The sequence below is a fragment of the Paenibacillus sp. NPDC058174 genome (genome assembly GCF_042883865.1).
Taxonomy (GTDB): domain Bacteria; phylum Bacillota; class Bacilli; order Paenibacillales; family Paenibacillaceae; genus Pristimantibacillus.
Map to the genome: position 1 here is coordinate 458,093 of NZ_JBHVUY010000003.1, position 57,671 is coordinate 515,763.

At 52.0% G+C, this 57,671-nt stretch carries 47 protein-coding genes (1 of these 47 cut by a window edge); 34 read left to right on the forward strand and 13 right to left on the reverse strand.

The genetic code is table 11. The features are described from left to right. Positions 1–375 precede the first annotated feature (375 nt). The 4 genes from chrA to ACFVVF_RS18155 form a co-directional block, all read right to left on the reverse strand. Complete coding sequence (chrA, locus tag ACFVVF_RS18140) at positions 376–918, reverse strand: chromate efflux transporter ChrA (protein ID WP_387812540.1); 543 nt, start codon at positions 916–918, stop codon at positions 376–378. Between the two features lie 6 nt (positions 919–924). Further along, positions 925–1,539: a chromate efflux transporter ChrB gene (gene chrB / locus ACFVVF_RS18145; protein WP_387813151.1), complete on the reverse strand. Its 615-nt coding sequence runs from the start codon at positions 1,537–1,539 to the stop codon at positions 925–927. Positions 1,540–1,577: 38 nt separating this feature from the next. Beyond that, a complete protein-coding gene (gene chrS, locus ACFVVF_RS18150; RefSeq protein ID WP_387812543.1) occupies positions 1,578–2,060 on the reverse strand; it encodes a chromate efflux transcriptional regulator ChrS in 483 nt (160 codons plus the stop codon). A gap of 296 nt (positions 2,061–2,356) precedes the next feature. Next, positions 2,357–4,189 (reverse strand): ABC transporter ATP-binding protein, encoded by a 1,833-nt coding sequence (locus tag ACFVVF_RS18155; RefSeq protein WP_387812546.1) that lies wholly within the window; start codon positions 4,187–4,189, stop codon positions 2,357–2,359. A 224-nt stretch (positions 4,190–4,413) separates the two neighbouring features. On the opposite strand from ACFVVF_RS18155, the gene ACFVVF_RS18160 reads away from it, so the two are divergent. The 4 genes from ACFVVF_RS18160 to ACFVVF_RS18175 all read left to right on the forward strand — a co-directional run bounded on the left by ACFVVF_RS18160 (position 4,414) and on the right by ACFVVF_RS18175 (position 11,338). Next, entirely contained in the window at positions 4,414–5,742 is a 1,329-nt protein-coding gene (locus ACFVVF_RS18160; protein WP_387812549.1) for an ABC transporter substrate-binding protein, read from the forward strand. Between the two features lie 112 nt (positions 5,743–5,854). Further along, complete coding sequence (locus ACFVVF_RS18165; protein WP_387812551.1) at positions 5,855–6,952, forward strand: asparaginase; 1,098 nt, start codon at positions 5,855–5,857, stop codon at positions 6,950–6,952. Continuing rightward, positions 6,949–7,416, forward strand: a complete 468-nt coding sequence (gene bcp / locus ACFVVF_RS18170) for a thioredoxin-dependent thiol peroxidase (protein ID WP_387812554.1) — start codon at positions 6,949–6,951, stop codon at positions 7,414–7,416. The genes ACFVVF_RS18165 and bcp overlap by 4 nt, the downstream gene beginning before the upstream one ends. A gap of 1,054 nt (positions 7,417–8,470) precedes the next feature. After that, complete coding sequence (locus ACFVVF_RS18175; protein ID WP_387812557.1) at positions 8,471–11,338, forward strand: glycosyl hydrolase family 28-related protein; 2,868 nt, start codon at positions 8,471–8,473, stop codon at positions 11,336–11,338. Positions 11,339–11,416: 78 nt separating this feature from the next. On the opposite strand, the gene ACFVVF_RS18180 is transcribed toward ACFVVF_RS18175, so the two are convergent. Next, positions 11,417–11,800: a VOC family protein gene (locus ACFVVF_RS18180; protein ID WP_387812560.1), complete on the reverse strand. Its 384-nt coding sequence runs from the start codon at positions 11,798–11,800 to the stop codon at positions 11,417–11,419. Between the two features lie 247 nt (positions 11,801–12,047). On the opposite strand from ACFVVF_RS18180, the gene ACFVVF_RS18185 reads away from it, so the two are divergent. After that, positions 12,048–13,001 (forward strand): aldo/keto reductase, encoded by a 954-nt coding sequence (locus ACFVVF_RS18185; protein WP_387812563.1) that lies wholly within the window; start codon positions 12,048–12,050, stop codon positions 12,999–13,001. Positions 13,002–13,062: 61 nt separating this feature from the next. On the opposite strand, the gene ACFVVF_RS18190 is transcribed toward ACFVVF_RS18185, so the two are convergent. Further along, positions 13,063–14,940, reverse strand: coding sequence for an LTA synthase family protein (locus ACFVVF_RS18190; protein WP_387812566.1), 1,878 nt, complete (start codon positions 14,938–14,940; stop codon positions 13,063–13,065). A gap of 280 nt (positions 14,941–15,220) precedes the next feature. Here ACFVVF_RS18190 and ACFVVF_RS18195 point away from each other — a divergent pair, with 280 nt between their 5' ends. Then, complete coding sequence (locus tag ACFVVF_RS18195) at positions 15,221–16,132, forward strand: M15 family metallopeptidase (protein ID WP_387812568.1); 912 nt, start codon at positions 15,221–15,223, stop codon at positions 16,130–16,132. Between the two features lie 111 nt (positions 16,133–16,243). On the opposite strand, the gene ACFVVF_RS18200 is transcribed toward ACFVVF_RS18195, so the two are convergent. Together ACFVVF_RS18200 and ACFVVF_RS18205 are read right to left on the reverse strand one after the other, a co-directional pair. Further along, complete coding sequence (locus ACFVVF_RS18200) at positions 16,244–16,399, reverse strand: DUF1540 domain-containing protein (protein ID WP_081735450.1); 156 nt, start codon at positions 16,397–16,399, stop codon at positions 16,244–16,246. Between the two features lie 93 nt (positions 16,400–16,492). Then, positions 16,493–17,809, reverse strand: coding sequence for a deoxyguanosinetriphosphate triphosphohydrolase family protein (locus ACFVVF_RS18205; RefSeq protein WP_387812571.1), 1,317 nt, complete (start codon positions 17,807–17,809; stop codon positions 16,493–16,495). 227 nt (positions 17,810–18,036) lie between these two features. Here ACFVVF_RS18205 and cls point away from each other — a divergent pair, with 227 nt between their 5' ends. The 15 genes from cls (at position 18,037) to ACFVVF_RS18280 (ending at position 34,344) form a co-directional block, all read left to right on the forward strand. Then, positions 18,037–19,482: a cardiolipin synthase gene (gene cls / locus ACFVVF_RS18210; RefSeq protein WP_387812574.1), complete on the forward strand. Its 1,446-nt coding sequence runs from the start codon at positions 18,037–18,039 to the stop codon at positions 19,480–19,482. A gap of 635 nt (positions 19,483–20,117) precedes the next feature. Continuing rightward, complete coding sequence (locus ACFVVF_RS18215; protein WP_387812577.1) at positions 20,118–20,504, forward strand: Fur family transcriptional regulator; 387 nt, start codon at positions 20,118–20,120, stop codon at positions 20,502–20,504. After that, positions 20,489–21,307: a winged helix-turn-helix transcriptional regulator gene (locus ACFVVF_RS18220; protein ID WP_387812579.1), complete on the forward strand. Its 819-nt coding sequence runs from the start codon at positions 20,489–20,491 to the stop codon at positions 21,305–21,307. The genes ACFVVF_RS18215 and ACFVVF_RS18220 overlap by 16 nt, the downstream gene beginning before the upstream one ends. Before the next feature lie 252 nt (positions 21,308–21,559). Further along, positions 21,560–23,014: a catalase gene (locus ACFVVF_RS18225; RefSeq protein WP_387812582.1), complete on the forward strand. Its 1,455-nt coding sequence runs from the start codon at positions 21,560–21,562 to the stop codon at positions 23,012–23,014. 956 nt (positions 23,015–23,970) lie between these two features. Further along, positions 23,971–24,234 (forward strand): hypothetical protein, encoded by a 264-nt coding sequence (locus tag ACFVVF_RS18230; protein ID WP_387812585.1) that lies wholly within the window; start codon positions 23,971–23,973, stop codon positions 24,232–24,234. A 251-nt stretch (positions 24,235–24,485) separates the two neighbouring features. Beyond that, positions 24,486–25,640: a serine hydrolase domain-containing protein gene (locus ACFVVF_RS18235; RefSeq protein WP_387812588.1), complete on the forward strand. Its 1,155-nt coding sequence runs from the start codon at positions 24,486–24,488 to the stop codon at positions 25,638–25,640. A 33-nt stretch (positions 25,641–25,673) separates the two neighbouring features. Next, positions 25,674–26,861, forward strand: coding sequence for a serine hydrolase domain-containing protein (locus ACFVVF_RS18240; protein ID WP_387812591.1), 1,188 nt, complete (start codon positions 25,674–25,676; stop codon positions 26,859–26,861). Then, positions 26,858–27,667: an ABC transporter permease gene (locus ACFVVF_RS18245; protein ID WP_387813154.1), complete on the forward strand. Its 810-nt coding sequence runs from the start codon at positions 26,858–26,860 to the stop codon at positions 27,665–27,667. Before ACFVVF_RS18240 ends, ACFVVF_RS18245 begins: the two co-directional genes overlap by 4 nt. Beyond that, the gene (locus ACFVVF_RS18250) at positions 27,664–28,446 is read left to right on the forward strand and encodes an ABC transporter permease (protein WP_387812593.1); all 783 of its coding nucleotides are present in this window, start codon (positions 27,664–27,666) and stop codon (positions 28,444–28,446) included. The genes ACFVVF_RS18245 and ACFVVF_RS18250 overlap by 4 nt, the downstream gene beginning before the upstream one ends. Before the next feature lie 40 nt (positions 28,447–28,486). After that, positions 28,487–29,497: an ABC transporter ATP-binding protein gene (locus ACFVVF_RS18255; RefSeq protein WP_387812596.1), complete on the forward strand. Its 1,011-nt coding sequence runs from the start codon at positions 28,487–28,489 to the stop codon at positions 29,495–29,497. A 76-nt stretch (positions 29,498–29,573) separates the two neighbouring features. Further along, complete coding sequence (locus tag ACFVVF_RS18260) at positions 29,574–30,557, forward strand: aldo/keto reductase (RefSeq protein ID WP_387812599.1); 984 nt, start codon at positions 29,574–29,576, stop codon at positions 30,555–30,557. 180 nt (positions 30,558–30,737) lie between these two features. After that, positions 30,738–32,393, forward strand: coding sequence for a hypothetical protein (locus ACFVVF_RS18265; RefSeq protein ID WP_387812602.1), 1,656 nt, complete (start codon positions 30,738–30,740; stop codon positions 32,391–32,393). A gap of 23 nt (positions 32,394–32,416) precedes the next feature. Beyond that, entirely contained in the window at positions 32,417–33,025 is a 609-nt protein-coding gene (locus ACFVVF_RS18270; protein WP_387812605.1) for a hypothetical protein, read from the forward strand. 157 nt (positions 33,026–33,182) lie between these two features. After that, the gene (locus ACFVVF_RS18275; RefSeq protein ID WP_387812608.1) at positions 33,183–33,677 is read left to right on the forward strand and encodes a CcdC family protein; all 495 of its coding nucleotides are present in this window, start codon (positions 33,183–33,185) and stop codon (positions 33,675–33,677) included. A 121-nt stretch (positions 33,678–33,798) separates the two neighbouring features. After that, a complete protein-coding gene (locus tag ACFVVF_RS18280) occupies positions 33,799–34,344 on the forward strand; it encodes a glutathione peroxidase (protein ID WP_387812611.1) in 546 nt (181 codons plus the stop codon). Positions 34,345–34,417: 73 nt separating this feature from the next. Here ACFVVF_RS18280 and ACFVVF_RS18285 read toward each other — a convergent pair whose 3' ends face one another. Both ACFVVF_RS18285 and ACFVVF_RS18290 read right to left on the reverse strand, forming a co-directional pair. Beyond that, complete coding sequence (locus tag ACFVVF_RS18285) at positions 34,418–35,002, reverse strand: hypothetical protein (protein WP_387812614.1); 585 nt, start codon at positions 35,000–35,002, stop codon at positions 34,418–34,420. After that, on the reverse strand, positions 35,002–35,535 hold the full coding sequence (locus ACFVVF_RS18290; protein ID WP_387812617.1) for a hypothetical protein: 534 nt from the start codon (positions 35,533–35,535) through the stop codon (positions 35,002–35,004). Before ACFVVF_RS18290 ends, ACFVVF_RS18285 begins: the two co-directional genes overlap by 1 nt. Positions 35,536–35,857: 322 nt before the next feature. On the opposite strand from ACFVVF_RS18290, the gene ACFVVF_RS18295 reads away from it, so the two are divergent. The 9 genes from ACFVVF_RS18295 (at position 35,858) to ACFVVF_RS18335 (ending at position 50,971) form a co-directional block, all read left to right on the forward strand. Further along, a complete protein-coding gene (locus ACFVVF_RS18295) occupies positions 35,858–41,710 on the forward strand; it encodes a DUF6385 domain-containing protein (protein ID WP_387812619.1) in 5,853 nt (1,950 codons plus the stop codon). A gap of 15 nt (positions 41,711–41,725) precedes the next feature. Then, positions 41,726–43,807, forward strand: a complete 2,082-nt coding sequence (locus ACFVVF_RS18300; RefSeq protein WP_387812622.1) for a glycosyltransferase — start codon at positions 41,726–41,728, stop codon at positions 43,805–43,807. After that, positions 43,770–45,290 carry a tetratricopeptide repeat-containing glycosyltransferase family 2 protein gene (locus ACFVVF_RS18305; RefSeq protein ID WP_387813156.1) on the forward strand — a complete coding sequence of 507 codons (1,521 nt, stop codon included), beginning with the start codon at positions 43,770–43,772 and terminating at the stop codon, positions 45,288–45,290. Before ACFVVF_RS18300 ends, ACFVVF_RS18305 begins: the two co-directional genes overlap by 38 nt. Before the next feature lie 33 nt (positions 45,291–45,323). Next, entirely contained in the window at positions 45,324–47,450 is a 2,127-nt protein-coding gene (locus ACFVVF_RS18310; RefSeq protein WP_387812625.1) for a tetratricopeptide repeat-containing glycosyltransferase family 2 protein, read from the forward strand. Positions 47,451–47,596: 146 nt separating this feature from the next. Then, positions 47,597–49,258, forward strand: coding sequence for a glutamine--tRNA ligase/YqeY domain fusion protein (locus ACFVVF_RS18315; RefSeq protein WP_387813159.1), 1,662 nt, complete (start codon positions 47,597–47,599; stop codon positions 49,256–49,258). A 178-nt stretch (positions 49,259–49,436) separates the two neighbouring features. After that, positions 49,437–49,751: a hypothetical protein gene (locus ACFVVF_RS18320; protein ID WP_387812628.1), complete on the forward strand. Its 315-nt coding sequence runs from the start codon at positions 49,437–49,439 to the stop codon at positions 49,749–49,751. Positions 49,752–49,818: 67 nt separating this feature from the next. Continuing rightward, the gene (locus ACFVVF_RS18325; protein ID WP_387812631.1) at positions 49,819–50,193 is read left to right on the forward strand and encodes a YrdB family protein; all 375 of its coding nucleotides are present in this window, start codon (positions 49,819–49,821) and stop codon (positions 50,191–50,193) included. A gap of 28 nt (positions 50,194–50,221) precedes the next feature. After that, positions 50,222–50,614, forward strand: coding sequence for an RDD family protein (locus ACFVVF_RS18330; RefSeq protein WP_387812633.1), 393 nt, complete (start codon positions 50,222–50,224; stop codon positions 50,612–50,614). 45 nt (positions 50,615–50,659) lie between these two features. Next, positions 50,660–50,971, forward strand: coding sequence for a hypothetical protein (locus tag ACFVVF_RS18335; RefSeq protein WP_387812636.1), 312 nt, complete (start codon positions 50,660–50,662; stop codon positions 50,969–50,971). 36 nt (positions 50,972–51,007) lie between these two features. Here the strand turns inward: ACFVVF_RS18335 and ACFVVF_RS18340 are convergent, their stop codons facing one another. Then, positions 51,008–51,844 (reverse strand): sugar phosphate isomerase/epimerase family protein, encoded by an 837-nt coding sequence (locus ACFVVF_RS18340; protein WP_387812639.1) that lies wholly within the window; start codon positions 51,842–51,844, stop codon positions 51,008–51,010. A 1-nt stretch (position 51,845) separates the two neighbouring features. Continuing rightward, positions 51,846–52,937, reverse strand: coding sequence for a Gfo/Idh/MocA family protein (locus tag ACFVVF_RS18345; protein WP_387812642.1), 1,092 nt, complete (start codon positions 52,935–52,937; stop codon positions 51,846–51,848). Between the two features lie 167 nt (positions 52,938–53,104). Here ACFVVF_RS18345 and ACFVVF_RS18350 point away from each other — a divergent pair, with 167 nt between their 5' ends. Continuing rightward, positions 53,105–53,980: a helix-turn-helix domain-containing protein gene (locus ACFVVF_RS18350; protein ID WP_387812645.1), complete on the forward strand. Its 876-nt coding sequence runs from the start codon at positions 53,105–53,107 to the stop codon at positions 53,978–53,980. Between the two features lie 120 nt (positions 53,981–54,100). On the opposite strand, the gene ACFVVF_RS18355 is transcribed toward ACFVVF_RS18350, so the two are convergent. Further along, complete coding sequence (locus tag ACFVVF_RS18355; protein WP_387812649.1) at positions 54,101–54,859, reverse strand: SDR family NAD(P)-dependent oxidoreductase; 759 nt, start codon at positions 54,857–54,859, stop codon at positions 54,101–54,103. A 463-nt stretch (positions 54,860–55,322) separates the two neighbouring features. On the opposite strand from ACFVVF_RS18355, the gene ACFVVF_RS18360 reads away from it, so the two are divergent. From ACFVVF_RS18360 to ACFVVF_RS18370, 3 genes are all read left to right on the forward strand, one after another. Beyond that, positions 55,323–56,258: an ABC transporter permease gene (locus ACFVVF_RS18360; RefSeq protein WP_387813162.1), complete on the forward strand. Its 936-nt coding sequence runs from the start codon at positions 55,323–55,325 to the stop codon at positions 56,256–56,258. A 19-nt stretch (positions 56,259–56,277) separates the two neighbouring features. Further along, the gene (locus tag ACFVVF_RS18365) at positions 56,278–57,159 is read left to right on the forward strand and encodes a carbohydrate ABC transporter permease (RefSeq protein ID WP_387812652.1); all 882 of its coding nucleotides are present in this window, start codon (positions 56,278–56,280) and stop codon (positions 57,157–57,159) included. Between the two features lie 81 nt (positions 57,160–57,240). After that, positions 57,241–57,671: the 5' portion of an extracellular solute-binding protein gene (locus tag ACFVVF_RS18370; protein ID WP_387812655.1), read on the forward strand. It continues 1,231 nt past the right edge of the window; only the first 431 of its 1,662 coding nucleotides appear in the window; the start codon lies at positions 57,241–57,243; the stop codon falls past the right edge of the window.

Sequence of the window (57,671 nt, forward strand, 5' to 3'; positions counted from 1 at the left end):
GCAGGCTCGCAAATTAGCGAAGTAAGGTTCGTTCTAGAGGGGCAAAATGGGCGTGCGGTGGCGGCTGGTGAGAGATAGCGAAGTAATTTTCGCAAATCGAGAACCAAGGTTCACGAGTAGCGAAGAATACTTCGCTGCAGGCTGCAGCTGGCCTCTCTACGGTCTGATTAGCGAAGCTAGCTTCGCAAAACAGCGAAGGCGATTCGCTATAGAGGCTGGTTAGTTAGTTGGCGGATTTTAGGTGATTCGCTGTAATAGTTAGTTAGGTGCAAGGCGGAGTTTAACGAAGCAGGAAGGAGATTCTCAACAAGAGACACTCTAAAGAAGCGGCATCCCCAGTAACAAAGGGGATGCCGCTTCTTTCTGCAAAACGATTCAAACCATCGTGTGCGACAGCACTAGTCCGCCGTAGACGAAGGCGGCGCAAATGACGATCGCCGGGTGGATTTTCCGGCGTTCCATCGCCCAATATGCAACGGCGGCAATGCCAATCGTCTGCCATAGGCCGGAGGAATGCACAGAGGTGCCCGCCATTTGCCAGGTGAGCAGCACCATCATAATCGCAACGACAGGCTGGACGAGCAGCGTCAGTCCTTTTACAACCGGCGATTGACGATGTTTGGACAGCAGCTTCAGCAAAAAGATAAGCGCAACTGCGGAAGGAATCACAGTTGCGGCGAGCGCCAGCAGCATGCCGGTAACTCCATACACGTCAAAGCCGACAAATGCGGCGATTTTGGTTGCGATGGGACCTGGCAATGCGTTGCCGAGGGCAAGAATTTGCGAAAATTGGCTGTCCGTCGCCCATCCGTAGTTTTTAACAACCTCATTGTACATAAGCGGAATGGAGGCGGGACCTCCCCCGTATCCGAGCACGTTCGCAATAAAAAAACCGATAATCAGTTCAATCCAATCCATTATCATCTATTCCTCGCTTGTCTCTGCCGGTTGTTGGCGTTTGTGCTTCCGGTCTTTAAACCGTCTGATCACGTTGAAATGGACAGCCCCGTAAGCCAGAAAAAGAATAGTGACGATAGCGTCATGGACATGCAAAATCTGCAGCAGCAGAAAAGCGATGGCGCACATTGCGATGCCGAATGCAGCACCCAGCCCTTTGAGTGCGCGATTGCCGAATTCATAAGCCATGACCCCAAGCATGACGGCAATGACGGGAATAACTGCAGCGATCATCCCCTGAACTACAGCTGAGCCGCTTAATGCGTCAACGACTGACAATAGTGCAATCATAGCAACAGACGATGGTAAAATATGAGCCAGCACGGCAACCGTTGCGCCTAACCAGCCTTGCTTGTGATAGCCGAGGTAGGCGGCCATCTTGGTGGCGATCGGGCCGGGCAGGGCATTAGCTAGTGCCAAAATTTCAGCGAACTCCTCGTCGTTGATCCAGTTGTAGCGGGTAACCGCCTCATAGCGGATCAACGGTATAACGGATGGGCCTCCCCCATAGCCTAAAATGCCGGTTTTGATCATCGCCCAGCTCAGCTCGCCGTATGTTTTGCCTCGTGATCCGTTAGGCATCGGAATTGAGCTCTGTGCGGGAGGAGGCGTTGGCGTATTCATAATCTCATCCCCATCCGGCTTTTATAACGGTTGATGAGCACCTGGCAATCGACGCTCATAATGCCGGGCAGCGTGTACAGTTTCTCGCGCATGAATGTCTCCATCTCCTGATTGTTCAGAAACAATCCATGCATATGCAGCTTGCTTGGCCCAGTCATATGATAGAGGCTGGTCACTTCAGGTTCGTCAGACAGCTGATCGGCCACCTCATGCAGAAACTTCGGCTCAACCTCGACATTGAAAAAAGCGGACACCGTAATGCCGATCTTCTCCGGATTGATGACGGCAGTGAACCGTTCAATGACGCCTTCCTCCATCAGAGCATTAATACGCGCTTGTACGGCTACTCTGGACAAGCCGATATCTTTCGCCAAGTCTGTGTAAGAAATTCTTCCGTTAACATGCAGGGCGGAAATGATTTTACGATCGATCTCATCAATATTTGCCGATTCAAGCGGAATTGTTGTTTTGGACTGCATAGAATCTCCCTTCATCTCGAAACGACTGAACCTTCATAATGAACATAATACAGCCGATTTGTTTACTATATGAATAAATATATATGCGATTTCGTTCGTAATCAATATAAATTAGGGGATTTACTTTCGGATTAAGAATCTGCTGTATTTCCCTAGCCATGGTGTTTTCAAAAAACATGATAAGTTTTAATGGCATATAAACTGCGGATAAGCGAGCAGAATAAGGCCTCAATGTGACTTTTTTACGAAAAAAACCTGCGTCCCTGTGAAAGCGACGCAGGCTTTTACAATATCCTTTATCTGGACGGTTTGCTTTGTCCGCCAGCGGCAGATTTCGCTTCTGCTTCATCCCGCTGCGGGAATTGCAGCTCATAGAGCTGATGATAACGGCCTTGCTTCTTCAGCAGCGTCTCATGATTGCCTTCCTCGATGACGCGGCCCTTATCGAGCACATAGATGCGATCGGCCTGCCGGATCGTCGACAGCCGATGGGCAATAATGAGACAGGTGCGTCCAGCCAGCAGTCGGGAGAGCGCATCTTGAATTGCACGTTCTGATTCGCTGTCCAACGAGGAGGTCGCTTCGTCGAGAATGATGAGACGCGGATTTTTGAGCAGCGCCCGCGCAATGGACAGCCGCTGCTTTTGCCCGCCTGACAGTTTGACGCCCCGCTCTCCGATCTGGGAATCGTAGCCGTCCGGCAGATCCATGATGAAGGCATGAGCATTCGCTGCTTTTGCCGCTGCAATAATGTCAGCTTCCTCGGCGTCTGGCTTGCTGTAGGCAATGTTCTCGCGAATGGTGCCGTTCAGCAGCCAAATTTCTTGTGACACAATGCCCATCTGACTTCGCAGCGATTTCAAGCCGACGTCGGTTAACGGATAGCCGTCAAGCGTCACTTCGCCCTCCTGCGGATCGTAAAACCGCGTCAGCAGATGGGCGATGGTCGACTTGCCGGCTCCGGAAGAGCCAACCAGCGCCGTCATTTCTCCGGCTTTCATCTCCAGATTGAACTGCTTTAGCACCGGGGCGCCGTTATGGTAGGCAAAGCTGACGTTGCGAAATTGCACCTCACCCCTAACGACAGGCAATTGAACGGCATTCTCTTTCTCCTGAACAGCTGGTTCTTCGCCCAGTATTTCCACAATCCGTTCATAGGCGGCAGCCGATTGCTGAATCGTATTCATCGTCCGGCTGAACCGCTTTACCGGGTTTTGCAGCAATCTGACATAAGCCATAAAAGCGACGATCGTGCCGACCGTGAGCGCTTCATGCATCGTCTGCCGCGCTCCAAACAGCAGCACGGCTGCAAGTCCGATGAAGTTCAATAAATCGATAATCGGCTCGTAGATGGCGCGGAGCTTAACAGCCCCCAGGTTGGCGTTCATATTGGCTTCGCTTCGGTCGCCAAAACGGCGCACTTCATAGTCTTCACTCGAGAAGGATTTGATCAGCCGGATTGAGGTCAATGTATCCTGCAGATGGGAGCTGACCTCAGATACGGATTCCTGTACTCGCTTGAACGAGAACCGCATTTTTTTGCTGAAGAAGCGGGTTGTCATGATCATGAACGGAAAGGTGGCGAGCACAAGAAGCGTCAGCCTCCAATCGACCCACAGCATGTAACCGGCGACGGCTGCGAATGTGAACATATCGGTCACGATGGACAGCATGCCGGAGGAGATCAGCTGCTGCAGCATATTGACGTCGTTGGTTACGCGGGACATGAGGTCGCCGGTACGGTTGCGGTCGAAAAAGCCGACGTCCAGCTTTTGCAAATGACGGTACAATTCGTTGCGCAGGTCAAGAATGGCCCTTTGTCCGACAGACGCCATCGTCAAGGAGCTCCAATAGTTGAACAGCCCGAGCAAGGCGGCGGTTGCAAGAATGCCGATTCCGATCGCCGGAAGCGCGCTGTATTTTCGCCCGGGTATGACATGGTCTATCGTATACTGCGTCAACTGCGGTATAACGAATTCGAGCAGTGACACGGCGATAATGCAGACAAGTGCGGCAATTAATAGCGGCCAGCGGGAGCTGACGTGAAAAAACATCCGTTTGTACATCGCCCATATGCTGCCCTTGCTTTTGGGGCGCTGCGGCTGCATCATACGCGGGTTCATATTCATAGGGGTCACCTCGTCTGATAGACATTCATTCTGTTGTGCTCTCAATTAAACGATAGCTCTCGTCAGGCAGGGTGTCAACGAATCGTCAATTTCCTACATAATGTCTGAAAAAGTATGTTAATTCGATATTGAAAACGCTGTCAGAGTACTGTGCATTTTTGGATGAAGATAGTAGAATAAGGGAAGCAAACCATATCTAAAGTGAATGGGGGCGTACATGACGGATGTTCCGCAACAACCGGATACGTTGGCCGATCGCAATTGTAGCGGTACTAGCTTTCGTTGTAATGAACGGGTGCATGAAGCGTGAGGCAGAGACGGTTGCTTCTGAACAAAGCGGAGTTACATTACGAATAATTCAAAGCTTAACGAATGAACCGCGTACGGAGGCGCTGCGCGATTTACTGAATCGTTACGAGGAGCTGAATCCCGGGATAAAAGTGGAGCTGCTCTCCCCGGGCAACCCGGTTGCGGACGACCGGATCCAGAATGCGCTTCGCGACCGGGTAGGCATCGATGTCGTGGAAGTGAGGGATCAGACGCTCATCCCGCTAGTTGAGCGGAAGCTGATACTCAATTTGACGGCCTATGCGGATACATGGAAGGATTATGCCGGGCTGAGCGAGGACGCTAAGCATTTTGCCTCCGAATGGGACGGGGCGGTCTACTATATTCCGAACGGGCTGTACCGCAATCAGCTTTATTACCGTAAGGACAGGTTTGACGAAAAAGCGCTGCAGGTGCCGGAGACTTGGGAGGAGCTCTACTATACAGGTAAGCTGTTGACCAATCGGGCGAAGGGCGAATACGGTCTCGCATTTCGCGGGGATGAAGGTCCGGATCGCCTGCTGACGCAGCTTATTCAAGATTATAATGGGGATCATGTCGATGCTCGGGACGGCATGTACAAACATGATCGTACCACTATTTTTAATGGAACCGGAGCACGTGACGGTGCTATCCTGTACAAGCAGCTTTACGAGGACCTGTCGCCTCCGCAATCGGCGGAATGGAGCTTTACCGAGCAGGCCGACGCTTTTGCGAACGGCTCGGCGTCAATGATGATCGCTGATGCAGGGGCAATTGCTCTGCTGAACGGGAAGATGGAGCCGGACAGCTGGGCAACTGCACCGCTGCCTGTAGGGCCTCAAGGAATATCCCATTATGCGGTAAGGGGCGCAGGCTGGGGGATTGCTTCCTACTCGCCGCATATTAAGGAAGCCTGGTCGCTGATCGAGTTTTTATCATCGCCTGCCGTTAATGAAGAGTTTGGCGAACGGATCGGGGTTCTGCCGATTTATCCGCGGGATGCCTCTTTTCTGCAATCGGGGCCATACGCCTCATTCTGGATGATGGATCAAAATGAGGAGCAGTATATTCGAACCCAGCCGCCTAATCATTACTACGATTACAGCACGTTTTACAAACAGGGAAAAGAGCAGGCTCGGCGTTACTTAGAAGGAGAGATAACGGTGGAGGAGCTGCTTAAGGAGCTGGACGATTTCTGGCACAAAGAGCGGACGAACGGAATGGCGCAGGCTTATTCGCCCTAGTATGAACCGATTTGGAAATGGTTACGATTGGGTTAGACAGGTGTTATTTAAACCGCTTTATGTTTAAATGAGGATGAAGTACCGCTTGGTTGGAAATGGAGAGACGAGGATAATGGCTGGAACGGGAAAAATCGCCGTGTTCTTCACGGGGGGAACAATCGGCAGTAAAAATAATAATGGAACCGTATCGGTTCATGAGAGCGGCACGTATGCTTTGCTCGAAGCATATGGAAGCCTTCCGCACAAACGGGACGTCCAATTTGAGACCGCTCAGCCGTTGAATGTGCTAAGTGAGAACTTGGTGCCGGATGACTGGAATGTACTGATGGATGCGCTGGATAGTATCGACAAAGCGGAGTATGCAGGCATTATTGTCACTCACGGTTCGGATACGCTAGCCTATTCGGCAGCTATGTTAAGTTACTTATGCTGTGATTCACCGGTGCCGATTGTGCTTGTGGCTGCCAATTATCATCTTGATGATGAGCGAAGCAATGGCGTGAGTAATTTTGCCGCTGCGATCGACTTCATTATGGATACCGGCAGCGTGCCGGGCGTATTTGTCGTGTACCGCAATGACCGCAGTGAATCGCTCGTGTATTTGGGCACGCGGATTACGCAATGCGAATCATTTACCGATCAGTTCGGCAGCCCCTATGATCTGCCTTATGGACGGGTAGAGCAGGGCTACTTCATCCCCGAGCCGCATTCGGACAACCCGACATTAGAGGCATTGCGTAATCGAGCGCGCACCATTTCTCCGTGGGAGAATCGCGGCAGCGGCAAACGAATTGAATCCGGCTTGCTTTATATCAAGCCATTTACAGGTATCGACTATTCGTTCTATGATTTTAGCCGGCGCAAGCCGAAGGCGGTTCTGCATGACCTGTACCATTCCGGTACGGCAAGCGCAAACGCACCGGGCAATTATTCGCTGCTCGGATTTGCCGAATACTGCGGGGAACAGGGTGTGGATCTGTATCTTTGCCCGCTAAAAGACCGGACAGAGGCGATGTATGCTTCTTCAGTCAGCTTAATGGAAGCGGGCGTCGTTTTTATCGACAATTTATCTGTCGAGGCTGCGCTGATGAAGCTGACGCTGGCTTACTCTTTGTTTGACAGCAAAGAGGAGATCGAATCCTTTATGTGGAATAAAGAATTGTTTTATGAACGTCTTAAACCAGATAGACAAGGAGCGGATGGAAAATGACGCAAGTGCAAATCGGCCAAGAGGTGCCTGACTTCACACTGCCTGCTTCGACGGGCCAAGCTGTATCGCTTAAGGATTACAGAGGGAAAAAGCTCGTCATTTACTTCTATCCGAAGGATATGACGCCTGGCTGCACGACGGAATCGTGCGATTTCCGTGACTACAACGGTCAGTTCGAGACTAATAATACTGCAGTAATTGGTATCAGCCCTGATGACCTTGCATCTCATGATGAATTTATTGCCAAGCATGAGCTGCCTTTTCCGCTGCTGTCGGATACGGAGCATGAGGTGTCGGAGCTGTTTGGCGTCTGGAAGCTGCGCAGCTGGAACGGTACTGAGTTTATGGGTATCGAACGGTCGACGTTTCTGATCAACGAGAACGGTGTGCTGGCGAAGGAATGGCGCGTAGTTAACGTGGATGGCCATGTACAGGAAGTGCTGGAGGCGGCCAAGCAAGGCTAGGTTTATGATACGGGAGGGCTTAATGTGAGTCCTCCTTAGTTAGAGGGGCTTCGAGCAGCGGCATGTGTCGCTGCAAGGCCTCTTTTTTTCGTGCGTGGAGACCATGCGGCTTCATCCGGTGGTGTCTAGAGCAGTTAGCTCGATGATATAAGACCCACAGAGGGTCTTATGGCGTTGTATTTGCCCTGCTGAGTGGCTGATAAAGGCCCCACAGGGTCTTAACGAGTGCAACTGAGGGCTAATCGGCGAGAAAAAGCAGCTTGTGAGTACGGATAAGACCCTTAGGGGTCTTATAGCACTGCTTTTGTCCTGATGCGAGGCCGGTAAGGCCTTCTCAGGGTCTTAACAGGAGCAGCCGAGGGTTAATCGGCGGGAAAAAGCAGCTTGTGAGTGAGAGTAAGACCCTTAGAGGGTCTTACAGCGCTAAACTTGTTCTACTGTGAGGTCGTTAAGACCCTCACAGGGTCTTAACGGGCGCAGCCGAGGGTTAATCGGCGAGAAAAAGCAGCTTGTGAGTAGGGATAAGACCCTTAGGGGGGTCTTATATCGCTGTGTTTGTCCTGATGCGAGGCCGGTAAGGCCTTCTCAGGGTCTTAACAGGAGCAGCCGAGGGTTAATCGGCGATAAAATGCAGCTTGTGAGTACGAGTATGACCCGTAGAGGGTCTTATATAGCTGTATTTGCCCTGATGTGAGGCCGTTAAGACCCTCACAGGGTCTTAACAGCGCAGCCGAGGGCAAGCCCTTAGCATGACCTCTCTCGTTGCAGGAAGAGCAAAATAGTTGGCGGCTATGGAAAATTGACGTCTGCCCGATAACGCACAGCACAGCTTCCCTTCCAGGGCCGTGAGATTGCCGGGTTAGTCCGCCAAATCGAACTCTCTGTCCCCTCCTCACAAGGAAATCAGCAAATCGGTTAACTTTGGCATGGAAACTTTACATTTTCCTCGTACAGCTGGAGCTCGATCTAGTTTACAATCATAACCATTCCATCCATTGAAAATGGGTTCATTTATTCATTGGATAGCCCTGAACGGCAGGAGGAGAAGAAAGCCATGTCTAAAAAATTGCTGATGATGCTCATGCTTATCTTTTGTATCGCCCACTTAGGCGTCGTTCCCGTCTCGGCCGCCAAGACGGCGCCGGAATGGAAACTGATCGAACCGGCCTATGAGACGGCCGATACGTTCGTTGCCGCTTATTCCGTCCGCGACTTTGGTGCGCTTGGAGACGGAGAAACCGATGTAACGGCAATATTCCAGCAGCTGCTCGATGAGCTGGGCACACTTGGCGGAGGCACATTGTTTGTGCCGGAAGGCAAATATGCCATTAAAGGCAGCTTGCTCATTCCGAAGGGCGTAACGCTGCGCGGCGAATGGAGCAAGCCTGTCAGAGGGCAGCCGGTGAAGGGCACAATCCTGATGGCATACGCGGGAAGAGGCGATGAGAATGCCGCTCCGCTCGTCACGATGGAGCCATCCTCGGCTATTCGTGATTTGTCAATCTGGTATCCGGAACAGCTGCCGGATCAGATTACGCCATACCCGCCGGCAATCGTATTCGGCAAGCCGAACTATTTCGGCAATGATTTCTGCAACGCTAAAAATATTACCTTCATCAACGCTTATACCGGTCTCATGTTCTCCCGTGAAAATGGCGGTTCCAGCCCTGTTCTGAACGGGCTTTACGGGACGCTGCTGTCGCGGGGCGTCGAAATTGACAACATCGCCGATGTTGGGCGCATCGAATGGATTGATTTTTCCCCGGACTACTGGTCGGGGTCGGGTTTGCCGAATGCTCCTGCTGCAGGCAGTGCGTACGAGCAGTGGATCTATGAGAACGGAACGGGTATCGTCATGCGCCGCAACGATTGGTCTTATACCGGCTACATTACGATTGACGGCTATAACAGAGGCTTTCATCTGGGGCCTTCAATTGCGAGTCCGGGAAGCATCCCGAACGGTCATAATTATGAGCTTACTTTTACCGGTAATAAAACGGCAATATACGCCGAGACGGTTAGCGGGGATGGAGTAATGTTTACCCGCGTCCATATTCAAGACGGTGAGACCGGTATTGCGGTAGGTCCCGGAACTTCCGGCGTGTTTCAATTGAACGGCAGTGACATTAACGCTTCGCTGCATGCTATCGCAGTTGACCCAACCTCGCAGACAAAGCTGATTGTACAGCAAAGTACGGTAGCAGGCGGCGATGTGGCGGTTGCTGGAGGCACACTCATGGCTTCCGATTCCGATTTCAATAACGCTGCACCGCAGATTCGCATCACGGATAGCGCCAGAGCGATTCTTACCGGCAACCGTTTTAGCGGAACACCGGATATTGAAGATACGTCGAAATTCATTTCGACGATCGACCATTCACCGGTCAACATGGCAAAGCTGCCTGTATTCCCGGACGCTGTGCCGGAAACGCATAAACCGGCAAGGATGGCATTGTATGTAGCGACGGAAGCGCCGTTCCGTGCGAAAAACGACGGCAAGACCGATAATACGGCCGCAATTCAAGCGGTTTTGGATAAGGCTGCTGCGGAAGGAGGAGGCGTTGTCTTTCTTCCGCCGGGCAAGTATAAGGTGCTTGGGCACTTGACGGTGCCAACCGGAGTGGAGCTGAAGGGCTCGGTTGATAACAGCACCGTGCCAACTGGCCCCGGAAGCGTGCTGGAAGCATACGCTGACCGGGATAATCCGAAAGGCGAGCCGTTCCTGAAGCTGTCCGAACGAAGCGGGGTAAGAGGAATCACGATCAACTATCCGGAGCAGCTTGCCTCCCAGCTTCCGAATATAGCTTCTTATCCATATACAGTTCAGGCTGCGGGCAAAGACGTATATATAATTAATGTCGGCTTGCGCGCGGTCTATAACGGCGTCGATCTGTTCACGCATAAGGCTGACAACCATTATCTTGATTTTGTAACCGGCCATGTTTTTAGGAATGGCGTTAAGGTTGGCGGCGGCAGTGAAGGCGGCAAAATCTACAACATGCATTTCAACCAGATCGTCTATGCGGCTGGCTCGGAATCGAAGTTTGGCGAGTGGCCGAACGCTCCGTCCATGGACAATAACAAACCGGTGTACGAATATGGCTACAACCAGCTGGACTTTATGATACTGGGAGATGTGAAGGACGAAATTCTGTACAACAACTTTCATTATGGCTCGCGGAGCGGCTTGCTGCTGGCGGAGGAGAACGGCAGAGGCCCAACCGGTATCAGCGTAGGCCTTGGTGTTGACGGCGCTCAGAAGGGGCTTGTATTCGAAGGTGCAGGTGAAGCAGGTTTTGATCTCATCAACTCGCAAATTGTCTCCATCGATGGCGGTGAAGAGACGAGGTATGTGGAGATCGGCGAGAGATTCGCTTCCGAAATCCGTTTTTACAGTGCTGATTTCTGGGGCGCTCCGATGTACGGGGTAACCGTAGACAACGGCAATCTGAAGCTGCAAGCGGTCCATTTCCGCAATCCGGGCGATTGGGGCTTTGCCAAGCTAATGAATGATGGCAAGCTTTACTTGGATAACTCTGTGATCGGCTCCACCAAAGCGTTATTGAATGCGAAAGGCGAGCCGAAATTGTTCGCCCAGTCTTCCATCATCAATTCTATCGGGACTTATGTGAAGGAAATGGGACTTTGGAGGAACAATCAGACACATAACGCATTTGCTAAAGCGGCCGAGAGCACGTCCAAGCCGACACCTGCAGCCGAAGAGAAGGCTGTAGAGACAGCAGCACCTACAGAAGCACCGGCTCACAGCGATGCGAATACCGTTGTCCGGAACTGGATCTATGCGGGAATTGGCCTGGTCGTCGTGCTGGCAGCTGTTAGCTTCGTGCTTATCCGCCGGTATCGGGGATCGGATAAGCGAGACCATAACCATGGCGGGCCAAAAAGCAAAGAAATGAAATAGCTGTATTGCCGCTGCCTTATAAAGAAGAGAAGCCGCTCCCAGGAACGGCTTCTCTTCTTGTCATGCCTCTTTATATACTTACCGCTGGAAAAACTCAATCCATTCGCGCTCCGGGCCATAGATGAAAAAGTAGCGGTAGCCGTTGGGCAGCGTCGTGATTTCGTTATCGATCAGTTCGGCTTCCGTTCCTTTGATACGTTCGAATTCCGCTTCAACATCGTCGACGTGGATGGCAAAATGATGAATCGTGCCTTCCGGAGGCAGCTGATTGCTATACCCTTGAATCAGTTCAATTTCGGTTTCGTCTGTATTGCCAAAGCCCAGGAAAGCAAGCTGGATAACGCCATTCGTATGCGTCAGCTGTCCCTTCAGCTCAAGCCCTACAATTTCCGTATAAAAGCGCAGCGATACTTCCAGATTTCGTACAGCAACGCCGACATGGTCGACTCTTCTTCTCGTCATTTGCTTATCCTCCTCTGCAATGCTTGAAATTTGATTTGTACAGCCAGGCATCGAAAAAAACAATTGTAAAAATGTTCCGGTAATTTTATAATGTAAATACAAGTAAACATGTAGGAATTATTATAATACATCGCTCACTGGACGTCCAGAGGCTTTCGTCGCTTTCCCCATCCGGGATAACGGCGAAAGTCTTTTTTTATGAAAAATTGGGCCTATCGATTAACGCTTGCAGAGGAGAAAGGCAGGGGTGGATGTGAAGCAAAGAACAATTGGGAGCAGCGGCATAAAGGCGTCAGTCATTGGCTTAAGGGCTTGGACAGCAGGGAAGTCAGGCTGGAGCGAGACACAGGAGAAGGAATTTATTGATGTGGTTGGCCGGGCGGTTGAGCTTGGCGTTAACTTTTACGATACGGCCCCATCCTACAGCTTTGGTGAATCGGAGCGTGCGCTCGGCAAAGCGTTGAAGCCGGTACGGGATAAGGTTTTCATTGCAACGAAGCTTGGCTTGGTCTGGAATGAACAGCGGGAGCTGCGAATCGATCTGTCTCGTAAAAGTATATTTCAAGAGGTGGAGGATAGCTTGCGCCGGCTTGATACCGATTATATTGATCTGTATCAGGTGCACTGGCCGGATCCGAAGGGCGTAACGCCGGTAGAAGAGACCTTCACAGCCCTTAATGACCTGGTATCGAGAGGGAAAATCCGTCATATCGGCGTCTCCAATTTCTCCGTTCATCAGCTGGTTGCCGCGCAGACCTTCGCTCCTGTCGTGTCGCTGCAGTCACCGTTTCATCTATTTCAGCGGCAAGTGGAATACGCAGAGCTGCCTTACTCGGAGCAACGGCAAGTCGCCTTCATTCCTTCCAGCCCGCTTGCTCATGGCCAGCTGACCGGGAACTTCAAAGCAGACAGAAGTGATGCCGAGAATGAGGATCATAAATCTAGCGGGCCATTCCACGACAACTCGCAAAAGCAAAAGGCAGAGCTGCTGTCCGGCCTCGCATGGTCGATTGGGAAATCGGTTAGCCAGCTGGCGATTAATTGGCTATTGCATCATAAAGCGATTCCGACGGTGTTGACCGGTGCGAGGACCATTGAGCAAATGGAGGACAATGCCGCCGCCGCCGAGTGGCAGCTGTCGGATGATGATTTCAAGCAAGTGAGCAGATTGTTCGAGCCCGATTCGTCTTATGTGATCTAAGCGATGATGCAAAAAGGGCTGAAGCGGGGGATTATTCATCCCCTTGGCTTCAGCCCTTGTCTTATTCCTTGTTCTTCGGTTCACGATCAGGCAGTTGGCTGACGTAGCTGTCGGACAGCTTCAGCAGCTCCAGTGCGCGATTGTATTCACTTTCCGTAGCTTCCGGCTCTTTAATGCCGTCACCAGCGAGCGGATAATGAGTGCCATCCGCATAGCCGCTGCCCGAGAGGAACAGCTCCTGGCTGCTTACGAATGATCCGGTTGGCAGATAATAACGCTGCGGTAGCAGATTATAGGTGCTGCTGTTGAACAAGTCCTGACCAAAGTGAATATGATCATCCATCTTGAATCCAAGCAGGTTGGCTACTGTTGGCACAACGTCAACTTGACCGCCAAGCTGTTCGAATGCTTTTGGCTCTTTATCGGTCACCCCGTTAGATGCGATTACGAGCGGAATGTTGATCATATCGGTATAGCCGTAGTCACGACCGTAAATTTCTTTCATCAATTCTTTATCGGTACGATCCAATGAGTAGATTGGCAAGCCGAGGTGATCGCCGTAAAGCACAACGATACTGTTGTCCCAAATGCCGCGTGCCTTCAGATCGTCGATAAACAGGCCAAGCGCGTAATCCGCATAGTTTTGCGCACGGATATAGTCGCCTACAAAGCTGCCTTCATACCGCTCAGGAAGCTCCATCTTGTACTTGCGTGCCGGGATCGTGAACGGGTGATGGGCAGTCATTGAGATGATCTGCGAGTAGAACGGTGTACCGCTCTTATTCATCCGGTCAAGCTCTTCAGCAGTCTTCGCATACAGCACTTCATCCGAAGCTCCGAAGAAGACAGTGTCATCCTCGCCGAAAAACTTCTTGTCATAATAACGGTTGAAGCCCAATGCTTTGTAAAGCTCTCCGCGGTTCCAGAATTCCACTACGTTCGTATGGAAGGTTGCGGAGTCGTAACCGTGCTCTTCTACCAGCCTAGGCAAGCTTGGCAGTTCTTTACCCGCATACACTTGCGTTGCCGCGCCGTTTGGCGGGATGTAATACGATGTATTAACGATAAACTCGGCATCCGATGTATTGCCTTGTCCGACGCCTTGATAGAAATGCTTGAAGTAATAGTTGTTATTCGCAAGCTTGTTGAAGTTCGGCGTAATTTCCTTGCCGTCAACTTTCAGATTGACGAGGAAGTTCTGGAACGACTCCAGCTGAATGATAATGAGGTTTTTTCCTTTTGCCGCTTCCCAAAGCTGAGGGTTAGCCGGCTGCTGGAACGTTTTGAGCTCATTAATCTTCGCTTGTGTAATTTCGGATTTATCTACGAAATCCTGTGTTTTTTTGGAGAAGATCGTATAGGCTTCATAATTCAGAATGCCCATTTGCTCCGCTTTTACAATTTCATTCATGCTGGCACGGTTAGGTACGATATTGAACAGACACATAGCTAGCGAAATACCGAACAAAGTGGCGACGACGCTTTTCCGGATTTGCTTCTGGCTGTCTTTTTTCCAGTTCTGCGCTTTCTTGCGGCGCATCAGGAAGTAGGCCATTACGATAATATCGATGAAGACAAGCAAGTAATAAGGATCCATCAGAGAGAACACACTATTGCTGACGGCGGTTACCTGATTCACCTGATGCAGCGCTAAGTAAGTAACGATGACCCCATAATATTTGTAATACATCAATACCGCGAACAAAATGGCGGTCATCAGAAGGTTGGCGCCTAAGTAGTAGACCAGCTTCCGTTTCGTTGCAAACCACTCGATCAAGCAGAACACGATTAACGCAAACGGCACTTCTTTAAGCAACGTTGTCCATGAAGGACTCCCGAATACAACCATCCACGCCAAATAGCTTTTCAACAGGACGATCAACGAGAAAACGACAATGGGTCTGGTGCTGAACAGCCGTCTTGAAGTAAGACCTGACACGATACCGCCTACCTTTCACAACAAAAACAGGCTGGCGTCGTCAACATCAGCCCGTTTTGTCCAGTGCTCAATTTACAAATAATTTATACCTATTATGCTCCTTTTCATATCCGGATGTCAAAGGCAAAAGTCACCTCAGCCACCATGAAAAAAACCGCGTGGTTGTGCAAAAAATGTCGAAAATCCATGACATTAAGCAGCTCCTCGTTTATAGTAGAGCTAGAGTGTTTTGCTAGTTTACTATATGACTAAACGTAAGGAGTGCATCATGAACCAACGAATGAGAAAAAAGCGTAGAAGGACGACACTTTGGTTCGCTCTCGTATGCGTAATTGCGGTAGCTGCCTTTATGATGATACGTTATGAAAACTCAGTTGCATTACCGCCAGAGAACACGGCGGAGGCGACAAATAATCCGGTAACAGAATCGCCGGCGGGAACGCCGGATCCAACGGATGAGCCTGCTCAGCCAACGGACGAGCCTACTGCTCCTCCAGTTGAAACAACGGAGCCGACGCCAACAAGCAAGCCTACCGAGAAGCCTTCAAAGCCAACGAATAAGCCAACCAAGGCACCGGCGAAAGACGATTCCGGCATTGCAGTTATTGCACAGCCTGAGAGCATTGCGGCTCTTGTAAACAAGCAGAACAAGCTGCCGGAAAACTATAAGCCTGCTAATCTCGTGTATCCTGACGTTCCTTTCACATTTAAGGAAAAGATAGATAAGCGTAAAATGCGCAAGGAAGCGGCAGATGCTCTGGAGGACATGTTCGCAGGGGCCAAGAAAGACAACATTTATCTGGCAGGCGTATCGGCATATCGTTCCCATGCCACACAGAAATCGTTGTTTGAGCGCTATGTGAAGAAAGACGGCTTGGAAAAAGCGAAAACCTACAGCGCCTTCCCGGGCACGAGCGAGCATGAAACGGGTCTTGCAATCGACGTCTCAGGAAGCGACGGAAAATGCGCCGCATCGGATTGCTTCGGCGGAACGCCTGAAGCGGAATGGCTGGCTGCTCATGCTGCCGAATATGGCTTCATCATTCGTTACCCGGAAGGCAAAGAAAGCATAACCGGCTACAAATATGAGCCATGGCATCTCCGTTATGTAGGAACTGATATTTCTAAAGAAATTGCGGATAAGGGAATTACGCTTGAGGAGTATTTCAATGCGGTTCCAGTCAACAATTAATAAGCTGTAAGCTGCCTAACAAATGCGGCGCAGCTGCCTGATGCTGAGGGATTGTCCATCCCTGCACCGGCGGCCGCGCCGCTTTTTCGCATTTTACGCTAAGCTTGCCTTTTACAGCTTTGATTCGAATGTTTTGCAGTCTGTTTCTTCCGAGTTGCTCGCTTGCTTGCCGCGGTTGCTTACCACATAGATCGATGAAGCGCCGCAATGATTGCCTGCAGCCCAGAACTTGCAGGAATTGACTTCGCAAAGCACGTCTTTTGCCATGGTCCCATCACCTCCTCCGTTTATTAGGATAGACAAGGTAGGGAGCCTTTTATACTTGGCCCTTGAGTGATGGAGCATGGCATAGTGACGATGTTAATCCATTTCGTAAATGGAGCCGGATTTGCTTGCGTACAATTCTGCATAGACTTTCTCTGCATAGGCATCCGTCATGCCGGAAATATAATCGGCGATGAAGCGAGGCCAGCTCCAATGCTGCTTATGCTGGTCATAGCTGGCCACCCAGTCAGGCGGCAGAATCAATCGGCCGTGGTCGGGAACTCTAAAGCTGTCCCATAAACGGCGAATCATAATTTCGCTCCGTTTTTGCAGCCGCTGCACACGGAAGTCTTTAATGAGGGTGACCCATGCCAGCTTCTTCAGTATCTCCATCGTGCGCAGCATCTCTAGATCCTGCTGGCCGCTTTCGACGAAGGTTACCTTTTTCCATCCCTTTGAAGGAGCATCGATAATGCCGACTTTGCCCGCAAATACACTTACCCACCGGGCTTTCATTTCCCGGCGCGTGCGGGATGATTCATTGTCGTATTGGGCGTACAGCTCCTCCCATTGCTGCAGATAGTCCGCCAACACCTGCTTGACCATCGCAGGGATATCGACCTGATCCCAGCCGACCTCCATATTGCCTTGGTCTTCTACGATTTCCTGCACAAGATTGTCGATGAGACGGCTGTCCTCGAAAAACGTCCGGTTCATCTGAATTTTGCCTGCACGAATGCCGTCCTCGATATCATGGGTGGAGTAGGCGATGTCATCGCATAAGTCCATAAGCTGAGCTTCCAGCGTCGAGCAGCCCTCCGGCATTTGCCACGCATCCCGCAGATGCTTGATCTCTTGCCACTCCGAAGCGTACAATCCCTTCAATCTGCCCGGTTCGTCCAGTGAATACGGGTATTTATTCGTAGCCAGCAGTGTGGCGGCTGTCAGATCAAGCCCGCTGCCGCTGCCGGCTCTTTTTTCTAAAAACATTAGGATCCGAAAGTTTTGCGCATTGCCCTCATAAGCGAGCCCATGCTCTTCCATCAGCAGCCTGTTGAGCACTTCTTCGCCCTTATGGCCGAACGGAGGATGGCCGAGGTCATGCGCCAGCGCCGCGATCTCGACGACAGCAGGGTCAAGAACGAGACCAGGGTGCTCTTTTTTGGACAGAAAGTCATATTGCTTGCCGAGCCTTCTGGCGACCTCGCGGGCGATTTGCGATACTTCAAGCGAATGCGTAAGCCGGGTCCGGTAGTAGTCGCCTGAGCCAGCGCCGAAAACTTGCGTCTTGCCTTGCAGCCGGCGAAAAGCAGGCGATTGTATCAGTCTTGCATAATCTCTCTCGTACTCGTCGCGTTCCTCGCTGAACGTGCCGAGCACGGGTTCATCGATACGTAGTTTGCGTAAATCCATAGTAGGCTTCCTCCCTTGCTGATCCTCCGCATGGGAAGCAGCGTAATCCGATTCTGTTTTGTGAAAATTGTAGCACATTTTCAGTGCTTGTCGCATGTAATAATGGAGCCATGGCAGACAAGTTGGCGTTCGTTCATTTTCGTCTATTTGATCATCCCCCGCCCATCTAGTATGATTTATACGAGCTTCTATCAGCGGGCTACTATTAGTGAGAGGTATTATTTTCCATGAATATTCAGGATATTTTCTCGATCTTTACCCTGTTGAATATATTTTTGGCGATTACCGTCATTTTTCTGGAGCGCCGGAATGCCAGCTCAACCTGGGCCTGGCTGATGATTCTGTACTTCATCCCGGTTATCGGCTTCATCCTGTATCTGATTCTTGGCCAGAAGCTACGCAAGCGGAAGCTGAGCAAGCTGCTTCGGGATAACCAGCGGATCATTGAGGATACCGTAGAGGGGCAGAAGCTGCAGCTAGAGCAGCGTGACTTCGCGTTCCACGACCCCGGAATGTCGGCTTATCGCGATATGATATTAATGAATCTGGTCGGCAGCTACTCGCTGTATACGCAAAACAACAGCGTTCAGATTTATACCGACGGCAACAGCAAGTTTGATGCTTTGCTTCGCGATATTGAGGCCGCACAGCATCATATTCATCTTGTCTATTACATTGTGCGCAATGACGCCATCGGCAACCAACTGCTGGATGCACTGGTCGAGAAGGCCAAGCAGGGCGTAGAGGTCCGTTTTCTATATGACCATATCGGCAGCAAAGGATTGCCTAGGAAATTTTTCGCGAAGCTAACCGGAGTCGGAGGGCACGCCGCGGCCTTTTTCCCTTCCCGGATTCCCTATTTAAATTTGAAGCTGAATTACCGCAATCATCGCAAGCTGGTCATTATAGACGGTTTTACGGGTTATATCGGCGGCTTCAACATCGGGGATGAATATCTGGGGCGCAGCAAATATTTCGGAGAGTGGCGGGATACGCATCTGCGGGTGAGAGGGCAGGCCGTGCAGCAGATGCAGGCTCAGTTCTTAATGGACTGGAATATGGCGTCCAATGGAATGATCGATCTGAATGAGCGTTATTTTCCAAGGTTTAAGCCCGGTGGCGGCGGTATTGGAATGCAGGTCGTAGCGAGCGGCCCCGATTCGGAATACCAGCAAATTAAAGACGCCTATATTAAAATGATCTATTCGGCCAAAGAAAGCGTCAGCCTGCAAACGCCGTATTTCGTGCCCGATGAGAGCTTGATGACGGCGCTCAAGATCGCTGCATTATCTGGGGTAGACGTAAAGGTGATGCTTCCAAGCAAACAGGATCACTTCTTCGTCTATTGGGCGACTCACTCCTATGTCAGCGAACTGCTTGCAGGCGGGGCAAAGTGTTACTTGTATGAAAAAGGATTTCTGCATGCGAAGACGCTTGTCATCGACGGGAAGATCGCATCCGTCGGAACTGCAAATATCGATATTCGCAGCTTTAAGCTGAATTTCGAGATGAACGCATTTATGTACGACAGCACTACCGCTGCCGAGCTCCAGCGTATTTTCGAAGAGGACTTGTTCTACTGCGAGGAATTGACGATCGAGAAGTACAGCCAGCGGCCGCTGATGAACCGTTTCAAAGAGTCGATCAGCCGTCTGCTTTCTCCGATATTGTAAGGAACACAAAAAGGGATTCCGCTTATCTGTGATAACCGGAATCCCTTTACCTTTCGGCAAAGCTGCTATTCAATTGACTTTAACACTCCATTCTACAACTTGCGTTGCTCAGATTTGCACAAGCATTGAGTAAGTATTGCTCATTACCGGTTCAGATTTTGAAAAAAGAACGTTTCACCTTGTCGATTAACGGGTCCCCGCATGCCTCCATTTTCGGAAATTCGATAAACTCCTTTCCCTTTTCGTTAGACATGCTTCGCTAACTTACTCCAATGGACTATCCCCTCTCGTTTGGGTTACCTTCATAATAGCCTATTATTTTAATTTTGTAAATATTCAGATAATTCAATAAAAGGCTTTTTGCGTAAATTGATTCCTTAGCTCCAGAGCTCACTATTTCACGTCATACTAAAGTATGAAGAGGCAGATAGTTTCATAGGATGTAAGTGGTATGCGGAGGAGACAGGAGGCTTTTCACTGTCATATGTCGTTTTAACTTGCCTCCTGTTACTTATTATTTATCACTTGCCACTCGTTTCCTGCTTCTAGTGTCAGGTGGTTGTGACCGTGGTTGACGGACACACGGCTACAGATTTATACTTAGTCTAAATCAAAATTTAAGGAATGAATAGACGATGTCCAAAATAAATTTAACGATACAACGCAAAGCCATTCTCGATGTCATACAGCAATCACATGATCATCCGACGGCCGCCGATATTATGGAGCGCCTTCGCGAAGAAGGGCGCAGCTTTGCTTACGGTACCATCTATAATTCACTGCGCTATTTGACGGATGCGGGCATGATTAGGGAGCTGAAGCTGGGTGAGACGGCATCCCGCTATGATGCCCGGACGGACGAACATCAGCATATCGTATGTAAAAGCTGCGGCCGTGTAGAAGAAGTGCTGACGGAATTGCCGTCGGATTGGTTGAAGCGTGTGGGCGAGGAAACGAAATTTAAAGTTTTGCATGCCGATGTCGTGCTTGAAGGGATGTGTGAAGCATGCGCCAGCCAATAAATGCCGGAGGCGAATTTAGCGAGCGGGCTGACGTCATGAACGGCCAGGCTCCTTCATATGCTAGCGAAGAGGATGTTTTTCCGGGGGGGCAGATGGCTTGCTCCTTAACGAAAAGAGTAATGGCCGTTAGTCCATTCCCGGAGAGAATGCACAACTTGCTGCGTTTGCTGGCAGCCGACTGCTTTGACTTGTTCACGCTGCATGACCTCAACAAAGCGTTCGTGAGCAGCTTGCAGCCGGAGCTGATTCTGTTTGACGCAACACCCCACCCGCTGCTCAATCCTGATGCGGTAGATGCGCTTCGCGCAGGTCTGAATCAGACCGCTCATCTGCATGGCATTCCGCTGTTGTTCCTAATCGGAGAGCACGCGAAGGTTGCTTCACATTCATTGCCGGAGGGGGCGGAGCTGCTCGTATGGCCGGGAGAGCCGATGGCAGCGCTGCGCCGGATCAATCATATTCTGCAGCAGCGGACACCGTCGGGCGGCTCCATTTTGGAATCCAGCTACACCTTTAAGGATCTGTCCATCGATTTGAAAAAAATGATCGTCTATCGCGGAGAGCAGCGGATCGAGCTGACGAAAACGGAGTATGAGCTGCTGCTGATGTTTGTAACGTCGGATGGCGGGGTAATTAGCCGTGAAGCGATGTTCGATGCGATCTGGGGCAGCCAGTTTCTTGGCGGCAGCAATGTGGTCGACGTCCATATCAAGTCGCTGCGCAAGAAGCTCGGCGACAGCGCCGCCGCGCCGCAATATATTGTAACGGTTCGAGGTGCAGGCTACCGGCTTGCGGAGGGTTGATTGGAATGGACTGGCCGATCGTCCAGGAGATGAATCGATGATTAATCACCCTATCAATTGAGATTGATCAGTCCAATGAAGAAATGCCTGTTAACCAACGTTCCAGCCTTGTGTGGCGTGAGTGCATGGGTTTACTCATGAAATCTTCATTTTACCTTCATCTAATGTTCATGACAGACAACGTGTGCTCACGTTAAACTCTACTATATTAGGATTTAGATCAAGTCTAAATATAACTTGGAGGTCATGCACATGGACAACCGTTTTACAACGAATCAAGGGGCGCCAGTTGGCGACAATCAGAATTCCCGGACGGCGGGTCAGCGCGGCCCGGCGCTGCTGGAAGATTATCATCTGCTGGAGAAGCTTGCGCATTTCGATCGCGAACGGATTCCGGAGCGTGCCGTTCACGCGCGGGGCGCGGGCGCTCACGGTGTGTTCCGTACGGAGAACAGCATGAAGGCGTATACGAAAGCCCATTTTCTGCAGGAAGCAGGCAAGGAGACGCGGGTATTCGTCCGGTTCTCAACCGTTATTCACGGAACGGGTTCGCCTGAGACCGCCCGTGATCCGCGCGGTTTTGCGGTTAAATTTTATACAGAGGAAGGCAACCTTGACATTGTCGGCAATCATTTGCCTGTCTTTTTTATCCGCGATGCGATTAAGTTCCCAGACATGGTTCATTCACTTAAGCCTGCACCGGATACGAATATTCAGGACCCTAACCGTTATTGGGATTTCATGACGCTGACGCCGGAATCGACACATATGATGACATGGCTGTTCTCGGATGACGGAACGCCTGCGAGCTACCGGGAAATGGACGGCTTTGGCGTCCATGCCTTTAAGTGGATCAACGCCGAGGGCAAAGCGATCTATGTGAAATACCATTGGAAATCGAAGCAGGGCGTGCGCAACTTTACAGCGGCGGAAGCCTCGGCTAAGCAAGCGCAGGATTTCAATCATGCGACTCGTGATTTGTACGAGGCCATTCAGCTTGGCAATCATCCGGAATGGGAATTGTTCGTTCAACTGTTGCCGACCGAACATGTCGACCGCTATGCATTTGATCCGCTTGATCCGACCAAAGTGTGGCCGGAGGATATGTATCCGCTGCAAAAAGTAGGCACGATGACGCTTAATCGTAACCCAGTCAACTATTTCTCCGAGGTGGAGCAATCCGCATTTGCGCCAAGCGCGCTTGTGCCGGGCATTGAGCCTTCCGAGGATAAGCTGCTGCAGGGCCGATTGTTCTCGTACCCGGACACGCAGCGCTACCGGCTTGGTGCCAACTACCTGAACATTCCCGTCAACTGCCCGTATGCACCGGCTCGCAACTATCAGCGCGACGGCGCAATGACGATGTCGGCCGATCCGTCGCCGATCAATTATGAGCCGAACAGCGCCTCGGATCGTCCAAAAGAAGATCCAGTGTACAAGGACAGCTATGCTCCGCTTCACGGATCGGCTGGCCGCCAGCGCATCGATAAGACGGACGATTTCACCCAAGCGGGCGAGCGCTACCTGTCGCTTGCACCGGAGCAGCGCAATAATCTGGTCAGCAATCTCATCGGTGATTTGTCGCAGACGAGTGAGGACATCCAGCTTCGCGCTGTGTGCAACTTCTTTCGTGCGAACGTAGAGCTGGGGACACGCCTGTCCGAAGGGCTCGGCGTAGACATCCGCAAGTACGTGCCGCAGGGGTAAGGGCTGTTTGGCACCTTCCGGCTTGTAACTGGGGAGGGACGTGTCAGCTGGCGTGCCGCTTCAGCCGCAGGTGATAGCCTGTTAGATTGTAGTCGGAAATGAGGACTGTGCAGAGAAAAACTCTGCGCAGTCCTTTTTTGATGATGATAGCCTGCTATATGGCAGTGTTAGTCAGCTCATTTCTATGGATGAGCCTGGTAACGACAAGTAATGGTTAGCTTGGTTAGTATTGGAGTAATGTCTGATGAGTGCAGCAGCGAAAGCGCACTAGTTACTGGAGCGAAGCAGGTTCGCAAAAAAGCGAACCAACTTTCGCTGTAGGAGGCGTTCCACCGCTGCTGCAAGGCAATAGCGAACTAAATTTCGCTGTTGGTGAACCGAGGTTCGCGAATAGCGAAAACCAGTTCGCTGCGTGCGACGAAGCCCCCAGTATCCAATTCCACAGCGAATCTAGCTTCGTAAAATAGCGAATCCGGTTCGCTATTTCACGGAAAACCACCCATTGAGCCTAAATGCACGAACCTTATAGTAAACGTAGAGCAGCTGCAAACTGATGGCACATGGAGCAACGTAGCATAATGGTAGTTGACTACATAAAGTTACATGATGGTGGGTTGACCACAATAAGTTGCTGGAGCGAAGCAGCTTCGCAAAATAGCGAAGCAAATTTCGCTGTAGGAGGCATTTCGCGACTGCTGCTGGGCAATAGCGAACTACATTTCGCTGTTGGTGAACCTAGGTTCGCGAATAGCGAAAACCAGTTCGCTGCGTTTCTCGAAGTCCCCCGCCCCTACTCCCACAGCGAACCTAGCTTCGTAAAATAGCGAAGCTGGTTCGCTATCACACGGAAAACCATCCGTTGAGCCTAAATGAACGAACCTTGTAGGAAACGTAGCACAGCTGCAAACTGACGGCACATGGAGCAACGTAGCAGTGCAGCTGCAAACTGATGGCACATGGAGCAACGTAGCATAATGGTAGTTGACTATCTAAAGTTACATTATGGTGGGTTGACCACAATAAGTTACTGGAGCGATGCGGCTTCGCAAAATAGCGAAGCGATTTTCGCTGTAGGAGGTGTTTCGCCGCTGCTGCAAGGCAACAGCGAACTAAATTTCGCTGTTGGTGAACCTAGGTTTGCGAATAGCGAAAACCAGTTCGCTGCGCGCCGCGAAGCCTCCCGTGTCCACTTCCACAGCGAACTTAGCTTCGTAAAATAGCGAAGCCGCTTCGTTATTTCACGGAAAACCACCCATTGAGCCTAAATGCACGAACCTTGTAGGAAACGCAGCGAAGCCGCTTCGCTGCTTGCAAAAGCCCATTTTTATGCAGGGCAAATGGGACATTTCACGAACGACTTCCCACGAAACTGAAATCCCAAAAAAGGGATAGACACCTATAAGCAAATGGCTTAAAGTGGAAATTGTGTTTTATATTCCATGAAACCCCAATCAAGGGAGGGTGTTTGGACATGCAAACGACGATATCGAATCATGAGGGCTGGACAGATGCAAGCCCAAAGGAAGTCGGCTACGACCCGAAGACGTTGGACAGACTCGATGAGCATTATATGGATCTGATCCAGAAAGGCACAATTCAAGCAGCCAGCTACATGTTGTCCAGTAAAGGCAAAACGTTCGCTAACCGGTCCTTCGGAAAGCAGCTGCCGGACGACAATAGCCCCGACCTGGAACCGGACTCCTTACGCAAGGTTTACTCCATTACTAAAGCGTTTACAGCAGTAGCGATTCTTCAGCTCATCGATCGGGGCAAGATCGCGTTACATCAATCGGTAAGCAGCATATTGCCTGAGTTTAATACGGATGCGCATCGCGGCATTACGATATTTCACTTGTTAACTCACACATCAGGTCTAAGAGGAGACCCGGGCTTTCATATGGAGCCTTACGGCTTGCCGTGGTATGAGTGGGCGGTGCGTGAAATGAAAGCTCAGAACAGCGATATCAACTGGATCAAGATGCTGTTGGCGGGCCCGCTGCAAAACAAGCCGGGAAAAGAATGGATTTATAGTTCCGGCGGCTACGTGCTGCTCGGGCAAGTGATCACGAAAGTATCCGGCAAACATTACGATCAATATATTCGCGATGAAATTACGCAGCCTTTGGGCATGAACCGGACGTTTATGCAGGTGCCGGAGGAATACCGCAGCCAAGTATGCTGTACGAATGAATGGGAACGCGAGCAGGTGCTGAATCCGCGGACAGTTGATGCTGATTTTCCGCCTAAGGCTGGGAACGGTCTGTACTCCACGCTGGAGGACTTGACCAAGTTCGGTCAAATGATGCTGAATGGCGGAGAGGGCAACGGCAGACGAATTATATCGACAAGAGCTGTTGGCCTGCATACGACGAATCAGCTGCATGGAGTGACCAATAATGGCTGGGGAAGCCGTCAGACTGACTATCAGTACGGATTGGGCTGGTCGCTCGATCACTATGATCTGTGCAGCAAAGGAACGTTCTCGCATGAAGGCTTCGGCCATTGCGGTCTCTATGTGGACCCGGCGGAGGAACTTGTCTTTGCTTTCTTCGTGCCAAGCCCTAAAGGGTTCACGAACGAGTCGGTCGTAACGCCCCGGGCGATTGCCTGGTCGGGATTACTCTAACACACATCCTTATCTAACGACGGAGGGAAGCCTATGTCTTTGATAGATGCAACAACCCGCATTCAAAAGCCGGCAGCCGGATTTGATCCGGAGGCGCTAAGCCGGCTGGAGAGCCATCTGCAAACGATGATTGATGAGGAAAAGCTGCAGTGTGCCTCATATTTGCTCGCGCAAAACGGAACGGTGTCCGCAAGCAATTGCTTTGGACCGTTAACGCATGCACCGGACTCCCATGAGCTGCGGACGGATTCCATCCGCCGTGTCGCTTCCGTGACCAAGCTGTTTACAACAGTCGCGATCTTCCAGCTCATTGAACAGGGCAAGCTGTTCCTGCGCCAATCGGTATCCGAATGGATTGAAGAATTCAAGCATCCGATGTACGAGAAAATTCAAATCTGGCATCTGCTGACCCATACATCAGGGGTACAGGCTGATCCGGGCTACTTCCAAGAGCCTTACGCAATGGGCTGGTGGGATGTCATGTTCGCCTTTGAGCCGGATGCAAAGGGCCGCTTTGAGGTGAAAGATGCTGAAGAGGCGGAACGGATGCGCCGCAGCGCGTGGATTAAGGCGGTATTATCCGGCAAGCCGATTGCATCGCCTGGCGAGCAATGGATGTATTCTTCCGCAGGTTATGCGCTGCTGGGCGAAATCATCACCCGGGCGAGCGGCAAGCCGTATGAACAGTACATTATTGAAGAGATTGCACAGCCGCTTGGGATGTCGCGCACCTTCTTCGAGGTGCCTAAGGAGCTGCATCACGAGGTTTGTGTTACGAATGATTATGATGTGAAGCGGCTGGAGAAGAATGACGACCGGACGTACGCCCCTCCAAGAGCCGGCGGCGGCTTATATTCGACCATTGATGATTTGTTCCGGTTCGGACAGATGTTTCTGAACGGCGGACAGCTTGACGGCGTGCGGGTGCTCTCCCGGAAATCCATTGAGAAAATGTCGCAAAACACGCTGGGCAGCGGTATTCCGGCTCACTCATGGGGCGCGCAGTACAGCGAATTCATCTACGGAATCGGCGCTTCACTGACGAGACCGGATGAATGGCTGCCGCAGGGCTCTTATGGACATGAAGGAGCGGGACGCTCCAAGCTGCTAATTGATCCGCTGAGACAAGCGGTTACTGTATATTTTCTGCCTTCCAATATCGACTGGTGCCCGGAAGCCATTGACGGCACGCACAGCATCCTTGGCTCCGGTTGGCTATGAGAAGGCTGGCCGCCATCATTCGTTCGATCGGCTTCGCGACCTATAAAGAGTGGGCCGCGTTCCGGTCGCATATGGCGGCTTCTTTATTGGTCGGGCCGGTGCTTTTCCTCGTTCAAGTATTTATTTGGAGTGCCATGTTCGAGGGCCGGGATACGATCAACGGGCTGACCTACTCACAGATGCTTGCATACTACGGAGTGGCGACGCTTATTCACTACATCGCATTCGATTTCGCCGATTGGAACTTGCAGATGCTGGTGCGCAGCGGGAAATTCGTAACGTTTGCGTTACGTCCGGTGCCTCACTGGCTGTTCGCACTCTCGCAAAAAATCGGTCACCGCTCGCTGGCGTTGTGGATTGAGGTGCTGCCGGTGATGGCTTTATTTATTTTCGTCTTTGGCGTCAATCTGAAGCCGGCGTCGCCCTTCTGGGCAGTCGTTTCCATTCTGCTCAGCTTTCTGATGAATTTTATCGTGAATTACTGTGTGGGACTTACGGCGTTCTGGCTCGTCCGGGCGGAAGGCGTGCGCAGAGTATTTCTGTTGTTAAAGGACGTAAGCGCAGGGGTATTTCTGCCGCTGTCTTTTTTTCCGGAAGTGCTGCAAAAGGTGCTGTTCTTCCTGCCGTTTCAGTTTATTACCTACTTGCCGACTCGCGTCTACATCGGGGATTATGAGCTTGCCGGGATCCGGCTGTCAGTTGAGCAGGCGGTAGGTCTGCAAGCTGTCGCTGTGCTTCTGGCCGGTGCGATTATGCTTGCTCTGTACGGAGCGGCCATGAGACGGTTTACGGGGGTGGGTGTATGAGGGGAATCATGCATTGCCTGGGTGCCGTATTGCGGACCAAGCTTGCGGAGCAGATGGCGTACCGGAGCCATTTTATCCTCAGTGTATTGTTGCTCGTCGCCGGTGACTTGGTCGTTCCATTCGTGACGCTTCTTATTTACGGCTCGGGAGCATCGTTCCCGGGCTGGACGATGCATGAAGCGCTGCTTATTCAAGGCGTGTTCGCATTGGCAAAAGGGATAGCCTTTCCTTTCTTCTTTGGGATGGTCGGAACGACGCTTAGCCATGTTCGCGAAGGAACGTTTGATTTGCTGCTGCTGCGGCCCCGTCCTGTCATGCTGATGGCGATGCTGACCGGCTTTGATCCCGACGACTTCGGCCGATTGTTTAGCGGCGCGGTCATTTTCGGCTTTGCGCTTAGCGGCATGTCCCAGCCAGCTCTAGGAGCGTGGCTGCAATTCGGGCTGCTTTTTATCGCTGCAATCGCTATTCTATGCGCAGTGTCGCTGTTTTTGTCCGGGATGCTGTTCCGCTGGGTTGGCAGCAGCCGCGTATTTGATATTTTTGACGCGGTGACGAGCTTCGGGATGTATCCCGGGACGATCTTCGCCAAGTCGCTGCAAAATCTGCTGACCTACGTGCTGCCTGTCGGGTTAATAGCCTTCGTACCGGCATCTGCATTACTGGGTCGCAGCGGTTTGGAGGCGTTATGGTCATTAGTGCCGGTTAGCCTGTTTCTGCTGCTTGGCGTTTATTATTGGAATCGGATGCTGAGAAGCTATACGAGCGCGGGAGGATGACAGAGGCGTACAGGCGAAGTGGGAGGAGAGTTGGACTACCATGATTGAAGTAAGGAATTTGACGAAAACGTACATGACCCATGAGCGCGGCCATACGCTGCGCGAAGTGGCCAAAAATCTGATCCGCAGGCCGATGAAGGAAATTACGGCGGTCAACAATCTGTCCTTTACGGTGCCGCAAGGCGAGATGCTCGCTTTTCTAGGCCCAAATGGAGCAGGCAAATCGACCACGCTGAAAATGTTAACCGGCGTCCTTCATCCGACAGCGGGAGAGGTTCGGGCACTAGGTCTTGTTCCTTGGAAGCAAAGGCGGGAGTACGTCGGGAAGATCGGCGCAGTCTTCGGACAGAAGTCACAGCTGCTGTGGGACATTCCTCCGGCTGACGCTTTCTATATGAACAAAGCGATATACGGCGTGCCGGATGCGGAATATCGCGCGACCTTGAATGAACTCGTCGAGCTGCTTGAAGTCGGCGATATAATGCGCAAGCCAACCCGCCAGCTGTCGCTTGGCGAGCGGATGAAGTGCGAATTCATAATGGCGATGCTGCACCGGCCGCAGCTCGTATTTCTCGATGAGCCTACAATCGGTCTCGACATGATTGCGAAGGAGAACATCCGGGGCTTTATCCGCAGCATGAATCGTCAGGGCGTGACGTTTATTTTGACGACGCATGATCTGGAGGATGTGGAGATGCTTGCCGAGCGCGTCATTGTGATCAATCACGGAACGATTGTTTTTGACGATGCGCTGAGCGGCTTGAAAAGCCGGGTCGGCAGCAAGAAATCGGTCCGATTGACGACGGAGAGCGTTGTACCTAATCTGCAGCTTCAAGGATTGCGAATCGCTGAACGGCTTGGGCCGCTGGAGATCGGAGTCGAGATTGATACCGACCTTCTGCCGCTAAAAAATTTCATCCGCCTATTCAATGATTCTTACGGTATTGCGGATATGGAAATTGAGGCGATTCCGATTGAATCGATTATGAAGGAGCTCTACCTGGAGAATGCTGAAGCCCGTTCCGAAGCTGCCGTGTCCGCGATAAAATAGAACGGAAGTTGAACGGTATCCAAGGGATGGAGTACACTAATGCGGTAAGCCATTACGGCAGGAGGCGAATTCATCGATGCAGTATCGTAAACTGGGATCATCGGATTTGTTAGTGAGCGAGATCAGCTTTGGCACGTGGGCGATCGGCGGCTCCTGGGGAAGCGTAGACGATAAACAATCTTTGCTCGCATTGGAAGCAGCGATGGAAGCGGGCGTTAACTTATTTGATACGGCGGACGTGTACGGGGGCGGCCATAGCGAACGTCTGCTGGCGCAGGCGACGAAGGGGCGGGAGGACGAGATTCATATCGCAACTAAGTTCTGCCGCGCTGGAGATATTCACGATCCGTCCACCTATTCTGAGGAGTCGGTACGCTCTTATTGCGAAGCCAGTCTGAAACGTCTGGAGCGGGAACGGCTGGATTTGTACCAGATACACTGCCCGCCGCTGCAGATCCTGCAGGACGGCCGTGTATTCGGCGTGCTGGACAAGCTCGTCGAGGAAGGAAAAGTCCGCCATTACGGTGTCAGCGTAGAGTCCGTGGAGGAAGGCTTGTTCTGTCTGGAGCAGCCGAATGTGCGTGCCCTGCAAGTGATCGTCAACATCTTCCGGCAAAAACCGCTGGAGCAGCTGCTTGACGAGGCACATCGCCGCGGCGTGGCTATTCTGGTGCGGCTGCCGCTGGCAAGCGGCCTGTTGACGGGCAAGTTCACGCCGCAGACAACCTTCGAGGCAGACGATCACCGCCGTTTCAACGAGAATGGCGAGCAGTTCAATGTCGGCGAGACATTCGCCGGACTTGGCTTCGCCAAAGGCGTTGAACTCGCAGGGCAGCTGGGCTGGATTGCAGAGGGCCGGGGCAATATGACCCGCGCGTCGCTGCGCTGGCTGCTTGATCACGAAGCGGTCACCTGCGTCATTCCGGGCTTCCGCAACGTAAGCCAGGTGCAGGATAACTTGGCAGCGCTGGATGTACCGTCCTTTACGGAGACGGAGAACGAGCGGCTGCGAGCCTTCTATCAGGAGCAAGTGAAGCCGTTCATTCGCGGCTCGTATTAAATATAATTTAGCCGGTTCGGGGTTAAACCCGGGCCGGCTTTTTTTTTGCATAAATACGGATTATTGAGGGGCTGATCCACTTAATTTAGAAAATAATGGTTGCCCCTGTTTTGGAGTTCCTTTACAATTTAATGGGGTTTATGTGACATCATACCTGCAAAAAAGAGATGGGGGATGAGTATGAGCATCACACAACGAATATGGAAATACCGGATGCATTATTTGATTGTCATTCCGGCCGTTTTATTTCTAATCGGATTCAAGATTATTCCGTTCTTTTCCGGTCTTTATATGTCGCTGGTCGATTATCAATTTCACAAAGATTTGTTCCAAAGCGAATGGGTCGGTTTACGCCATTATGCCCGCCTTTTCTCGGGCGACACATTATTTTGGCAGCTGCTGCGCAATACGCTGTCCATAAAGCTCGGGTACATGTTGGCGAGCGGTCTGCTGGCGTTCGTACTTGCGATTGCGTTAAGTCTCGTTCGTTCCCGGGTGCTCCGGGGGAGTTTGCTGACTCTGTTTCTAATTCCTTACTTCATCCCGTCCGGCGTCTTCGCTTACGTTGTGGCATGGCTTTTGTCTGAAGGGCAGTCGCCAATTGCTTCGCTGAATGTCACAGCATTGGCACAAGCTGAGCTCTTCCAGCCTATAGCAATTGCTGCTGAGACGTTTAAAACCTGCGGTATCGCCATTGCAGTTGCGCTTGCGGCTATAAGCTCACGGCAAGCTTCCCTTGCCGGCGAGGCGAGTCTGTTCGTGCAAGCAAAGGTCATACCAGCGGCGAGAGCCGTGGCTGCTTTTCTGCTGCTGCAGCTTACTTATATTTTGTCCGGAGATTTCGAACTGCTGCAATCGCTGCTTAATCCGTTAGTAAGGCAAACAGGGGAAACGCTGGAGACCTATGGCTTTAACGCCTTTCTGATGCAGATGAATACCGGTACGGGCGCTTCAATCCAGATCATTCTTATTATCGTGCAGCTCGTATTTGCTTACGGGGCTTATCTGCTCGTTAAGCGTTATTTTATTGGTGACTTGTTTAGCGGTATTGCTGAGGCAGGCAAATTAAACGGCCGCTCTTCTTTAAGCGGAGGAGCTGCAGCGGGAACGGCAGTGTCGGTACTCTATGGGCTTGCAGTGCTGGCATTTCTTTATGTGCTATTTATTTATCCGTTTACAATGTCAGCCGAGAATGGTGTCCTGCAGTTAATAAAACCAGTCCATTATATTTTGTATTTGATGATCGGCTTCATAGCCGCTATTTTTCATATGATGATGATCACCTTGCTCGCTTACCCGCTTACTGTGCGCAGGCTGCCAGGTAAAGCGGTATATACCTTTTTCCTGATCCTGTTGGCTGTACTGGGCTCGTCTTATGTTTTTGAATTTTTTCAGGCTAGAACGATGGGGATGAACAACACCGTCTTCCCGATTTTCTTGTATGGCATCATTGCTATCGTACCTGTATTCGTGCTTAAGAGCATTTTCAACAGCAAATATTCTGATTTGAAGGAGCAGGCTGAACAAGAAGGAAAAGGCGAAGCGCATGCGTTTGTCATGCTCTATCTTCCAAAACTGTGGAAGCCGATTCTTGCGCTAGGCGTGCTGCAGTTTGTTGCAATTTGGAATGCTTTTATCCCGTCAGTGATGCATATTGCCGATCCGAATATGTTCTCTCCAGTTTATCAGTTCCGGGCATTGGCTCAATCCGGCATGCACTTCGTAGACGTACTTCGATATGGCGCTATCGTCAGCCTGCCGTCTGTCCTTTTGTTCTTAGTGTTCAGGCGCTGGATTACATCTGAGGTGCTACTGGGGCATGTGCGGAAGCTGTAGACGGAAGAACGAAAGGAGCGGTGATGGGAATGAAGCTTAGAAGGACAATACTCATTTTAACGGCACTCGCTGTGGTGACAGCATTCGGTTTATGGAGGTCAGGTTTAACCGGCTTGTGGACTCAGGGGATAAGCTATATTGCCAACAATACACAAGAGTTCAGCGATAAAGAAGGCTATCCTATAGAAGAAACGTATTCACTTTCGATTAACCTGACGGATCTGAAGAGCAATATCGGCAAAGAATTGTATAATGACGGAAAACATCGTGTTTATGTGTATTATGCCGATCATGGGAATGGCAGTGACGGAGGTTATGAAATCGGTTTTCGGTCCTGCGGAGCCTATTCGCTTTCTGGAGCTTCTTTGATATCAGGACTTCATCACCATACATTAGACGAGCATCTTTTCGCAACCGACATGATCGCTCAAATAACTGTGCAATATGAAGCGGAAAACTATACTGGCTCTATGGTCGGAGCAAGCGGATTAAATTACAAGGACGGGGATGATTTTCTGATCTATTTGCCCCCTTTGGAGACGCAAGGCAACGATGAAGCAGCTTTAGAAGAACCGGGTATCGTGCAAGTCGACATTTCGGGCCTGTATATGAATCGCTGGACTAAAATATAAGCAGCCTGCTCAAAGAGCCATTGCCCATCTATTAGGACGGGGAATGCTCTTTTTTTTGTACGAGCCGTTTGCTGTGCGTATTGATTTGAAGTACGATGGTAATGGTGATATAGGCAAGTCCTATTTCGAGAATCCGAGAAACGGAGGCATCGGCAAAATGATGCAACAACTATCGACCCCGCTTTTACAGATTGGCGCGATTATCGTGTCGATGCTGGCCGGCAGTTTTCTTATATTTATGCGCATTCGTGCAGGAAAGCAGCCGACCTCACTGCGTAAAATCATCATTCCGCCGCTCGGCATGGCCACCGGCTTCATTATGTTCGCGTTTCCTTTTATGCATATTCCGCTGCTCTGGGGCTTTTCAGCCTTTGGTACAGGCATGCTTATATTCGCTTTTCCTCTGATCGTTACGACCCGGCTGGAAAAGGTAGATGCAGATATTTACGTAAAACGCTCCAAAGCGTTTATTTTCATAATGGTAACTCTATTCATCATCAGGCTTTCCCTGCATACCGTCGTCGAGCAATATATGTCGATTCCGCAGACAGGAGCGATCTTTTATTTGCTGGCATTCGGGATGATTATTCCTTGGCGTCTGGCGATGATCAGTGATTATGTGCGTCTGCAGAAGGTGGAAGCTGCCAATTAAATGGGCAAGGTAAAAATAGCTGCGGTTTGGGTTTGACTTCGCCCATTCCATATGCTATTCTTTGATATATAAATTGTATGCAATTTAATTTTGCTAAATTCGATTTCGGGAGGAATACATCATGTCCATCTATCAATTCGAAGCGGAAAAAATTACTGGCGAGAAAGTCAGCCTGGAGCAATATAAAGGAAAAGCGCTCGTAATCGTTAACACAGCGAGCAAATGCGGTTTTACACCACAATACAGCGATCTTCAGAAAGTATATGAAGAGTACAAGGAGCAAGGCTTGGAAATTCTCGGCTTCCCAAGCAACCAATTCGGCGAGCAGGAGCCGGGGTCCAACTCCGATGTACAAAGCTTCTGCCAAATTAACTACGGCGTTTCCTTCCCGCTTTTTGCAAAAACAGACGTTCGCGGCGAAGAAGCGCATCCACTATTCGACTATCTGACGGAGCAGGCTCCATTCGAAGGCTTCGATACATCCGCCCCAAGCGGCAAAATGCTGAATTCCTTCTTGGAAGAGAAGCTTCCAGAATTTCTGGAAGGTGATTCGATCAAATGGAACTTTACTAAATTCCTCATCGACCGCGAAGGCAATGTTGTCAAACGCTTCGAATCGACAGAAGAACCGCTTGATATGAAAGCCGATATTGAAAAGCTGCTGTAAGCTGTATATAGATGAAGTGAAGAACCCGTAACGATTCCCGTTGCGGGTTCTTTTGTGTCCATATGGCAGACTGTCAATTTTCCCACCATAATGCCTCCACTCCCGCACCCATAATGCCGAGAACGGTTATTGTGCCTAATACGTTAACGGTTAGCGTCTGCCCTGGCGGAATAGCGACATTTCCATTGAAATTAATCTGTAGTGGTCCCGGAAACAGCGGATACAGACTAAATGAGGTGCCGCCGCTGACGGTGAAAATCGATGAGTTCGTCGTAGCCGCACTTGTAACGGAGCTGCCTAATTGTAGATTGGCAGGGACCACCGCTGAGGGAGAGGTAAGCGTTCCGCCGCTATAGACGGTTACCAGTCCGGAAAAGCTCGACAGCAAGCTTAAGGATACGTTTGTGTATCCCAATATCTGCTGCAGATAAAAGGTTTTCCCGCTGTTAGAGGGATTGGCGATCTGGATGGAGATGTTCACACTTCCCCCTAATAGTCCTAATGAAGCGCTGTTGGCAGCGTTAATTGAAAAATATTGCGCGACGGCTTTAGATGTAGCCGAATCTGGCGGGACAGATGCTCCTGGTTGTGTGTAGTTGTTGGTTCCATTTGTGGTGTAGTTGCTGTTTTTCGGATCGAAAATATTATAGTTTGGCATCAGTATTCCCACCATGTAATATTCGCAGCTGCCGTAATCGCACCGGTACCGACAGAAATGGTGATGGAGCGGTTAGGCGGAACGACAATGCCTCCTACAAACGGGTAGCTGAATTGACCTGCGGCAAGCAGTGCGGTTAGAAACAACGTCGGCGTTCCTGTAACAGTGCCGGTTGCTACGCGGGCTGTTGCAACGCTTGCACCGGCGCTGCCGAAATTGAGGTTGAACGGTGTCGGCGTTGTGCCTCCAGGAGTCGTTCCGCCGGAGTAAACGTTGAGTGTGGCAGCCGCGCTGATCCCGCCGGATATTTGCGAGACATATAGCGTTCTGCCGCTTGGATTCGGATTCGAGATCTGAATTAACAGGTTATTGCTTCCGGTGACGGCGGTGCTTGCTGAAGTGACAATGAATAGACGGCCGTTGATGGCTGCACTTCCATCCGGAGTCGTCACGACAGCGGGATTGTTATAGGCATTATTAATTTGAGTGTACAAAGGGTTGTTCACTTTATTGAATACCGAAAAGTTTGGCATTTTTTTTCACCTCATTTAACTCTACAGTTATTAATTGCTTGTCTGGATAGAATATGGCGATTTGCTGCTTTTTGTATGGGGGAACTGGAAAAGACGGCATTTTGGGGCTGATGTGCTTCCGTCACAAGCCGCTTCCTTTGTACAAAGGGACTCATATCGTATAAGAGCATGGACATCGAGGGGAAAAGGATGGGGAACGATTCGGAAGAAGTCGGCCACAATGCCTTCGATTTGGAATGAGCGGTGCTCAGGAATGTTTTCAAGCAGCAAGCCTTATAGCTTCCTGCCCATGCACAACTCAGTAAAAAGAAGGTGAACAACGATGCCAAACTTTACGACATTTAACCCCAATCCGGATAAATTACGAACGCTAATATTCGGCAGGGACAGTACATCTACGCCGCAAGCGATTGCGACTGATTCTGCAGGACATATTTTGAACATATCGAATGGCGGGACAATCAGCAGCATATTGGGAGCTACGATTAGCGGCGGCACAGTGGCGATATCTGGAGGAACAGTAGCCATCTCGGGCGGAACCGTCTCGGTAATGGGCGTAACGATCACGGGTGGAACTCTGAACGCAGTGCTGGGAGCCACGATCACCACGGGTACGCTGGCAGCTGTGTCTGGAGCGACGATCACGACAGGAACGTTGGCGGCCGTATCAGGAGCGACAATCACGGCCGGGACAATAACTGCGATTCTCGGAGCAACAATTACGGGTGGGACTGTAGCGCTGTCCGGAGGGACAGTAGCCATATCTGGCGGAACCGTAGCGGTGTCTGGAGCGACGATCACTGGCGGAACGCTGGGAGCGGTGCTTGGGGCGACGATTACCACAGGAACGTTGGCGGCGGTTTCAGGGGCAACCATCACGGCCGGGACAATAACTGCGATTCTGGGAGCAACGATCACGGGAGGCACAGTAGCGTTATCCGGTGGTACTGTGACATTGTCCGGAGGCACCGTGGCCATATCCGGAGGAACCGTAGCAGTATCAGGAGCTACGATTACCGGTGGAACGTTGAATGCCGTACTTGGAGCGACGATCACGACAGGTACGCTGGCAGCGGTGTCTGGAGCAACAATTACGGCAGGAACATTGACTGCGATACTTGGGGCTACAATCACCGGAGGTACCGTCGCTTTGTCCGGGGGGACAGTAGCGATATCTAGTGGAACGGTTGCGATATCCGGCGGAACAGTGGCAGTGTCTGGAGCGACCATCACGGGTGGAACGTTGAATGCCGTACTCGGAGCGACGATTACGACAGGTACACTGGCAGCGGTGTCTGGAGCAACGATCACGGCCGGGACATTGACTGCGATACTTGGGGCTACGATCACAGGAGGCACCGTCGCGTTGTCTGGGGGAACGGTGACTCTATCCGGTGGAACCGTGGTAATATCCGGCGGAACCGTAGCGGTATCAGGAGCGACGATCACGGGTGGAACGTTGAATGCCGTACTCGGAGCGACGATTACCACAGGTACACTGGCAGCGGTGTCCGGAGCAACGATCACGGCCGGGACATTAACTGCGATACTTGGGGCTACGATCACCGGAGGTACTGTAGCGATATCTAGCGGAACAGTAGCCATATCTGGTGGAACCGTAGCGGTATCCGGAGCGACAATCACAGGTGGAACGTTGAATGCCGTGCTGGGAGCTACGATCACTACAGGTACGTTGGCAGCCGTGTCTGGAGCCACGATCACCGCAGGGACATTGACTGCAATACTTGGGGCTACGATCACCGGAGGTACAGTGGCGTTGTCTGGAGGTACTGTAGCGATATCTGGTGGAACCGTAGCGGTATCCGGAGCGACAATCACGGGTGGAACGTTGAATGCAGTGCTTGGTGCAACGATCACGACAGGTACGTTGGCAGCAGTGTCCGGAGCGACGATCACGGCAGGAACATTGACTGCGATACTTGGAGCTACAATCACCGGAGGTACTGTCGCTATATCTAGTGGAACGATAGCGATATCTGGCGGAACCGTAGCGGTCTCAGGGGCGACGATCACAGGTGGAACGTTGAATGCAGTGCTTGGTGCAACGATCACGACAGGTACGTTGGCAGCCGTGTCCGGAGCCACGATCACGGCTGGGACACTGACTGCAATTCTTGGTGCTACGATCACCGGAGGCACAGTGGCGTTGTCCGGAGGTACGGTAGCCATATCTGGTGGAACAGTAGCCGTTTCAGGAGCGACGATTACCGGAGGAACGTTGAATGCCGTGCTGGGAGCAACAATTACCACGGGTACGCTGGCAGCCGTGTCCGGAGCCACAATCACGGCAGGAACATTGACTGCAATTCTTGGGGCAACGATCACCGGAGGCACAGTGGCGTTATCCGGAGGTACTGTCGCGATATCTAGCGGAACAGTAGCCATATCCGGTGGAACCGTAGCGGTATCGGGAGCGACAATCACGGGTGGAACGTTGAATGCCGTGCTGGGAGCAACAATCACCACAGGTACGTTGGCAGCCGTGTCCGGAGCCACGATCACGGCAGGAACATTAACAGCGATACTTGGAGCCACGATCACCGGAGGTACTGTGGCATTGTCTGGCGGAACTGTCGCGATATCTAGTGGAACGGTAGCGATATCCGGAGGGACAGTAGCCGTCTCCGGAGCGACAATTACAGGTGGAACGTTGAATGCAGTGCTTGGTGCTACGATCACCACGGGTACACTGGCAGCCGTGTCTGGAGCGACGATCACGGCAGGAACATTAACTGCGATACTCGGAGCGACGATCACTGGAGGCACAGTGGCAATATCTAGCGGAACGGTAGCCATATCTGGTGGAACCGTAGCGGTCTCAGGAGCGACAATCACGGGTGGAACGTTGAATGCAGTACTTGGTGCAACAATCACGACAGGTACGTTGGCAGCCGTGTCCGGAGCCACGATCACTGCTGGGACATTGACTGCGATACTTGGTGCTACGATCACCGGAGGTACTGTAGCGATATCTAGCGGAACAGTAGCCATATCCGGTGGAACCGTAGCGGTCTCAGGGGCTACGATCACAGGTGGAACGTTGAATGCCGTGCTTGGTGCAACGATCACGACAGGTACATTGGCAGCCGTGTCTGGAGCGACGATCACGGCCGGGACATTGACTGCGATACTTGGGGCTACGATCACCGGAGGCACAGTGGCGTTGTCCGGAGGGACAGTAGCGATATCTAGCGGAACGGTGGCAATATCCGGAGGCACCGTAGCGGTCTCAGGGGCTACGATCACAGGTGGAACGTTGAATGCCGTACTGGGAGCCACGATTACCACAGGTACACTGGCAGCCGTGTCTGGAGCAACAATCACGGCCGGGACATTGACTGCAATTCTCGGAGCGACGATCACCGGAGGTACTGTCGCGTTGTCCGGAGGGACTGTCGCGATATCTAGTGGAACGGTAGCGATATCTGGTGGAACCGTAGCGGTATCCGGAGCGACAATCACGGGTGGAACGTTGAATGCAGTGTCTGGAGCGACGATCACGGCAGGAACATTGACTGCAATTCTCGGAGCCACGATCACCGGGGGGACTGTCGCGTTGTCCGGAGGCACTGTAGCGATATCTAGCGGAACGGTAGCGATATCCGGAGGAACAGTGGCGGTGTCCGGAGCAACAATCACTGGCGGAACGTTAAACGCAGTGCTGGGAGCGACGATTACCACAGGTACGTTGGCAGCTGTGTCCGGAGCGACGATCACGGCCGGGACATTGACTGCAATTCTCGGGGCAACGATCACCGGAGGCACAGTGGCAATATCTAGTGGAACGGTAGCGATATCCGGAGGAACAGTGGCTGTGTCCGGAGCCACGATTACCGGAGGAACGTTGAATGCAGTGCTGGGAGCCACGATTACGACAGGTACCCTGGCAGCAGTATCCGGAGCGACGATCACGGCAGGAACATTAACTGCGATACTTGGGGCTACAATCACCGGAGGTACCGTCGCTTTGTCCGGGGGGACGGTAGCGATATCTGGCGGAACCGTAGCGGTATCCGGAGCCACGATTACAGGTGGAACGTTAAATGCCGTGCTTGGTGCAACGATCACGACAGGTACGTTGGCAGCCGTGTCCGGAGCGACAATCACGGCCGGAACATTGACTGCGATACTCGGGGCTACGATCACCGGAGGTACTGTAGCGATATCTAGCGGAACGGTGGCAATATCCGGAGGCACCGTAGCTGTATCAGGGGCGACGATCACAGGTGGAACGTTGAATGCAGTGCTGGGAGCTACGATCACCACGGGTACACTGGCAGCCGTGTCTGGAGCGACGATCACAGCAGGAACATTAACTGCGATACTCGGAGCGACGATCACCGGAGGTACTGTCGCGTTGTCCGGAGGCACAGTGGCAATATCTAGCGGAACGGTAGCGATATCCGGTGGAACCGTAGCGGTCTCAGGAGCGACAATCACCGGAGGAACGTTGAATGCAGTGCTGGGAGCAACGATCACGACAGGTACGTTGGCAGCCGTGTCCGGAGCTACGATCACGGCCGGGACATTGACTGCGATACTTGGGGCGACGATCACCGGAGGAACTGTCGCAATATCTAGCGGAACGGTAGCGATATCTGGTGGAACCGTAGCGGTATCCGGAGCGACAATCACGGGTGGAACGTTGAATGCAGTGCTTGGTGCAACGATCACGGCAGGAACATTGACTGCAATTCTCGGAGCCACGATCACCGGAGGGACTGTCGCATTGTCCGGAGGCACTGTAGCTATATCTAGCGGAACGGTAGCGATATCTGGCGGAACCGTAGCGGTATCCGGAGCGACAATCACAGGTGGAACGTTGAATGCCGTACTGGGAGCAACGATCACCACAGGTACGCTGGCAGCGCTGTTGGGAGCGACGATCACAGCAGGAACATTAACTGCGATACTCGGAGCGACGATCACTGGAGGAACTGTCGCGATATCTAGTGGAACGGTAGCGATATCCGGAGGGACAGTAGCGGTATCAGGAGCGACAATTACAGGTGGAACGTTGAATGCAGTGCTTGGTGCAACGATCACGACAGGTACGTTGGCAGCGGTGTCCGGAGCGACGATCACGGCAGGAACATTGACTGCGATACTTGGAGCTACAATCACAGGAGGCACCGTCGCGTTGTCTGGGGGAACGGTGACTCTATCCGGTGGAACCGTAGCGATATCCGGCGGAACAGTGGCAGTGTCTGGAGCGACGATCACAGGTGGAACGTTGAATGCAGTGCTGGGAGCAACGATCACGACAGGTACGTTGGCAGCCGTGTCTGGAGCGACGATCACGGCCGGGACATTGACTGCGATACTTGGAGCGACGATCACCGGAGGTACCGTGGCATTGTCTGGCGGAACCGTAGCGGTCTCAGGGGCGACGATCACAGGTGGAACGTTGAATGCAGTGCTGGGAGCCACGATCACGACAGGTACGCTGGCAGCGCTGTTGGGAGCGACGATTACGGCCGGGACATTAACAGCGATACTCGGAGCAACAATCACGGGAGGAACTGTGGCATTGTCCGGAGGGACTGTTGCGATATCTGGCGGAACCGTAGCAGTGTCTGGAGCGACGATAACAGGTGGAACGTTGAATGCAGTGCTGGGAGCCACAATCACCACAGGTACACTGGCAGCGTTGTTGGGAGCTACGATCACGACAGGTACGCTCGCAGCCGTGTCAGGAGCAACAATTACTACAGGTACACTCGCAGCAGTGTTGGGGGCTACAATTACCACAGGTACGTTGGCCGCAGTGCTAGGAGCAACAATTACAGCAGGTACGCTTACCAGCGTCATTTCAATTTCGCAGAAGAGCTTCCAAGAACAGTCGACGACTAATATAGTAACAACAAACACCTATACCCCTATTTTGCCTGTGACGACTAGCAACTACGGCACTTATTCCTTCTATGTCTACAACAGGGGGCCAGGCAGCAACGCGGCTGATGCGATCGTTGAGATCAGTGCTAACGGTTCGAACTGGTATACCGATGTATCGACAGATACAGGCATATTGGTAGGCTCTGTAGATGTGCTCGTGCCGCAAAGATTTTTGAAATACACGAGGCTGTCCGCTCGCTCGAGTTCATCAGGAAACGCAACGACGGTAGATGTGTATTTCAATGGTCAAGGAACTTAGATGGGAGGTTTGACTATGCTTCTCGGCGTTCACGTCATAGTCAGAGACGAGGCCGATGTGTTAGGGCGCTGCTTAAGTAGCGTCCAAGGAATTGCGGATGAGATTATTGTCGCCGACACCGGTTCGACGGATCAGTCGGCGGCGATTGCCGCCGGCTTCGGCGCTAAAGTAATTGCAGTGCCTTGGCAGGATGATTTTGCCGCTGTACGAAATCGATTGCTTGAGGAAGCAAGCACGCAATGGATTTTGGTACTGGATGCAGATGAATGGCTCACAGGAGGAGAACTGTCACTTCTGAGGCAAGAGCTGGACAATGCAGACGTATCCTTGTCATCATTTAAGATTGCAATGGAGCATATTATTGACGACACGGATCATCAGAATGTGGTGCGGAGCGAGGCTGTCAGACTATTTCGCAATGGACATGGCTTTAAATATACAGGAGAAATCCATGAACAGCTTTGCACGGAAACGAATGAATTGAAGGAAGCAGAAGGTCCTCTGCTGAAAGCTTCCTTTCTTCTTTTACACGATGGCTACAAGCCTTCCGTCATTCAGCGTAAAAAGAAAACAGAAAGGAATTTACGGATCATTACCAGGCAGCTGTCCCAGCAGCCGAATGATCCTTTTTGTCTATACAATTATGCCGTTGCACTATGCCAATTGGGCAGTCTTGCAGAAGCGCTTGACGCTTTTCGACAGTCGCTTGCAACGACATCGGTAAAGGCGCCTTATCGGCCCACGCTCATTCGCGACTATGCCAAAACATTGCTAGCCAGCGGCAAAGCAGATGAGGCCGGACAATTACTGCGAGGGGAAACGCTCGGCTATGGGGATTATGCTGAGCTTCATTTGCTGTATGGCGAAAGTCTGGTTGCCCTTCATTTGCTCACGGACGCCGAAGCAGCGTTTAAAGCGGCAATTGCAGCGGGGGAACAAGGCAGCTACGTATCTCTGGCGGGATCATCGGGTTATCGGGCACATACAGCCCTTGCCGAAATTTATTTGCGCTTAGGTCACCGGATAGAAGCGAATCATCATTTGAAAATAGCGCTGGAGCAAGCTCCCCTATGGGAGCCAGCCTTGAAAGGTATGGCGTTATGGCTTCACGAAGACGGTGTGCCTGACTCCGCTTTGGCGGACCGGTTAGGCGAGTGGGTGAAGTCTGATCAGACTAAACTTATTGCCCGTGTACTGGGCGGCATCGGTGCTTATGAGGAGGCTTTGACAGTCTGGCAATCGGTTCAGAATAAAGAATTGACGGTCCGGGATACGGTGCTGTTCAGCGAGTGCCTGATCGGAAACCAGCGGTATTCCGAAGCGAGTGAGCTGCTGGAGGGCTTGGTTGTTCAGGATCAGGCCTATACGGAAGAGCTAGGGATGGCAATAGTCGACTGGATGCTTTGCCTTTGGGCGGAGGAGCGGCGAATGCCCGTTCAAGGCTGGAGCCAGCTTAGTCTGCTAATGGGAAAACCGCAGTTGGATTGGGTAAAAGAGCTTGATCTGCTTTTGACGTCAAAAAGACGCGGTTATCCGGCAGCTCTTGCTAATGCCCGTAATTTAGAGGCAGCGAGGATTTTTATGGATCGGGCCATTGGACATGGCATGCTGCCCTTGGCGCAGAGCTTTGCAAAGCGGCTTCGAGGACTAGACGGTTCCTTTGAGATTTCCCTGTACGATAACGGCTATATGACTGCATCGGCAGATCTCATGCTGCAAAGCTATGGGGCAAAAGGCAGGCTGGGAGCGGAACAGGCTTATCGCTTGGGCGAGCTGCTTTACCGTAAAAGACTGTTTCAAGAAGCGCTGCCGCTCATGGAGCAAGCTGCTGAAGCGGAAGGGTCAGCAATTGCCGACCGGGCACAGCTAGCTGTTGCCTCGTTATACTTGCAGCTGGCGCTAGAGTCGCTGCAGCCAGAGGATTACGGCGGAGGCCGGAGCTGGGACGGCGGCTGGCCGGAGCAGGATCGGGAACGGATTACGGAGGCGTTAAGGCTGACGGAAGCGCTTGGCTGGTTAACGAACTGGAACGGATTGCAAAGGAGGCGCGCAGGTGGAGATGCGTCGGAAGCTAATTTCCTTATGCATGATCGTTAAGGATGAAGAGGCATTTTTGGCGGATTGTCTGAAGAGCGTACAGGGCATTGCAGATGAAATTATTATTGTCGATACGGGTTCAACCGACCGCACGACGGAAATTGCGGCCCATTATGGCGCAATAATCGTTCATTATAAATGGGATCACGACTTTGCAAAAGCACGAAATGCAGGCTTGGATCGGGCTAGTGGAGAATGGATTCTCTTTCTGGATGCTGATGAGAGACTGGATGCGTCCACGAAAGGCCAGTTGCTCGATTTTGTAAAAGACAAGAGCATTTCCGCGCTGCTGCTGCAAATTTGGAACATTGTCGGGGACGATGAAGGGCAGGGGGCGACAATCCATCCGGTGCTTCGCTTATTCCGCAGCGACAAGAAAATCCGGTTTGAGGGGCGGATTCACGAACAGATTGCACCATCGGTTTTGCGAAGGTTTCCGGATCGAAGATTTCATTTGACAGAGGCTATCATCCATCATTATGGCTACAAGCACCAAGTAGTAGAGTCCAAAGGAAAGCTTAAGCGCAATATGGAGCTGTTGAAGCTGGCTATAGCGGAGGAGCCGGGGAACAGCTTTCACCGCTACAACATCGGTGTAGAGCATTTGAGGGTGGGAGAGCCGGCGGAGGCTCTGGCTGCTTTCCGGCTGGTACGGAATGCTGCTGATTTCGAGCAATTGAATTATGCGCATCTGGTCAACAAATACGAGGCGTTAAGCCTGCAATTGCTAGGACGATGGCAGGAGGCTGCGGAAGCCGCATCGGAAGGGACGGTTCGTTTTCCGGCTTATACGGATATGTGGCATTATAAAGCGCTGGCGCATGCCCAATTGGGACAGTTGAAGGAAGCTCGTGCCGCCGCGGAGCGGGCGGTAGAGCTCGGCGTGGCGCCGCCTCAGTATCATACAGAGGACGGAATGGGCACTTTTCGCACCGCTTATTTACTGGGGCGGTTATGTGAAGCGCTGCAGGATGATCAGGCGGTTATTCGTTACTACGTGCTGGCGCTGAGGATGAAATCCAGTCTGCTTCCGCCATTATTCCGTTTATGCGCCTATTACCGGTCTAGCGGGCGGTCCATAGCGGTTAGCGCTGTGCTCGCTTCTAAGCTGCATTGTCCAGACGAGGGATCGATCTTAAAGGTAGCGGGTGTCATGCAGGCTTCCGGCTGCGGTCAAGCAGCGTTATCTTGGCTGGAATGGCATGCTTCCACAGAAAAGAATTCGGCGCTCAAGCAGTCGTTGACCGAGATTATCGCTAGGTTTAGAAGCGGAGACAACAGTGTGCTCCCGTTTGAAGAAAGGCAGTCCTCTGTTAACGGGTACGAAGGCGGGGAAGCCGGGGAGAAGCAGGTAAGATCGAAAGATTGGCGCGACCGGGCGGATGACAGGCTGGCTGCTTATCAGAAGAGCAGGAAGTCAGCATTGGAGCAAAGAGCGGTAACGGCCATTCGGCTTCAACTGCCTTTTTACGAGGGCTGGTAATCGATATATGGCGGCAAGGAGGAGCTGAAGAAAATGGAACGACCGCTAGGAGAACTGCCGATTTCGTTATGCATGATTGTGAAGGATGAGGAAGAGCTTCTGGCGCAATGTCTTCGCTCCTGCTTGCCTTATGTATCGGAAATGATTGTGGTGGATACCGGTTCGGTTGACGGTACGGCAGCAATAGCGGCAAGTTTTGGAGTAAAGCTTATACAGAGGGAATGGATTGATGACTTTGCAGTCGTCCGGAATGCAGCTCTGACTCATGCAACCCAGCCCTGGCTGCTGGTACTGGATGCGGATGAAACATTAGAACCGCTGCCCATGGAGCAATGGTACGGTCTGTTGGAAGATGAAACAAAGATGGGCTACTACGTTCAATTGGTGAGCAGCGTAGACTCAGCAGCGATAGATGAACTTCAAGATGGTGCTCCGGCAACAACGACAGTGAAGGATCTGGTATGCCGGTTGTTTCGCAATGATCCGCGTATCCGATTCGCAGGGGCGATTCATGAGGAGTCGGTGTCTGCGATAGAGAAGGCTTTTGGAGCGGAGGCGATCGGCGTAGCCCCTATTGTGGTGCTGCATGAAGGTTATCGCGAGGAGCGGCTTCGCAAGCGGGGGAAAAGAGAGCGCAACGCGCGAATTATCGAAGCGGCCTTAGCTGAAAATCCGGGAGATCCCATGCTCCGTTATGCCCGGGGTACGGAGTTTTTCACGTATGGCGACTGGGAGAATGCCGCTGCATGGCTGGAGCCGCTGGCAGCGGAGCTTTCGCAACATAACGGATACGCTTCCGACGTCCTCCTGAAGCTGAGCCACGCGTTACGCGCGTCAGGCCGATTGCAGGATGCCGAGCGCTGGGCGGAGCAGGGCTGGCGTTTATTTGGTTTTGCCGATTTTCCTGATTTGCATGAAGCCCATGCAGCAGCGCTATTGGAGCAGGATCGTCCAGAAGAGGCCATTCAAGCTTATAGCAGGGCATTAGCAGTTGGATCGGCACCGGTCTACTATACTTCAGCCCCGGGAGCGGGCACTTACCGGACGTTATGCTCGGCAGGATTTGCGGCGGAGAGGCAATACCGGTGGCGGGAAGCAGCCGTTTATTATAAGGAAGCACTTCGGATTCATCCGGGATATGGTCCGGCTTGGGAACGACTGCTTATGATTGGGGCGTTGGAGGAGAGGTTTCGTCCGGTTTGGGCGGAAGCGATGGAATGGTTTTTGCATAGCGGGCAGAAAGCGGAGCGTTCGCATGGACAGGGACAGAGACAGGAGGGCTTTGATAGTGGAGATCGTTCGCTTGGAATAGAAGGTCTTCTGGCGCGGCTAGCAGATGCTGGACTGGAGCTGGCAGCTGAAACAAGCTCGCTAGCAATAGAGCAGTTGGGCGATCAGGCTGGCTTCTGGCAAGGATTGCTGCTCGTACAACAAGGTGATGCAGAAGCAGGGCGAGGCCAGTGGGAGCGTTATGCGGCACAGCTTGTGGATGGGGCGAAAAAGCGGCAAGTGGAAGCCTGCTTGGCTGCGCTGCGGCTTCGGCTCCGTGGGGATAGCGGAGGCGATCAAGCGGCAGCAACAGCACAGGCTGCCGCCGCAGCCGCCGGGCTCGCTCCGGCGGCTTTCGCGCGGACGCTGCTGCATGTCCGCGCCTGGCCCGCGTGGCAGGCGCTGCTCGCCGCCGCGCCTGCGCGTGAAGCAGCGGCGGCGCATATGCTCCCGCCGCTGCAGTGGTGCGCGCTGCTGGGCGCGAAAGCGCCAGCGCCCGGCAGCGCCTATGCGGCGCAGCTGCTTCGCGCCGCTGCGCCAGTGCCTGCGGCGCCCGCGCTGCTCGCAGCGGGCGCTGTTGCCGCAGCCGCGGGCGATTGGCCCGCCGCGGCGGAGCGGTTCGCGGCCGCGCGAGCCGGCGGGCCGCGGCCATGGCTGGCGCGAGCCGCCGGCAGCGGGCTCGCGGCTGCATACGCCGCTGCTGCCCGAGCGGTGGCTCCAGCCCCAGCCGGGGCAGCAGGTCTTGCCCCGGCATCAGCCCCCGCTCCCCCGTTCGAAGCGTACGCGAAGGAGCAGCTTGCAGCTGCTCTCGCACCTCTTTTGGCCCCCCCAATGCTAATATCAGAGAGAGAACTGCTGCTTCGCATCAGTTCTGCTCTATACAGTCTCTAAAATAGGGAGGGCACTCGTGTCCCTCCTATTTCGGGCTGTCCATTGATTCGCTATATCATTCGTGTAATTTCCGGCGATTTTGTGTATGATAGGAAGATAATATTTTCGTGGGAAAGAAAGGTTGGTTGATCGCCGTGGAAAACACAGTGGAGAATAAGACATCATCCTCTAACTTTATTAAAAACATCGTCGCCGAAGATTTGAAGGAAGGCCGCGTGCAGGAAATTGCAACCCGCTTTCCTCCGGAACCGAACGGCTACTTGCATATTGGACATGCCAAATCGATTTGTCTGAACTTTGAGCTTGCCGATGATTTCAAGGGCAGAACGAACCTGCGCTTTGATGATACGAATCCGGTGAAGGAAGATACGGAGTATGTAGAATCGATTCAAGAGGACGTTCGCTGGCTCGGTTTTGACTGGGAGGAGCTTCGTTTTGCTTCCGATTATTTCGAGGAGCTGTACGACCGCGCGGTTCTGCTGATCAAGAAAGGCAAAGCTTACGTCTGTGATCTGAGCGCTGAGCAAATTCGCGAAACGCGCGGCACGCTTACGCAGCCGGGACAAGACAGCCCGTACCGGGGCCGCAGTGTTGAGGAGAATCTTGATCTGTTCGCAAGGATGCGTGCAGGCGAGTTCCCGGACGGAGCGAAGGTGCTCCGCGCCAAAATCGACATGGCTTCGCCGAATATCAACCTTCGCGATCCTGTGCTGTACCGTATTTCTCATGCGCATCATCACCGGACAGGCGACGCTTGGTGCATCTATCCGATGTACGATTACGCTCACCCGATCAGCGATGCGATCGAAGGCATTACACATTCCATCTGTACGCTGGAATTTGCTGACCACCGTCCGCTCTATGACTGGGCTATCGCCGAGTGCGAGATGGCTGCCGTTCCGCGTCAATACGAGTTTGCGCGCCTGAACGTTACCAACACGGTAATGAGCAAAAGAAAGCTGAAGCTGCTTGTCGACGAGAACGTAGTTGACGGCTGGGATGATCCGCGGATGCCGACGATCAGCGGTCTGCGCCGCAAAGGCTTTACGCCGGAATCGATCCGGGCGTTCTGCCGCGAGATTGGCGTAGCCAAAGCCTACAGCGTCGTGGACGAGCGGATGCTGGAGCATTTTATCCGTGAGGACTTGAAGCTGAAGGCGCTTCGTACAATGGCCGTGCTGCAGCCGCTGAAGGTTGTTATCACGAACTATCCGGAAGGCCAGACAGAGCTGCTCGAAGCGGAAAACAATGCCGAGAACGAAGAGATGGGCAAACGCCAAATTCCGTTCTCCCGCGAAATTTATATTGAGCAAGACGACTTTATGGAGAATCCGCCGGCCAAATACTTCCGTCTGTTCCCTGGCAACGAAGTTCGTCTGAAGCATGCCTACTTCATTACTTGCCAAGAGGTGATCAAGGACGAGGCGGGCAATGTCGTTGAGCTGCGCTGCACCTATGATCCGGAGACGAAAAGCGGCAGCGGCTTCAACGCCCGCAAAGTCAAAGGAACGATTCACTGGGTTGAGGCTTCGCAAGCCGTACCGGCCGACTTCCGCCTGTTCGAGCCGCTTATTACAAATGAAGCGGAAGAGGAAGACAAGCCTTTCCTGGAGTGCATCAACCCGAACAGCCAAGTGGTGCAAAGCGGCTTCGTTGAGCCGAACATGAAGGGAATCGCGGGCGGCGAGAAGTTCCAGTTCTTCCGTCACGGCTACTTCAATGTGGATCCGAAGGATTCAACGGCGGACAAACTGGTGTTCAACCGGATCGTATCGATGAAAAGCTCGTTTGATCCATCCAAAGCTTAACCAATCATTTCATTTGATTTACAGTACCTCCCGGCTTATGTGCCGGGAGGTTTTTTTGTTATGCTGCCCTTCTATCTGCTTCTTGGTTTTGTCGAATTCTTAGAAGGACGTATGGTGAAAAAAGTCGGATCCTGCTTCCGAAAGAAGGGTTTTAAGGGAAATTGAAGAAGTTACTCACATGGGGGAATTCAAAACCTTTTTCAAGTGGGGAATTATTGGTCTGTTGTTCTTGGGAATATGCCTAATGGCAACCAAACCGGGAGAAAGCCAGTACGAGAAGTGGCGGGCATCTAAACACGGGATCATCTGCTGGTATGATCCGATGCTGCTGACCACTTGCAAGAAAGACGGCGAACCGATTGAATGGCGCAGCAAAGCCACAACATGGGGACTTTTTACGGTAAAAGTCAGAGATCGCTATGCAAGCGCTGACCGGTCTTACGTGATTCATGCGATCGGATTGTTTGGCAGATTTATCGATTTTCGGTCATAAAGGAAGAAGGCAGGGGCGTATAGTAAAAGCAGCCCAGCTGTTCTGCCCGAATACAAATTGCTGTTCAATGAGGGGAGTTATGATGTTTGCCGCTTTTCAACTGACGGTTCGGTTTTTGCTGGAGCTGGTGCTGTTCATCGGCTTGGCCTATTGGGGATTCCAAGTGGAGGGGAGCGTGCTTCTGCAATTTATTGCAGGACTGGGACTGCCCATTGCGGCAGCCATTGTGTGGGGCAAATTGCTCTCGCCAAAACGAACGATCAAGCTGGGGCTGCCATGGCGTCTTCTAATCGAATTCGCTTTAATGGGCGCTGCGTTTGTCTGCTACTATGATTTGGGCTATCATGGCTTTGCTATTTTCTTCGGCATTGTGCAGGTGGTTAATCGTACGTGCATCGCCGTTTGGGATATTCAAGACTGGCAGGCGCGGGCAAAAAAATAAACGGATAATAGATAGAGGAGGAAATAGAATGAATGCAGGATTTTGGATTCGGTTAGGTGCGGCTTTGTTGGATGGTTTGATTATAAGCCTACCGGTCAGCCTGATAGCTGCGGCTTTATTCGGCGGAACAGGCGGCGAGAACTTCGCGAATGTCATTACTTTTCTGTATACACTGCTGCTTCCGGTTTTTTGGAATGGCTACACCGTTGGCAAAAGGGCTTGCGGCGTACAAATCCGCAAGCTTGACGGCTCCCCTCCAACAATCGGCACGATGCTGCTGAGACAACTGGTTGGAGGACTCGTCTACGGCATCACTTTTGGCATTGGCGCTATCGTCAGCGCCTTTATGGTCGGTTTGCGGGAGGATAAGCGCGCCATTCATGACTTTATTGCCGGGACTGAGGTTGTATACGCCAACTAATCTAGCGGTTGTAACATCATATATGTACACAAATGAACGCCGCCAATGCTGAGAAAGCGTGGCGGCGTTCATTTGTGTGCCAACAAAATGCAAAAGTGCATTTTGTTCCAGGGTAAATGGGGTGTTTCGGTGCTTCAAAATGTAAAAATACATTTTGGTTCGCCGATTTTGAGCCAAATGGGCGAAAATAGCCCGTTCAGCCTGCATTTTTACATTTTGAAGGTGAAAAACGGCGGTTTTTCGCTAATTCACCTGCACTTTTGCATTTTGATAGGTGCAGACTGCGGCCGTTCCCGCTTTCCCTACTCTAAGAGCCTGATAGGGCAGATGAAAGGCTCAATGGCCAATTTGCTCTAGATAAGGCTCCATCCAGAAGCTCCTCTGCGCAGCGGCCTAAATCCCCGCCGCCCCGTACACTTTGTCGAAGCCGGCCTTGGAGCGCTGCACAAGCTCCTCCGGTGTTCCTTGCGGCGCTTCCGCAGCCAGAATCTCCTGCGTCACCGCGCCTTTGTAGCCGATTCGTTTCAGTGCGGCCAGGAAGCCTGCGAGATCGATGACGCCTTCGCCCGGATAAAGGCGGCCGTTGTCCAGCACCTCGGAGACAGGGAGCGCCGGCGCATCGTTAATGTGCACGTGGACGATCTGCTCCGGACGGAGCGCCTCGATGTCTGCGATGCTGTGTTCGTTTGTGTACCAGTGGAAGGAGTCGAACAGCAAGCCGACGTTGCTCTCGCCGATCGTATCGATCCAGTCGAGCGTTTCGTCAAGCGTCCAGATGAACGGATTGGCCCAGTTCGTGCGCAAGTGATGCGGGCCAACAAACTCCAGTCCTAGCCGGATGCCATATGCGCCAAGAATTTGCGCGCAAAGCCGGAGACGCCGCGTCGCCAGCGCCATGAAGTGCGCGGCGTTCTGATCGGTCGATGGGAGTACATACGTGCAGCAGCTTGTACAGCCAAGCGCTGCAGCCGCTTCCGCCGCCGGTGCAAGATGCTTCAGGCTGGAGAGGAACTCTTCTTCGGTTGTCCGCCATTCCACGGGCAAGCCGATAGAGCCGATGACGATGCCCTTTTCGTTTAGCAGAGCACGGGCCTGCTCCAAGCCATGGCGGGCGATAAGGCTGCCCGCATCAATATCAACTGCTTGAAATCCGTAACGCGAAACAAGCTCAATCAATTGCTCGTCGCTTTCTACATTGCCGAGACCGGCATGGGATAATCCTCTTAACATATTAGTTGCCTCCTCCTTGACTGGACCAGTCCAGCTTCACTTCATTGCCTGTCCGCGACGATTCGTAGATCGCGTCCAGAATCAGGTTGTTGGTATAGCCCGTTATTGCAGATGTAATCGGCTGTTTGCCTTCGCGGATGCAATCCAGGAAATGGCGGCTCAAGCGCAGCCGTTCGCCTTCATCGTCGTTTTGCCTCACGATATCGGTATCAATCGCCCGGTCGAACTTCTCCGTCAGCAGCTTTCCTTTATCGCCCCGGTACGAAGCCCCGCCCTCGCTGCCCATCAGGTGAACAAACGGCGTATTGTCCGTGTCCATATGGACCGCCCAGCTGACCTCCAGCGACAGCGTGCTGCCGTCCTCCATCTTGATGAGTGCTGTAGCCAAGTCTTCCACGTCATAGTGGCCTTCCCAATTCGGCTTGCCCCAAGTGCCGATGCCTTTCCGGTTAGGGCCAAACTCCGCGTAAGTAGAGCCGTAGACGGATACCGGCTTCGGATTGCCCATCAAATAGAGCGCAAGGTCGAGCATATGAACGCCAATGTCAATCAGCGGACCGCCGCCCGACTGGTCCATGCGAGTGAACCAAGTGCCCCAGCCGGGGATACCTTTTCGGCGGTACCAGCCGGTTTTGGCTGTATAGATGCGTCCAAGCTCGCCGCGGTCGATTTGCTCTTTAATTTGCATCGGAATGGACTCCCAGCGCATTTGGTGAGCGACCATGACGACCTTATCAGAGGCCTCGCTAGCGCGCAAAATGCTGCGGGCCGCTTCGCTGTTAATGCCCATCGGCTTCTCAAGCAGCACATGCTTGCCCGATTCGATAGCCTGTACCGCAAGCGGGGCGTGAAATTGATTCGGTACGCCTATAATGACTGCGTCAATATCGTCGCGAGCGATCAGCTCCTCTGGCGATGCTGCGACCACAGGGATAGAGAATTGCTTTGCCCGCTCTTCTGCAAGCGGTAAGTAAGCATCAGTAATAGCGGCAATTTCACATTGCTCCGCCAGCTTTGAGAATTCGGTCGCGTGTACGCTGCCGATGTTGCCGGCGCCGATAATGCCGATTCTAATTTTTCCGTTATGGCTCATAGGGCTCATCCTCCAATGAAGTATGCAGCAGCATGAAGCGCGTGCACAGGTTTATGGTTTCAATCTTTAACGTTCTGCTTACGCTCTCTATGGTAAAATAAACGTTACGAGAAAGAATGCTTGTTTTTCGATAAAAGTCTCTATTTTTCGGAGGAGGCTCTTGGGCCGTGACTTATTTTCCCGACTATTTGAAAACGTATCCAAACATGCATACCTCATCTCCGCTTCATATCAGTCTGAACCGTTTGGATCATGGCTTTCGTCCGCATAAACATGATTTTTTGGAGTTTTCGTATGTCGTTTCCGGAAGCGGCGCCGAGTGGGTGAATGGAGAAAAGCATGTTATGAAGCCCGGTACATTCACCTTCGTCCTGCCCTATCAGGTGCATCAGCTGTTTACCGATCCTGGCGAGCCGCTCATGCTCTACAATTGTATGTTCAGTATGGATTTGCTGATGGAGCCGGCCAAGGAGGACGGACTGCTTGGTCTGATCGCGGCGTTCGAGCTGCCGTCGTTCATCCAACTGAGCGGAGAACAGGATACTAGGATGTTGGGGCTGATCGAGGAGCTGTTTCGCGAGTATGGGGGCAGCGAGCCTTGGCGAAGTACGATGCTGCAAGTCAAGCTGAAGGAAATACTGATCGCCTTCGACCGGCTGCGTCTCGCCACAGCAGCTCCAGCAGCTATGCCGATTATGCAAACTCAGCGAAAAAACGTCTGGCCGATTATTTCCTACATTCATGCGAATTATCAGGATGATCTGACGCTTTCTGATTTGTCAGCCGCTTTCGCAATGAGCGTCTCCCGCATCAGCGAGGTGATCAAAGAAACGACAGGACAAAACTTTGTCCATCTGCTGCATGATCTAAGGCTTCGTCATGCTTGCGGACTGCTCGTATCGACAGATATGAGCGTTGCCGAAATCGCGCTTGAAGTCGGGTACGGTTCCTATAAAACCTTCTCCCGTATTTTTCACGAGAAGAAAGGCGTCGTACCGAAGGATTACCGCAAACAAAAGCCGGAGGGCGAGTTCGTGCCTTAATCTTGATTTACAACGACGAAATGTTCCGCCTGTGAAGCATTCAAGTGTGCCAAAAAGAACCTCGCCTCCATCTCATAATGGGAAGCGAGGTTCTTTTACTACATATATAAGTATTCTGCTCTATTGAGCCGTCCAGCCGCCATCCACGACCAGAAGCGTACCGGTAACGAGATTGGAGGCTGGCGAAGCCAGATAGATAACCGCTCCTGCCACATCATCAATCGAACCGATGCGTCCCGCCGGAATCCGCGCCAGTACTTGATCCCTGAACTCGGGCGTATCCAGCCTTTCAGCCGTCCCCGGCGTATAGATAAACGTTGGCCCTACCGCATTGATATTTACGCCTCTGCTGGACCACTCTAGCGCGAGCACCTTCGTCAACTGATTGACGCCGCCCTTGGAGGCGCAATAGGCGACGCCCTCCGGAATACCGACGATGCTCACTTGAGAGCTGATGTTGACGATTTTCCCGCTTCCTTGCGCAAGCATGATGCGTCCGGCTGCCTGGCAGCAAAAAAATACGCCCTTCAGATTGACGTCCAGCATTTCATCCCAGTATTCCTCCGTTACATCCTCTGCCAGCATGCCTTCACCAAGCCCTGCATTGTTCACCAGAATATCAAGCCGCCCGAAATCCTGCGCCACCTTCTCGAACACGCTTCGGATCTGCCCGACGTTACGCACATCCAGCTCATAAGCCTTCGCTTCGCCGCCGGCGGCAGCAATTTCTTCAACCAGCCCTTCAAGCGATTCCTTCCGGCGCGCAGTTACGGCCACAATGGCGCCAGCAGCGGCCATCGCTTTAGCCAAGCCGAAGCCAATGCCTTTGCTGGCACCGGTTACGATGGCGATTTTTCCTTGAATGCTGAAATCAGGCATAAATATTCCTTCCCTTCCTCTAGGGCGTGTCTGAAAACCCGTTCAGTGGCATCTTTCACCGCCTTTCCGCCCCCTGCTTCGTTCCGTTTGCTTGACGTACCCCCCGGGTACGCCTTCACAAACGCGCCTTGCATAGAACGAAAATTCGGCAAAATTTGCTGCCCTCAGAGTTCTCAGACACACCCTAAATCGCTTTGTTCAATAGTTTACCATAGGCTGTGACATTTGGCTGTTGCGGCCAGCTCCCGGTATCTGCGATCGGCTCCCCGTCTGCTGTCTTTTTCCACTTTCACCACCAAATCCGAAAAATGATGCCCTCAATACGAAATCTCAAGCCTTACTCCCCAGGAGGGGACAATCTACAATAAAAGTATAGAGATTGCAAGGGCTTTCATTTCGATTGATTCACAACAGCGTGGAGGTAATTACTTTGAAGACACAGCTTAATCCTGCGCCCGTTTCCTTGTCTGCCCAGGATACGAAGGCGGAAAGAAGGAAATGGTTCAAGCGGTTGTACAGCCAAAGACATATTCAAATTATGGCTCTCCTTGGCGTCGCTTGGATGATTATTTTCAACTACGTACCGATGTACGGCGTAATTATTGCGTTTAAAGAATTCAACATTGTTAAATCCATTAGCGAAGCGCCTTGGGTGGGGCTTACGCATTTTAAAGATTTCTTCCAAGATGAGAGCTTTATGGACGTCATGCGGAATACGCTGGGCATCAGCCTCATTAAACTGGCGGTCGGATTTCCTCTGCCGATTATTTTCGCATTGTTCTTGAATGAAGTTCGCTCCGTTGGCTTCAAGAAGGCGATTCAGACGATTTCCTATCTGCCTCACTTTCTATCATGGGTTATCCTCGGCGGCATTCTGACGACGTGGCTCGCAGATGTCGGGATCATCAACAATGTGCTGATGGCGCTTCATCTGATTAAGGAGCCGATTTCCTACTTGGCAGAACCGAGCTACTTCTGGAGCATTATTATCACCTCCGATATTTGGAAGGAACTAGGCTGGTCGGCGATCATTTATTTGGCGGCTATCGCCAGCGTATCGCCAGAGCTGTATGAAGCGGCAACCATCGACGGCGCAGGCCGTTTTCAGAAAATGTGGTACGTAACGCTTCCTAGCATCAAGGCTACGATCTCCATCCTGTTCATTCTGGCTGTGAGCGGCGTGCTGAACTCCAACTTTGACCAAATTCTCGTGCTTCGCAACTCGCTGAATGAGAGCGCAAGCAACGTTATCGACATCTATGTGTATCAGACAGGGATGCAGCAAGGACGCTACTCCTATTCGACAGCAGTGGGGCTGTTCAAGTCCGTCATTGCGTTAATCCTGCTGCTGCTTGCCAACCGCGTCACGAAAAAAATGAACGATACATCGCTGTTCTAGAAAAGGAGGTCGTTAGACCGTGTTTAAACGCAAAACAAAGGGAGAAGCTTTTTTCGACCTCTTCAATAATTTCGGCATGCTGCTGATCTGTTTCGCCACGATGTACCCGATCTGGTACGTGCTGGTGAACGCCTTTAACGAAGGCCAGGACGGCATGCGCGGCGGTATCTACTGGTGGCCGCGGGTGTTCAGCTTCGAGAGCTTCACAGCCGTATTCCAGAGCAGCGGCATTATGGGCGCCATGGGCATTACGATTGCCAAGACGCTGCTCGGTACGGTGCTGCACGTCTTTTTCACCGCTATGGTCGCTTATGCATTTTCCCGCAAGGGCCTGATCGGCGGCAAAATCTACATCTTGTTCGGTACGGTGACGCTGTTCTTCGGAGGCGGCCTCATCCCGACCTACCTGTTGATGAAGGATCTGCATTTGCTGGACAATTTCTTCGTGTATATCATTCCGGCAATGTTCAGCTTCTTCGATCTCATTATCTTCATGACCTTCTTCCGGGAAATACCGGACGGGCTGGAGGAAGCGGCGAAGATCGACGGCGCCAATGACTGGTCGATCTTTATCAAGGTAATTCTGCCGGTATCGATGCCAGTAATTGCGACAATCGCATTGTTCCACGGGGTCTATCAGTGGAATGATTACTTCGCCGGCGTGATCTATATGAACAATATGGACCTGCAGCCGATTCAGACGTATTTGTACCGCGTCGTAGCGCAGTCCAGCTCGAACCAGATGCTTGCGGCTATTCCGGGCGGCATCGGCAAATCGGTCACCTCGCAGTCGATCAAGCTGGCTACGATGGTCGTTACGACGCTTCCGATCGTTCTCGTCTATCCGTTCCTGCAGAAGTACTTCGTTAAAGGGATGATGATCGGTTCGATTAAAGGCTAACCTAAGGCAATACCTGCGGCTCTATGAATAGGGCGGCAGATTGCATATACTCATTCTTAGAGAGAAGGGGAAGACAAACAGATGAACAAGAAGCATACGCTTAAAAACATGTTGATGCTGATGGTCGCTGCGGTTCTCGTGTTTACAGCCGCCTGTTCTTCGGGCAGCAAAAACACGGACAAGGAAGAGGGCGGCTCAAATGCCGAGACAGTGAAGCTCACCCAGGATGATAAAGGCTGGGAAGTAGACAAAAGCCCGATTACGTTTGACTGGTATATTAACTTTTCATGGTTTCCTAACAAATGGGGCGTAGATGCGACCTCGAAATATATTACAGAGAAAACAGGCGTAAATATCAACTTCATCGTGCCTGCAGGCAATGAAGCGGAGAAAATGAATACGATGATGGCTTCCGGCAGTCTTCCAGACTTTATTACGCTGGGCTGGTATGAGGATGCTGTTAAGAAGATGATCGAAGGCGACTTGGTGCTGCCGCTCAATGAGCTTGCTGA

Coding starts and splice junctions, on each gene's coding strand:
- chrA (WP_387812540.1), bottom strand. CDS start 918: ATGGATTGGATTGAACTGATTATCGGTTTTTTTATTGCGAACGTGCTC.
- chrB (WP_387813151.1), bottom strand. CDS start 1,539: ATGCCTAACGGATCACGAGGCAAAACATACGGCGAGCTGAGCTGGGCG.
- chrS (WP_387812543.1), bottom strand. CDS start 2,060: ATGCAGTCCAAAACAACAATTCCGCTTGAATCGGCAAATATTGATGAG.
- ACFVVF_RS18155 (WP_387812546.1), bottom strand. CDS start 4,189: ATGAATATGAACCCGCGTATGATGCAGCCGCAGCGCCCCAAAAGCAAG.
- ACFVVF_RS18160 (WP_387812549.1), top strand. CDS start 4,414: ATGTTCCGCAACAACCGGATACGTTGGCCGATCGCAATTGTAGCGGTA.
- ACFVVF_RS18165 (WP_387812551.1), top strand. CDS start 5,855: ATGGCTGGAACGGGAAAAATCGCCGTGTTCTTCACGGGGGGAACAATC.
- bcp (WP_387812554.1), top strand. CDS start 6,949: ATGACGCAAGTGCAAATCGGCCAAGAGGTGCCTGACTTCACACTGCCT.
- ACFVVF_RS18175 (WP_387812557.1), top strand. CDS start 8,471: ATGTCTAAAAAATTGCTGATGATGCTCATGCTTATCTTTTGTATCGCC.
- ACFVVF_RS18180 (WP_387812560.1), bottom strand. CDS start 11,800: ATGACGAGAAGAAGAGTCGACCATGTCGGCGTTGCTGTACGAAATCTG.
- ACFVVF_RS18195 (WP_387812568.1), top strand. CDS start 15,221: ATGAGAAAAAAGCGTAGAAGGACGACACTTTGGTTCGCTCTCGTATGC.
- ACFVVF_RS18200 (WP_081735450.1), bottom strand. CDS start 16,399: ATGGCAAAAGACGTGCTTTGCGAAGTCAATTCCTGCAAGTTCTGGGCT.
- ACFVVF_RS18205 (WP_387812571.1), bottom strand. CDS start 17,809: ATGGATTTACGCAAACTACGTATCGATGAACCCGTGCTCGGCACGTTC.
- cls (WP_387812574.1), top strand. CDS start 18,037: ATGAATATTCAGGATATTTTCTCGATCTTTACCCTGTTGAATATATTT.
- ACFVVF_RS18215 (WP_387812577.1), top strand. CDS start 20,118: ATGTCCAAAATAAATTTAACGATACAACGCAAAGCCATTCTCGATGTC.
- ACFVVF_RS18220 (WP_387812579.1), top strand. CDS start 20,489: ATGCGCCAGCCAATAAATGCCGGAGGCGAATTTAGCGAGCGGGCTGAC.
- ACFVVF_RS18225 (WP_387812582.1), top strand. CDS start 21,560: ATGGACAACCGTTTTACAACGAATCAAGGGGCGCCAGTTGGCGACAAT.
- ACFVVF_RS18230 (WP_387812585.1), top strand. CDS start 23,971: ATGGAGCAACGTAGCATAATGGTAGTTGACTATCTAAAGTTACATTAT.
- ACFVVF_RS18235 (WP_387812588.1), top strand. CDS start 24,486: ATGCAAACGACGATATCGAATCATGAGGGCTGGACAGATGCAAGCCCA.
- ACFVVF_RS18240 (WP_387812591.1), top strand. CDS start 25,674: ATGTCTTTGATAGATGCAACAACCCGCATTCAAAAGCCGGCAGCCGGA.
- ACFVVF_RS18245 (WP_387813154.1), top strand. CDS start 26,858: ATGAGAAGGCTGGCCGCCATCATTCGTTCGATCGGCTTCGCGACCTAT.
- ACFVVF_RS18250 (WP_387812593.1), top strand. CDS start 27,664: ATGAGGGGAATCATGCATTGCCTGGGTGCCGTATTGCGGACCAAGCTT.
- ACFVVF_RS18255 (WP_387812596.1), top strand. CDS start 28,487: ATGATTGAAGTAAGGAATTTGACGAAAACGTACATGACCCATGAGCGC.
- ACFVVF_RS18260 (WP_387812599.1), top strand. CDS start 29,574: ATGCAGTATCGTAAACTGGGATCATCGGATTTGTTAGTGAGCGAGATC.
- ACFVVF_RS18265 (WP_387812602.1), top strand. CDS start 30,738: ATGAGCATCACACAACGAATATGGAAATACCGGATGCATTATTTGATT.
- ACFVVF_RS18270 (WP_387812605.1), top strand. CDS start 32,417: ATGGGAATGAAGCTTAGAAGGACAATACTCATTTTAACGGCACTCGCT.
- ACFVVF_RS18275 (WP_387812608.1), top strand. CDS start 33,183: ATGATGCAACAACTATCGACCCCGCTTTTACAGATTGGCGCGATTATC.
- ACFVVF_RS18280 (WP_387812611.1), top strand. CDS start 33,799: ATGTCCATCTATCAATTCGAAGCGGAAAAAATTACTGGCGAGAAAGTC.
- ACFVVF_RS18285 (WP_387812614.1), bottom strand. CDS start 35,002: ATGCCAAACTATAATATTTTCGATCCGAAAAACAGCAACTACACCACA.
- ACFVVF_RS18290 (WP_387812617.1), bottom strand. CDS start 35,535: ATGCCAAACTTTTCGGTATTCAATAAAGTGAACAACCCTTTGTACACT.
- ACFVVF_RS18295 (WP_387812619.1), top strand. CDS start 35,858: ATGCCAAACTTTACGACATTTAACCCCAATCCGGATAAATTACGAACG.
- ACFVVF_RS18300 (WP_387812622.1), top strand. CDS start 41,726: ATGCTTCTCGGCGTTCACGTCATAGTCAGAGACGAGGCCGATGTGTTA.
- ACFVVF_RS18305 (WP_387813156.1), top strand. CDS start 43,770: ATGCGTCGGAAGCTAATTTCCTTATGCATGATCGTTAAGGATGAAGAG.
- ACFVVF_RS18310 (WP_387812625.1), top strand. CDS start 45,324: ATGGAACGACCGCTAGGAGAACTGCCGATTTCGTTATGCATGATTGTG.
- ACFVVF_RS18320 (WP_387812628.1), top strand. CDS start 49,437: ATGGGGGAATTCAAAACCTTTTTCAAGTGGGGAATTATTGGTCTGTTG.
- ACFVVF_RS18325 (WP_387812631.1), top strand. CDS start 49,819: ATGAGGGGAGTTATGATGTTTGCCGCTTTTCAACTGACGGTTCGGTTT.
- ACFVVF_RS18330 (WP_387812633.1), top strand. CDS start 50,222: ATGAATGCAGGATTTTGGATTCGGTTAGGTGCGGCTTTGTTGGATGGT.
- ACFVVF_RS18335 (WP_387812636.1), top strand. CDS start 50,660: ATGCTGAGAAAGCGTGGCGGCGTTCATTTGTGTGCCAACAAAATGCAA.
- ACFVVF_RS18340 (WP_387812639.1), bottom strand. CDS start 51,844: ATGTTAAGAGGATTATCCCATGCCGGTCTCGGCAATGTAGAAAGCGAC.
- ACFVVF_RS18345 (WP_387812642.1), bottom strand. CDS start 52,937: ATGAGCCATAACGGAAAAATTAGAATCGGCATTATCGGCGCCGGCAAC.
- ACFVVF_RS18355 (WP_387812649.1), bottom strand. CDS start 54,859: ATGCCTGATTTCAGCATTCAAGGAAAAATCGCCATCGTAACCGGTGCC.